Origin of the sequence: Hoeflea sp. TYP-13 (assembly GCF_040932035.1) — a bacterium.
Classification (GTDB): Bacteria; Pseudomonadota; Alphaproteobacteria; order Rhizobiales; family Rhizobiaceae; genus Hoeflea_A.
The window spans coordinates 513,337-571,007 of record NZ_JBFRBB010000004.1 but is presented as its reverse complement, the minus strand read 5'-3'; the positions used below and the strand labels follow the sequence as shown (position 1 = coordinate 571,007).

Annotated in this window: 45 protein-coding genes (1 of these 45 running past the window's edge); 14 read left to right on the top strand and 31 right to left on the bottom strand. The window is 57.6% G+C overall.

Annotated features, from left to right (window positions below):
* From ABVT35_RS22950 to ABVT35_RS22935, 4 genes are all read right to left on the bottom strand, one after another.
* Positions 1-676, bottom strand: partial view of an ABC transporter permease gene (locus ABVT35_RS22950; protein WP_368469638.1) — the 5' portion only. The gene continues 209 nt to the left of window position 1, outside the view; 676 of the gene's 885 nt are visible here — the first part of the coding sequence; the start codon lies at positions 674-676; its stop codon lies beyond the left edge, outside the window.
* The gene (locus ABVT35_RS22945; RefSeq protein WP_368469637.1) at positions 673-1,647 is read right to left on the bottom strand and encodes an ABC transporter permease; all 975 of its coding nucleotides are present in this window, start codon (positions 1,645-1,647) and stop codon (positions 673-675) included. Before ABVT35_RS22945 ends, ABVT35_RS22950 begins: the two co-directional genes overlap by 4 nt.
* 77 nt (positions 1,648-1,724) lie before the next feature.
* On the bottom strand, positions 1,725-3,308 hold the full coding sequence (locus ABVT35_RS22940) for an ABC transporter substrate-binding protein (RefSeq protein ID WP_368469635.1): 1,584 nt from the start codon (positions 3,306-3,308) through the stop codon (positions 1,725-1,727).
* A gap of 154 nt (positions 3,309-3,462) precedes the next feature.
* Positions 3,463-4,386, bottom strand: a complete 924-nt coding sequence (locus ABVT35_RS22935) for a LysR family transcriptional regulator (protein WP_368469634.1) — start codon at positions 4,384-4,386, stop codon at positions 3,463-3,465.
* Between the two features lie 124 nt (positions 4,387-4,510).
* Between ABVT35_RS22935 and ABVT35_RS22930 the strand changes: the two genes are divergently transcribed.
* Both ABVT35_RS22930 and ABVT35_RS22925 read left to right on the top strand, forming a co-directional pair.
* A complete protein-coding gene (locus ABVT35_RS22930) occupies positions 4,511-6,139 on the top strand; it encodes an amidohydrolase (RefSeq protein WP_368469633.1) in 1,629 nt (542 codons plus the stop codon).
* A gap of 12 nt (positions 6,140-6,151) precedes the next feature.
* Positions 6,152-7,081: a GTP-binding protein gene (locus ABVT35_RS22925; RefSeq protein ID WP_368469631.1), complete on the top strand. Its 930-nt coding sequence runs from the start codon at positions 6,152-6,154 to the stop codon at positions 7,079-7,081.
* Between the two features lie 4 nt (positions 7,082-7,085).
* Here the strand turns inward: ABVT35_RS22925 and ABVT35_RS22920 are convergent, their stop codons facing one another.
* The 10 genes from ABVT35_RS22920 to ABVT35_RS22875 form a co-directional block, all read right to left on the bottom strand.
* The gene (locus tag ABVT35_RS22920) at positions 7,086-7,583 is read right to left on the bottom strand and encodes an OsmC-related (seleno)protein (protein ID WP_368469629.1); all 498 of its coding nucleotides are present in this window, start codon (positions 7,581-7,583) and stop codon (positions 7,086-7,088) included.
* Positions 7,580-8,611, bottom strand: coding sequence for an SMP-30/gluconolactonase/LRE family protein (locus ABVT35_RS22915; protein ID WP_368469627.1), 1,032 nt, complete (start codon positions 8,609-8,611; stop codon positions 7,580-7,582). The genes ABVT35_RS22920 and ABVT35_RS22915 overlap by 4 nt, the downstream gene beginning before the upstream one ends.
* Positions 8,611-9,549 carry a 3-keto-5-aminohexanoate cleavage protein gene (locus tag ABVT35_RS22910; RefSeq protein ID WP_368469626.1) on the bottom strand — a complete coding sequence of 313 codons (939 nt, stop codon included), beginning with the start codon at positions 9,547-9,549 and terminating at the stop codon, positions 8,611-8,613. The genes ABVT35_RS22915 and ABVT35_RS22910 overlap by 1 nt, the downstream gene beginning before the upstream one ends.
* Before the next feature lie 8 nt (positions 9,550-9,557).
* The gene (locus tag ABVT35_RS22905; RefSeq protein ID WP_368469625.1) at positions 9,558-10,334 is read right to left on the bottom strand and encodes a cyclase family protein; all 777 of its coding nucleotides are present in this window, start codon (positions 10,332-10,334) and stop codon (positions 9,558-9,560) included.
* 10 nt (positions 10,335-10,344) lie between these two features.
* On the bottom strand, positions 10,345-11,658 hold the full coding sequence (locus ABVT35_RS22900) for a TRAP transporter large permease (protein WP_368469624.1): 1,314 nt from the start codon (positions 11,656-11,658) through the stop codon (positions 10,345-10,347).
* Complete coding sequence (locus ABVT35_RS22895; RefSeq protein ID WP_368469623.1) at positions 11,645-12,208, bottom strand: TRAP transporter small permease subunit; 564 nt, start codon at positions 12,206-12,208, stop codon at positions 11,645-11,647. Before ABVT35_RS22895 ends, ABVT35_RS22900 begins: the two co-directional genes overlap by 14 nt.
* Positions 12,209-12,274: 66 nt before the next feature.
* Entirely contained in the window at positions 12,275-13,336 is a 1,062-nt protein-coding gene (locus ABVT35_RS22890) for a C4-dicarboxylate TRAP transporter substrate-binding protein (protein WP_368469622.1), read from the bottom strand.
* A 58-nt stretch (positions 13,337-13,394) separates the two neighbouring features.
* A complete protein-coding gene (locus ABVT35_RS22885; RefSeq protein ID WP_368469621.1) occupies positions 13,395-14,090 on the bottom strand; it encodes a TetR/AcrR family transcriptional regulator in 696 nt (231 codons plus the stop codon).
* 187 nt (positions 14,091-14,277) lie between these two features.
* The gene (locus ABVT35_RS22880) at positions 14,278-15,759 is read right to left on the bottom strand and encodes a di-heme oxidoredictase family protein (protein WP_368469620.1); all 1,482 of its coding nucleotides are present in this window, start codon (positions 15,757-15,759) and stop codon (positions 14,278-14,280) included.
* A 12-nt stretch (positions 15,760-15,771) separates the two neighbouring features.
* Positions 15,772-17,019 (bottom strand): imelysin family protein, encoded by a 1,248-nt coding sequence (locus tag ABVT35_RS22875; RefSeq protein WP_368469716.1) that lies wholly within the window; start codon positions 17,017-17,019, stop codon positions 15,772-15,774.
* A 617-nt stretch (positions 17,020-17,636) separates the two neighbouring features.
* Here ABVT35_RS22875 and ABVT35_RS22870 point away from each other — a divergent pair.
* The 3 genes from ABVT35_RS22870 (at position 17,637) to ABVT35_RS22860 (ending at position 21,949) form a co-directional block, all read left to right on the top strand.
* On the top strand, positions 17,637-19,382 hold the full coding sequence (locus ABVT35_RS22870; RefSeq protein WP_368469619.1) for a long-chain fatty acid--CoA ligase: 1,746 nt from the start codon (positions 17,637-17,639) through the stop codon (positions 19,380-19,382).
* Between the two features lie 252 nt (positions 19,383-19,634).
* Positions 19,635-21,257: a DUF6473 family protein gene (locus ABVT35_RS22865; protein WP_368469618.1), complete on the top strand. Its 1,623-nt coding sequence runs from the start codon at positions 19,635-19,637 to the stop codon at positions 21,255-21,257.
* Between the two features lie 149 nt (positions 21,258-21,406).
* Positions 21,407-21,949: a hypothetical protein gene (locus tag ABVT35_RS22860; RefSeq protein ID WP_368469616.1), complete on the top strand. Its 543-nt coding sequence runs from the start codon at positions 21,407-21,409 to the stop codon at positions 21,947-21,949.
* Positions 21,950-22,060: 111 nt separating this feature from the next.
* Here the strand turns inward: ABVT35_RS22860 and ABVT35_RS22855 are convergent, their stop codons facing one another.
* The gene (locus ABVT35_RS22855) at positions 22,061-24,838 is read right to left on the bottom strand and encodes a glycosyltransferase family 4 protein (protein WP_368469615.1); all 2,778 of its coding nucleotides are present in this window, start codon (positions 24,836-24,838) and stop codon (positions 22,061-22,063) included.
* The gene (locus ABVT35_RS22850) at positions 24,831-27,500 is read right to left on the bottom strand and encodes a glycosyltransferase family 4 protein (protein ID WP_368469614.1); all 2,670 of its coding nucleotides are present in this window, start codon (positions 27,498-27,500) and stop codon (positions 24,831-24,833) included. Before ABVT35_RS22850 ends, ABVT35_RS22855 begins: the two co-directional genes overlap by 8 nt.
* A 489-nt stretch (positions 27,501-27,989) precedes the next feature.
* Between ABVT35_RS22850 and ABVT35_RS22845 the strand changes: the two genes are divergently transcribed.
* The 3 genes from ABVT35_RS22845 to ABVT35_RS22835 all read left to right on the top strand — a co-directional run bounded on the left by ABVT35_RS22845 (position 27,990) and on the right by ABVT35_RS22835 (position 32,066).
* Entirely contained in the window at positions 27,990-28,628 is a 639-nt protein-coding gene (locus ABVT35_RS22845; protein WP_368469613.1) for a transglutaminase-like cysteine peptidase, read from the top strand.
* Positions 28,629-28,809: 181 nt separating this feature from the next.
* Positions 28,810-30,438 (top strand): glucose-6-phosphate isomerase, encoded by a 1,629-nt coding sequence (gene pgi / locus ABVT35_RS22840; RefSeq protein WP_368469611.1) that lies wholly within the window; start codon positions 28,810-28,812, stop codon positions 30,436-30,438.
* Between the two features lie 533 nt (positions 30,439-30,971).
* Positions 30,972-32,066 (top strand): PcfJ domain-containing protein, encoded by a 1,095-nt coding sequence (locus ABVT35_RS22835; RefSeq protein ID WP_368469610.1) that lies wholly within the window; start codon positions 30,972-30,974, stop codon positions 32,064-32,066.
* A gap of 57 nt (positions 32,067-32,123) precedes the next feature.
* Here ABVT35_RS22835 and ABVT35_RS22830 read toward each other — a convergent pair whose 3' ends face one another.
* Entirely contained in the window at positions 32,124-32,615 is a 492-nt protein-coding gene (locus tag ABVT35_RS22830) for a DUF1203 domain-containing protein (protein ID WP_368469609.1), read from the bottom strand.
* Between the two features lie 136 nt (positions 32,616-32,751).
* Positions 32,752-34,248 (bottom strand): CoA-acylating methylmalonate-semialdehyde dehydrogenase, encoded by a 1,497-nt coding sequence (locus ABVT35_RS22825; protein ID WP_368469606.1) that lies wholly within the window; start codon positions 34,246-34,248, stop codon positions 32,752-32,754.
* Positions 34,249-34,680: 432 nt separating this feature from the next.
* Here ABVT35_RS22825 and ABVT35_RS22820 point away from each other — a divergent pair, with 432 nt between their 5' ends.
* Entirely contained in the window at positions 34,681-35,562 is an 882-nt protein-coding gene (locus ABVT35_RS22820) for a LysR family transcriptional regulator (RefSeq protein ID WP_368469604.1), read from the top strand.
* A gap of 96 nt (positions 35,563-35,658) precedes the next feature.
* Here ABVT35_RS22820 and nspC read toward each other — a convergent pair whose 3' ends face one another.
* Genes nspC through pyrC form a run of 4 tightly spaced genes read right to left on the bottom strand, consistent with a single transcriptional unit; the run spans position 35,659 to position 39,912 of the window.
* A complete protein-coding gene (gene nspC, locus ABVT35_RS22815; protein WP_368469603.1) occupies positions 35,659-36,837 on the bottom strand; it encodes a carboxynorspermidine decarboxylase in 1,179 nt (392 codons plus the stop codon).
* Position 36,838: 1 nt separating this feature from the next.
* A complete protein-coding gene (locus tag ABVT35_RS22810) occupies positions 36,839-38,095 on the bottom strand; it encodes a saccharopine dehydrogenase family protein (protein WP_368469601.1) in 1,257 nt (418 codons plus the stop codon).
* A gap of 39 nt (positions 38,096-38,134) precedes the next feature.
* Positions 38,135-38,836, bottom strand: a complete 702-nt coding sequence (locus ABVT35_RS22805) for an orotate phosphoribosyltransferase (protein WP_368469600.1) — start codon at positions 38,834-38,836, stop codon at positions 38,135-38,137.
* A 35-nt stretch (positions 38,837-38,871) separates the two neighbouring features.
* Positions 38,872-39,912, bottom strand: a complete 1,041-nt coding sequence (gene pyrC / locus ABVT35_RS22800; protein ID WP_368469598.1) for a dihydroorotase — start codon at positions 39,910-39,912, stop codon at positions 38,872-38,874.
* Positions 39,913-40,167: 255 nt separating this feature from the next.
* On the opposite strand from pyrC, the gene ABVT35_RS22795 reads away from it, so the two are divergent.
* Complete coding sequence (locus ABVT35_RS22795) at positions 40,168-41,205, top strand: M42 family metallopeptidase (RefSeq protein WP_368469597.1); 1,038 nt, start codon at positions 40,168-40,170, stop codon at positions 41,203-41,205.
* 152 nt (positions 41,206-41,357) lie between these two features.
* Positions 41,358-42,689: a dimethylsulfonioproprionate lyase DddP gene (gene dddP, locus ABVT35_RS22790; protein WP_368469596.1), complete on the top strand. Its 1,332-nt coding sequence runs from the start codon at positions 41,358-41,360 to the stop codon at positions 42,687-42,689.
* Between the two features lie 261 nt (positions 42,690-42,950).
* Here the strand turns inward: dddP and ABVT35_RS22785 are convergent, their stop codons facing one another.
* From ABVT35_RS22785 to ABVT35_RS22770, 4 genes are all read right to left on the bottom strand, one after another.
* Positions 42,951-44,006, bottom strand: a complete 1,056-nt coding sequence (locus ABVT35_RS22785) for a dipeptidase (RefSeq protein WP_368469595.1) — start codon at positions 44,004-44,006, stop codon at positions 42,951-42,953.
* 44 nt (positions 44,007-44,050) lie between these two features.
* Positions 44,051-44,944 carry an oxaloacetate decarboxylase gene (locus ABVT35_RS22780; protein WP_368469593.1) on the bottom strand — a complete coding sequence of 298 codons (894 nt, stop codon included), beginning with the start codon at positions 44,942-44,944 and terminating at the stop codon, positions 44,051-44,053.
* Between the two features lie 152 nt (positions 44,945-45,096).
* Positions 45,097-45,948, bottom strand: coding sequence for a fumarylacetoacetate hydrolase family protein (locus tag ABVT35_RS22775; RefSeq protein ID WP_368469592.1), 852 nt, complete (start codon positions 45,946-45,948; stop codon positions 45,097-45,099).
* A gap of 151 nt (positions 45,949-46,099) precedes the next feature.
* Positions 46,100-46,846 (bottom strand): DUF3750 domain-containing protein, encoded by a 747-nt coding sequence (locus ABVT35_RS22770; protein ID WP_368469591.1) that lies wholly within the window; start codon positions 46,844-46,846, stop codon positions 46,100-46,102.
* 147 nt (positions 46,847-46,993) lie between these two features.
* Here ABVT35_RS22770 and ABVT35_RS22765 point away from each other — a divergent pair, with 147 nt between their 5' ends.
* Entirely contained in the window at positions 46,994-47,758 is a 765-nt protein-coding gene (locus ABVT35_RS22765) for a DeoR/GlpR family DNA-binding transcription regulator (RefSeq protein ID WP_368469589.1), read from the top strand.
* Between the two features lie 63 nt (positions 47,759-47,821).
* Positions 47,822-48,514 (top strand): nitroreductase family protein, encoded by a 693-nt coding sequence (locus ABVT35_RS22760; protein WP_368469588.1) that lies wholly within the window; start codon positions 47,822-47,824, stop codon positions 48,512-48,514.
* Positions 48,515-48,524: 10 nt separating this feature from the next.
* On the opposite strand, the gene ABVT35_RS22755 is transcribed toward ABVT35_RS22760, so the two are convergent.
* Positions 48,525-49,769 (bottom strand): APC family permease, encoded by a 1,245-nt coding sequence (locus ABVT35_RS22755; RefSeq protein WP_368469587.1) that lies wholly within the window; start codon positions 49,767-49,769, stop codon positions 48,525-48,527.
* Positions 49,770-49,920: 151 nt separating this feature from the next.
* Positions 49,921-51,570: a hypothetical protein gene (locus ABVT35_RS22750; protein ID WP_368469586.1), complete on the bottom strand. Its 1,650-nt coding sequence runs from the start codon at positions 51,568-51,570 to the stop codon at positions 49,921-49,923.
* Positions 51,571-51,664: 94 nt separating this feature from the next.
* Between ABVT35_RS22750 and ABVT35_RS22745 the strand changes: the two genes are divergently transcribed.
* A complete protein-coding gene (locus tag ABVT35_RS22745; RefSeq protein WP_368469584.1) occupies positions 51,665-51,961 on the top strand; it encodes a hypothetical protein in 297 nt (98 codons plus the stop codon).
* 146 nt (positions 51,962-52,107) lie between these two features.
* Here the strand turns inward: ABVT35_RS22745 and ABVT35_RS22740 are convergent, their stop codons facing one another.
* From ABVT35_RS22740 to ABVT35_RS22730, 3 genes are all read right to left on the bottom strand, one after another.
* Entirely contained in the window at positions 52,108-54,087 is a 1,980-nt protein-coding gene (locus ABVT35_RS22740) for a M10 family metallopeptidase (protein ID WP_368469583.1), read from the bottom strand.
* 209 nt (positions 54,088-54,296) lie between these two features.
* Positions 54,297-55,598, bottom strand: a complete 1,302-nt coding sequence (locus ABVT35_RS22735) for an HlyD family type I secretion periplasmic adaptor subunit (protein WP_368469580.1) — start codon at positions 55,596-55,598, stop codon at positions 54,297-54,299.
* A gap of 1 nt (position 55,599) precedes the next feature.
* The gene (locus ABVT35_RS22730) at positions 55,600-57,471 is read right to left on the bottom strand and encodes a type I secretion system permease/ATPase (protein ID WP_368469578.1); all 1,872 of its coding nucleotides are present in this window, start codon (positions 57,469-57,471) and stop codon (positions 55,600-55,602) included.
* Positions 57,472-57,671: the final 200 nt, after the last annotated feature.

Sequence of the window (57,671 nt, the reverse complement as noted above, 5' to 3'; positions counted from 1 at the left end):
GGATCGCCACACCGATCGTCAACGTCGCAGAAACAATCAGCGGCGCCAGTGCGTTCGGCAGGATCACCCGCCATATCAGGCGGCCGTCGCGGGCTCCGATGGAACGGCCGGCGCTGACATATTCCAGGCCGCGTATGCGCATGAATTCGGCCCTGGCAAGCCTTGCCGTCGCCGGCCAGGATACAACGCCGATGGAAATGGCAACGACGGGCAGCGAGGGCGTGAAAAGCGTCACCAGCACCATTGCGAAAAGCAGCGGCGGCAGCACCTGGAAGAACTCGGTAATGCGCATGAACACGTCATCCACCCAGCCAAGATAATAGCCCGCCAGCGCACCGACCAGAATGCCGATGATGATGGTGATGAGCGCCGCGGTTATCCCCACCAGCAAGGTCGCCCGTCCTCCGACAATGAGGCCGGCCAGCATATCGCGGCCGAGATTGTCGGTACCGAGGATTGCGGTTTCCGTCTCGAAGGGCGGTGTCAGCGGCGCCCAGACAATCTCAAACGGATCGACCGCGTAGATGTAGGGCCCAAGGAGCGAAATCAGAACGATTATGCCCAGCAGCAGGAGACCGAACAGTGCAGCGGGGCGGCTGCGGAAAATACGCCAGGCTTCTGCTGCCGGGTGTTCGGCGCGCGGAAGGCTTTCGTCCCTGGTCTCAATGACAGTCATTTGGCCATCCTGATGCGTGGATCGGCAACCCGGTACAAAAGGTCGGTGATCAGATTTGCGATGATGACGATGACGGCGGAAAAGAACAGGATGCCAAGGATCGTCGGGTAGTCACGGGCAAGAATGGAATCGAAAGCCAGCGTGCCGAGACCCGGCCAGTTGAACACGGTCTCCACCAGAACCGCGCCGGAGACGATGCCACCGAATTGCAGGCCGGCGATCGTGATGATGGGCAGCACGGCATTGCGCAGGGCATGGCGTCCATAGACCTTGCGCTCCGAAACGCCCTTGGCACGGGCGGTGCGGATATAGTCGCTGCCGAGCACTTCCAGCATACTGGCGCGCGTCAGGCGGCTGTATTGCGCGAGGTAGACAATGCCGAGCGTGAAGGCGGGCAGGACAAGATGGTGGGCGACGTCAAAGACATATCCGACCGGTCCCACATCCTTGGTTACGTCATACATGTTGGATATCGGAAACAGCGGGATCAGCGAAGCAAAGACGATGATCAGCATGATGCCGGTCCAGAAAATCGGTGCCGAATAGCCGATAACCGAAAGCACGGTGACCAGATTGCTGACAATGCCGGTCGGCTTGCGCGAGGCAATGACGCCGAGGGCGGTGCCGGCAACAATGGCAAATCCGAGGGCGGTAAAAACCAGGAGCAGCGTTGCGCCAACACGACTCAGTATGAGGTCAAGCACCGGCGCGTTATAGAAGAACGACTGGCCGAGATCGCCGCCGGCAGCATTTTTCAGGTAAACCCAAAGCTGAACGTAGAGCGGCTGATCGAGGCCGTAGGCCTTGCGGATGCTGGCCATCACCTCTTCGGTGGCGCCCCCCATCTCGCCGGCAATCACGTCGGCAGGGTCGCCGGGCGCCAGATGGATGAGCAGGAAGTTCAACACCAGCACGGCCACGACAAGAATGATGGAGTAGATCAGTCGGCGTAACACCGTCCAAATCAGCATCGCGCAATAATCCCTTTACAGGCGGTCCGGCGCCCCGGACCCGCTTGCCCGGAGCGCCTTATATTTCAGGCTAAGGTCTACTCGCTTTTGTAGACTTCATCCATTGGTGCCATGGGCCCCCAGATGGTCACCGGAGCATTGCCGATCTTCTTGTTGTAGATCGTGTGGTAGGGAAGCTCATTGAGGAAGACCAACGGAGCGTCATCGACGATCTTTGCCTGTGCAGCGCGGTAGAGGTCAGCGCGTTTTGCCTGATCGGTTTCCGTTCCGGCCTGGCTCAGGAGCGTATCCACCTCTTCATTGCAGTAGCTCTGCGTGTTGGACCAAATGACGCCCTCGCGGATATTGCTGCAAAGATAGGTGCGGTGCACGCCGATAACCGGGTCACCCCAGTTGAAGACGATGTCCATGGACATATCAAAATCGTGCCCGCTGACACGTTTGGCCCATGTGGGGAAATCGGGCGATGCGCGCAGCTCGACATCGATGCCGACTTTTTTCAGCTGCGGGCGCAGATATTCAGCAACCGTCTTCTGCATTTCCGCAAAGCCCGGAATGTAATCGAGCGACAGCTTGAAGCGGGTTCCGTCGCCGCCGCGCGGATGACCGGCTTCGTCGAGCATTGCATTGGCCTTGTCGAGGTCAACGTCATAGGCGTTGACGTCGGGCGCGGAAAAGGGGCTGCCGGAAACTACCGGGCCGGTGACGGGCGTTGAAAAGCCGGAGTGCAATGCGTTGACGATGAAGTTGCGGTCAATCGCATAGGCGATTGCCTGGCGTACCTTCGGATCCTTGAGAACCTCATTCTTGGTGTTGAATGCCAGCCAGTTGATCGGGCCGACGGCGGCGTAACCCTGATTGGTGACTTCAAGTGAATCGTTCTTTTTCAACCGCTCGAGATCGCGGGTGCTGGTCAAAAACGGCAGCATGTCGATCTCGCCCTTGTCGGCCGCCAGCACCATGCTCGTCACATCCTTGTAGTTCTTGATTATGATGCGGTCGAGATGCGGTTTTCCTTCAAGGAAATAGTCGGGATTCTTTTCCAAAATGATGTGTTCGCCGGGCTTGTACTCGACCAATTTGAAGGGCCCCGAACCGACGGTCTTGCTGTTGGCCGGATGCGATTTCGGATCCTGCCCGTCGCCGTAGACATGCTCCGGCAAAATCGGCAACAGAGCCGAGGACATAGCAAGAAGCGCTGCCGGATGCGGGGCGTCGAAATTGATGACCGCTGTGTTGTCGTCAGGTGTATCGACGGATGTGACAGGGGCAAACATTGTCTTGAATGGATGGTTTTCCTTCACGGTCTTGACGGAAAATGCGACATCCTTGGAGGTGATCGGCTTGCCATCGTGGAAGGTCGCACCCTCGCGCAAATGCAGCGTGATGGATTTGCCGTCATCAGCCACTTCCCAGCTTTCCGCGAGGAAAGGCTGCGGCTGCCATTCAGCATCGAAGCGCAGTGGCGTTGCAAAAATCTGGGTTCCCGGGACTGCCGTTGCGACGCCGGACTGTACGGCAGGATTGAGGTGTCGCGGTTTCTGGGTCGTGCCGATTACCAGCGTGCCGCCCTTGACCGGCTCCTGCGCCTGAACCGCGCCCGTCATGACAAGCGACGCCGCAATGGCGACGCCGGCAAGCAATCCACGTAAATTCTTCATGTGCCTCAACCTCCCTGATTGATGAAATCCAGCACGTTACAAATGTTGTTGTGATTGATGTTTGTTCCGGCCTGTAAGGTTAAATGCGCGCAATTGATTTGAAAAATGTTTTTTTCAGGGGCAAACCCTCAGTAATACTGAGCAATCAACCCGGTCACTGCACCAGAACCCGCTTGAACACACCATCGAGATTCAGCTCTTCGCAGGTCTTAATGAGGGCCTTTTCCACACGCGTCAGGTTCTTTTCGTCGCGATAGATAAAGCCGAAGCAAGGCGTCTGATATCCCGGTCGCAGCGGAATACGGACAATGTCTCCGACGACGTAGGTCTGTTTCCTGAGAGGTCTGACATTGAAGATGGAAAACCCAAGGCCGGATGCCACCAGCGCACGCACCAGTTCCGAGGATTTGGATGAATGGGCGATCACCGGCGTCAGGCCACGCTCTTCAAAGAGGCCGAACATGTAGTCCCGCGTCGGCTGCAGGTTCAAAAGCACCATCGGTTCGTCACGCAGTTCCTCCAGGTCAAGAACGGAGCGGGTGGCAAGCTGGTGTTCCGCGTTGAGGGCGACATGGGGCGGTGCATCGAACAATGGCGAAAACTTCGTATTTTTAGCCGAGGCGTAGTCATAGCCCATGGCGAGATCCAGTTCGCCGTTCGCTATCATGCCGATGATTTCCATCGTATCGCCTTCGGCAATCTCCACCGAAACCGTGGGGTAGCGGATGGATATGGTTTTCATGACAATGGGAAGCAAAATCGGCGCCAGCGGTGCAAAACATCCAAGTCGAACCCTGCCCTCAAGCCGGCTGGAGACACCGCCCAGTGACTTTTCGAACTGATTGTGCTGCTCAAGGATGCCGCGCACATGGGCAAGGAAGTCCTGACCGTACTGGGTTGGCGTGACACCCTTGGACGGGTGACGCACAAACAGGGCCCCCGACACCTGTTCTTCCATGGCGTTGATGGCTGCGGCTATGGAGGACGGTGAAATACTGAATTCCTCTGCGGCACCGGTGATCGAGCGGTGACGCGCCGCCGCGTCGAGGTATTTCAGTTGCTTGAGCGTGTAATGCATAATCCCTCCATTTTTCCGAGGATCTTACGCAAAATAATACATTTTCTCGAACAATACACACCCCCTAAAGTGACCGGCAATAGACTTCGCCGGTGGCGAGGCCGTAACAATAGTGCGGAAAGCCATGTCAGAACTGCATATTTTCAAAGCCCGAAAAATCGTCACCATGGACCCCGAACAACCCGAAGCAACCCATGTCGGGGTGCGCGACGGGCTTGTTGTGGCCGTTGGATCCGAGAAGGACGCAGCCGGATGGGGCACGGCTGACACCAATGACATCTTTGCCGATAAGATCATCGTACCCGGCTTTGTCGAAGGCCACAGCCACATGTTCGCGGGTGGCATATGGCGCTTCGTCTATGTCGGATACCAGGACCGGGTCGACCCGCAGGGGCGGCGGTGGAGCGGTGTGAAATCCATCGACGCCGTCATCGAACGCATGCGCGGCGAGCAGGAAGGTCTGGAAGAAGGCGTGCCGCTGATTGCGTGGGGCTTCGATCCCATATTCCTGCCGGCACCGCGCGCGGACCGCCACGACTTCGACCGGGTTTCCGACACGAGGCCGATTGCCGTTCTCCATTCCAATTTCCACGTGATGACCGTCAACACCCCCGCCCTCCGGCTCGCCGAATACACAGCGGAAACGAACATCGAAGGCATCGTCATGGGAGAGGACGGCGAACCCAATGGCGAATTGCAGGAAATGGCCGTCATGTTCCCCGTCATGCGGCGCATGAATATCGACATTCGCTCCCTGTCGGGAGACGGTGACGGCATTCGCGACTTCGGCAAGGTCTGCAACGCGGTCGGGGTGACGACGGCGACCGATCTCGTTGCTTCGCTTGAGGACAGCAATGTTGCCCTGCTCAAAAACGTCACCAGCGAGAAGGCCTTCCCGATCCGCCTGGTGAGTGCGCTGAACGGACTGCAGCAACCGCCAGACGAGACTGTCACAAGGGCAAGGGAACTCGCCCCCCAAAGCACGGACAAGCTGCGGCTGGGATCGGTGAAGATCGTCACCGACGGTTCGATCCAGGGATTTACGGCGCGGCTGCGCGAACCGGGCTATTACAATGGCGCAGCCAACGGGATCTGGAACATAGCGCCGGATCAACTGAACATTCTTGTGGACGCGCTGCTGCGGAACGGCATACACACGCACATTCACGTCAATGGCGACGAGGCGATCCAGGTTGCGATCGATGCGGTCGGCGCGTCGATCAAAAGGCAATCCGCCGACGATCACCGCACGGTGTTGCAGCATTGCCAGATGGCCGATCGCGAACAGTTCGAGAAAATGCGGGAACTGGGGCTGTGCGCCAATCTCTTTGCCAACCACATTTACTATTTCGGCGATCAGCACAAGGCGATCACGCTGGGGCCGGAAAGAGCCCGCAAAATGGACGGGTGCAGGACGGCGCTCGACCATGGCATTCCCCTTGCCATCCATTCCGACGCCCCGATCACGCCACTTGCCCCGCTGGTCACCGCCTGGGCGGCTGCGCAAAGACAGACGGCAGGCGGCGAGATCCTCGGCGAGGAAGAACGTATCTCGGCCTATGAGGCGCTACACGCCATAACACTCGGACCCGCCTATACGCTCAGGATGGAACACGAGATCGGTTCTATCGAGCCGGGAAAGCGGGCGGATTTTGCTATACTGGATGCAAGCCCGCTTGACGTTGAACAAGACAGGATAAGGGATATCACTGTCTGGGGCACGGTGCTCGGCGGCGTAGTCCATCGAGCCTGAGAAAGCGGAAATATGAAGATTGCGAGTTCCGCATTGCCGGTCACGATCATTTCCGGCTATCTGGGCGCCGGCAAGACAACGCTGGTCAATCATCTGTTGCGCCATGCGGATGGCCGCAAACTGATGGTTCTGGTCAATGATTTCGGCGATCTGGCTATTGATGCCGATCTCATCCAGTCCGACGACGGCGATATCGTGACGCTGTCAAACGGCTGTGTCTGCTGCTCGCTCGGCAGCGATCTATTTGAAGCCTTCTTAACAGTCCTGGACCGAACGCCAAAGCCCGACCATCTCATCATCGAGGCAAGCGGTATTGCCCGCCCGCAAAACATAGCCAATATCGCCCGGGCCGAACCGGACCTGCATCTCGATGGTATCGTGACGCTGGTCGATGCGGAACTTATCGAAGCCAATCTGGCGAATCCGCAGATTGCGTCAGCCCTGATGGAGCAGATTTCGTCTGCCGATATGCTGTTGATAAACAAATCGGATCTGGTCACGGAGCAGCGGCTGCAGGCGCTCAGACACATCCTTGCGGAGATTTGCCCCGGTACGCCGGCGCTTGGCTGCAAGCATGGAGCTGCGGCACTCGATGCGGTGCTGGGCGCTTATTCCGGCGCAAAATACGATATCCAGGCAACGGATTCAGCGGACCACAGCGAACACTATGTCCGCTGGTCCTGTGAGGCGACGGGCTCGTTTGATCTCGACAAGCTCAAAAAGGGCCTTGCGGCGCTGCCGCCGGGCGTGTTGCGTTTCAAGGGAATTATCAGGCCCGGAGACGGCGGAGAACCGGTCGCCATCCACCGGGTCGGCCATCGAGTGAGCCTCGACCGGATGTACGGTCCGGCCCCGCCGGTCTCACACATGGTGGCCATCGGGCTGGAAGGTCAGATGGACCCGGCCATCGTCGAAAAGACCGTTTTGCGGGCCAAGCAGTAACCAATCAGACGTCGCGCCAGCCGTCGGCGGTTTTCATGCGATGGTTGATCGTATTGCCAACGCCCAGTGTCTGTTCGATGAAGCAGCCCTTCTTTGCGGTTTCGATCAGCTCCGCCACCTTGTCGTCCGGATCCGGACTGTCGATCAAAACGTCGATCTCAAAGCTCTTCGGCGCAGTCTCGTAAACCCGGTCAACGGCCTGCCAGTTCCACTGAATGCGGGTTTCGACCTTGAGGTCGTTGAGCGAGACACCCAGCCTTTTCGCGAAGGCCCTGATCTGGGTCATGATGCAACCCGTCAATGCACCCACGAACATCGCCAGCGGTGGCGGGGCGGACGCATCACCGCCGTGAAACTTGCCCTCGTCGGTGGCGAGTTCAAATTCCTCCTTGAACGGCTTGACCATTTCGATCGCCAGCTCATTGCGCATCTTCCCGACCGCGGTTCCGCGGCAATCGAACTGAACCACGGCCTTTTCAGGCATAGCAACGGTATCGCTCATCGTTTTGTTCCTTCGTTCCAGTGAATCATGGGCCACCCCGGCACCGGCGAACGAAACCAGGGGATCGTCGTGCCCCGCAAGCTGCCGATATAAACGTTCTTCAGATCGGACCCGCCAAAGGTGATACTCGCCATCCAGGGCGCGATGGTGCCGCCACAAGCCATCTGCAGATCCGGTGTCACCCGATCTTCGTCGAAAGCTCTGAGCAGCGCCTTGCCGGTTTGCGAACCGCGGTCATCGTCGAGAATGATCTGCAGGTCACCTTCCCGCGTAATGGCGAAGACGCGATCGGTCATGACATGGGTGCCCCACAAATTGCCGATAGCGTCGAAAGCGATGCCGTCGATAAACGCCCCGTGGTCTGAGGGGCCAAACGTCTCGCGCCCGCTGAGCGATCCATCCTCAGCCACACGCATCCTGGTTATTCTCCGCGCAGTGGTTTCAACGATGTAGAGCCATTCCTCCCTGGCATCGAGGCGGATTTCGTTGGTGAAGGCAAACCCGTCGGCCACAATGCGCAGGCCATTTTTGTCGGCAAGCGCGATATAACCGTCACGGATACTGGGACTGATGGCGTCCATCCAATTGGGGATCTTCGTCGATACGGTCAGCCATATCCGGTCCTTCGAATCGCGAAGTACAAAATTGACTTTTCCGATTGGAGCTCCGTCGATCGTGTCATGAAGCACCCGGGTCTCGCCGGTGCGCTTCATGATTTCCAGACGGTCGGTTCCAAAATTTGAGATCAGGATGTCGCCGTTGCGGGCGAAGGCAAGACCGTTGGGCAGCGTTCCTGTGGTGAAGCGCTTCGCCTCTTCCCCTACGTCGGCAAAACCGGTCTGTTCCGACTGAGTGATGATCTTCTGGCTGCCATCGGGACTGATGTGAACGACACCACCACGGGCGTCCGCCGACCAGAGGGAGCCGTCCGGCTCCGCCAGAATGCATTCGGGCCTTTGCAAATCATGACCGACGGTCCGAATATCTTCCGGGTCAACCTGAAATCCGATCACAGGATTGGCTGCCATCAGAAATTGACCCGGTCGCCGCCCTTCAGATCAAGGATCTCGCGGGCATCGTCGGGCGATGCGATCTCCATTCCGAGCTCTTCCAGAATGGTGCGGATCTTGGCCACCTGCTGCGCATTGGATTCGGCAAGCTGCCCCTTGCCGATAAAGAGGGAATCCTCCAGACCGACGCGGACATTGCCGCCAAGCATCGCAGCCTGCGTGACGAACGGCATCTGGAAGCGACCGGCCGCCAGCACCGACCAGACATAGTCATTGCCGAATAACCGGTCAGCCGTCTGTTTCATGAACATGACATTTTCCATCTCGGCGCCGATGCCGCCGAGGATTCCGAAGATCGACTGAACAAGGAACGGCGGCTTGATCAGCCCCGCATCGACAAAATGCGCCAGATTGTAGAGATGGCCGATGTCGTAGCACTCATGCTCGAAACGCGTGCCGCAGCCCTCGCCGAGGTGCTGCAGGATCATGCGGATATCCTTGAAGGTGTTGCGGAAGATGAAATCCTCGCTGCCCTCCAGAAACTGCTTTTCCCACGGATGTTTGAAGCTCGGATATTTGTCAGCGAGCGGATGCAGCGAAAAGTTCATCGATCCCATGTTCAGCGAGCACATTTCCGGCTCCGCCTTCATAGGCGCGGCGAGCCGCTCTTCCACCGTCATGCCGAGGCCGCCGCCCGTGGTGATGTTGATGACGGCATTTGTCGCCTGCTTGATGCGCGGCAGGAACTGCATGAAAACATCCGGGTCGGGCGTCGGGCGTCCGTCTTCAGGATTGCGTGCATGCAAGTGGATAATCGAGGCGCCGGCATCGGCGGCGTCGATCGACTGTTTCGCGATCTCGTCGGGTGTCACCGGTAAGGCATCGGACATGGTCGGCGTGTGTACGCCGCCGGTTACCGCACAGGTGATGATTACCTTTTTCATCTTGTTGACCATGACAGCTCCTATTCTTGAAAAATCGCGACGGCACGAGTGAAACCCGCCGATCCGCCCTTGATCTTGTACGGGAAGCAGGCGATCTCGTAGCCGCTCGCCGGCAGCGTCTCGAGATTGGTTAGTTTTTCGATATGGCAGTAGCCGATATCCATGCCGGCGCGGTGCCCTTCCCAGATGATGCCGGCATCGTGGGTGCGCTCATATTCCTTTGCGGTGTAGACGAAGGGCGCGTCCCAGCTCCAGGCATCCGTGCCGGTGACCCGGACCCCGCGCTCAAGCAGGTAGAGCGTTGCCTCGCGGCCCATGCCACAGCCCTTTGCCACGTAATCGGGCTTGCCGTAATGCGCACCGGCCGAGGTGTTGACCACGACGATGTCAAGCGGCTGCAGCGCGTGGCCGATACGCTTGAGTTCGGCTTCAACATCGGCGGCTGTGGCCACATACCCATCGTCGAAGTGGCTGAAATCCAGCTTTACGGCACTCTGGAAACACCATTCGAGCGGAACTTCATCGATGGTGATGGCACGCTCGCCATTGTTCATGGTCGAATGGTAGTGGTAGGGCGCGTCGAGATGCGTGCCGTTGTGCGTGGTGATGCGAAGCTGTTCCAGCGCCCAGCCCTCGCCGCCCGGAAGATCTTCCTTCTTAAGACCCGGAAAGAAGGACGTGACCTGCTCGGCCGTCATTTGGTGATCGAGGTAATCAATCTCCGGCAACATGACGGGCGGATCGGAGGCTATATCGGCTTCCAGCGGAACGGAAAGGTCAACGATTCTGCGTGGCATTTTCTTATCCTCAATAACCGAGCGGCAGCGTTGCCAGCGGCGGAAAGATCAGCACCAGCAACAAAACAAGAAGCATCATCAGGGCGAATGGCGCCGCCCCGGCAAAAATATCGCCGAGCGAGATCGTGTCGTCATTGAGCGCCGATTTGATGACAAAGACGGAGATGCCGAAGGGCGGGGTCAATAGACCGATCTCCACGGCAAGCACCGTAACGATACCGAACCAGATCAGATCGATGTTCATCGGCTGGATTACCGGCAGCATCAGCGGCACAAGGATCAGCATAATGGACGAGGAATCAAGGATCGTGCCCATGACGATGACCAGCAGCACATAGGCCAGCACCACGCCCCAGAAGCCGATATCGGCGGTGGCGACGAAACTGCCGAATTCACCGGGTGCGCCCGACAGCGCCAGCATGCGTGAATACATCTGCGCTGCAATGATGAGAAAACACACCGATGCGGTCACAAGCCCGGTGTCGGTCAGAACACTCCAGAAATCCTTCCAGCTCAGCGATCGGCGCAACAGGCCGATGACGATTGCGCCAAGGCATCCGACAGCACCCGCCTCAATCGGTGTGAACCAGCCGGCATAGATACCGCCGAGGACGAGGAAGATCAGCGCGGCGATCGGAAAACCCTTGCGGAAGAGCTCGGGACCGCTGAGCAATGCCTCGCCGCCATCGGAAAGGTTCTCGCCGATGAAACCCGGCCAGAAGCGGGCCATGGCATAGACCCCGATACCGAAAATAAACGCCAGCAGCAGGCCGGGAATGACGCCGGCAATGAAGAGGTCGCCGACGGACTGTTCGGTCAAAAGGCCATAGAGGATCAAAAGCAGGCTTGGCGGAATGAGCATGCCAAGCACGGATGATCCGGCGACAACCCCGACCGAGAACCGCTTGGTATAGCCGTGTCGCACCATTTCAGGGACCGCTATGCGCGTGAACACCGCCGCCGAGGCGATGGATATGCCGGTGATCGCCGCAAAGATCGCATTGGCGCCCACCGTGCCGATGCCGAGGCCGCCGCGAAAGCGGCGAAAGACCTGGTTGGCAACGTCAAAGGCATCCCGTCCCATACCGGTGACCGAGACGACATAGCCCATCAGGACAAAGAGCGGCACGACGCCGAAGAAATAGCTTGAAATCGTCTCGGAGGCGGCCAGCGCCAGCAGCTTGCCGGCCAGCAGGGGCGACCCCTTCATCACCCAGACGGCACCGTAGGACACCACCATCAGCGCAAGCGGCACGTACATGCCGACATAGACGAGCACCACCATGACGGCGAGCGCCGCAAGGCCTATCTCAAGGGGCGTCATGGCCGCTCACCTCGTCTGCCCCGGATTGAGCGCCGCCAGTCCAAATAGCAATCGCCGCACGGATCGCGGACATCGCCAACTGCAGCAAAAGCGCGGCGCATCCAACAAGAATAATCAGCTTCACCGGCCAGATCGGCGCAATGAAGTCGCCGACGGTTCCGACAAATGTGTTGCGGTTCCAGGCTTTGACGAATAGCGGATAGCTGGCGTTCAACAGTACCGCGATGACAAAGAAACCGGCGGCGCAGTAAATCAGTTCAAGCGCTGCACGGGCGCGGGGAACGGATCTTTCGAGCGCGTTGATAACGGCGTCAGTGCGGGTGAACCGCCCCATGCGGAAGGCCTGTCCGACCTGCAAAAAGACGATGGCGACAATGGACATCGAAACGAGCTCGGGAACGCCCGACACGGGCGAGAGGAACAGACCCCGGCCGATAACGTCGCTGTTGATGAGGATCATCAGAGCGAGGATCAGAAGCGTTCCGAGGACATTGAGGCCCATCGTGACGCGATCAATGATGCGCTGCGCGATTTCAAACGATTTTGGCATTGGATTGTTACAGGATTGCGCCAGGAGCCTCGGCAGTCACTTCCGCCAAGGCTCCCGGTTCGACGCCTATTCCTGGTCCCAGTTGCGGACCGGCTTCGCGCCGGCATCACGCATGGCGTTCATGTAAGTCGCGAGCACTTTCGAACCCGGCTTGCCTTCGCTGTCGAGCTTGGCGGCCCAGTCCTTGGCGACGTTTTCCATGCCTTGCGCCCATTTCATGCGGAACTCGGGAGAAACATCCGTGATCGTCGCGCCATTCGCCTTCATGGTTTCAAGCGAAGCGGAAATCGCTGCATCGAGGTCTTTGTGATAGGCCTCGCGCTGGGCGATACCGCCTTTCTTCAGAGCCTTTTGCAGGGCTTCCGGCTGGGCGTCGTACCAGTCCTTGTTGGCCGCAATGCCGCCCGCATACTGGGCGCCGAAGCCGACGCGGGTGATGTGCGGGGCGACCTCATAGAGTTTGCCGGGCAAGGCGGCCGTGGCAAAGACGATAACCCCGTCGTAAACGCCGGTCTTCAGTTCGTTGTAATAGGTGGTCAGATTGCCCGAAACGCCGATGGCGCCAGTGCCCTTGAGCCAGTTGACAGCCGGTCCTGGTGCGCCGATCTTTTTGCCTTTAAGATCCTCGAGCGAATTGACCGGGAAATTGGTCATCAGCAGATAGTCATCAATGCCGATCGCGGCGCCGAGATATTCGAGATTGTTATCCTCCCAGGACTGACGCAGTTCCTTGTTTTCCTCGTGCAGCGCATCGATCAACTTGGAAATTGCCGTCGCATCGCTGGAAACGAACGGGGTGAAATAGGTGACATTCTGTGGCGACAGCTTGGCCGCCTCGAAAAGGCTGGAGACAAGGCCGACTTCGGCAAGCCCCTCTTCAACCGCTTCCAGAACACCGCCGACCTTTGCAAGGGAGCCGCCATAATGCTCGCTCCAATTGACGGTAATGTCGGTGCCTTCCAGCGCCTTGTTGACCGCCGGAATGAAGGTCTGGTTGGTATGCTTGACCCAGCGGAACACCGGCGGGTGCCCGGCGGCGACCGTGACATCTATGGTTTCGGCCCTAGCCGTAAAAGACGCGCCCGCCAGGACGGCGGTTGCCAATAAAGTCGATACGATACGTTTCATTATTTCCTCCTGGTCCTCACCAATTATTAAGCAGGTTTGTCGGGAAGCCTTGTCCGCCTCACTTTTCACCGGCCTGTCCGGCTTCCTTTTGTTTGTTGTTGGCCAGCGCCCGGATACCGGCGCAGGCAAAGGCAACCACGCTGGTCACCGTTTCTTCCGTGTCGGAATCATCACAAAGGCCGTCCGAGAGCCGCGCGGCACGCCCGGTCTTGGCCATAACCGAAAGGGCAACGCTGATGGCAAACAGATAGCCGCGGACGGCTTCGGCTTTGCCCAGCTCCGGCATCACTTTCATGATTGCATCGATCGAACGCCGGGCAATCGGATCGTAGTGATCCTTCGCAGCATTTTGAGAGCGCTCATCGGCCGAGTTGTTGAAAGTGACGATGAGCCGCGCATAGGCGGCACCGCCGCGCCCCTTGTCGTGCCCGAGTTCGATCGTCGGCCGCAAGATGGCTTCAACAAGCATTTCTAGTGTCGGCGTCGCGCCGTCGAACAGGCTATCAAGCGCCCTGTTGCGTCGTTCATTGATTTCGCCGGAGCGCCGGGCAACGACTGCGGTAAAAAGCTGATCCTTGTTCTGATAGTAATAGTGGATCATCGCCTGGTTGACGTCTGCCTCACGGGCTATCGCCCGGATGGACGCGCCACCGAACCCGTATTCCGCAAAGGCCTGTTCCGCCGCGTCCAAGATGGCCGTGCGGCTGTCCTTCTGCTTTCCCTGCTGCGCTGTCTGCGCCTGCGGCAACGGCATGCCTCCCGCTTCTGCCGCTTCATTGCGGCAGGTTCCATTCCGGCTGATGCAACCGACGGCCGGTTTTATTTATTAAACGTTTGATTAATTCAGGGAATTTGTCAAGCGGGGTGCAGCGTTTTTGCTCTCGCTGCGGTACAGGAGAGCAAGACATGGCAAATCAATATTGTACTAAGATGCTGAATTATTACAGAGAATTAAGGAAACTCAAAAGCGCATTCCTGTGCTCTCGATCCATCGCCGCAAAGGCATCGCGCGCGGTTTCCGCCTCGCCGCCATGCCACAAAATGGCTTCTTCCAGTGTCCGGGCGCGACCGTCGTGAAGATAGTTTTCCTCGCCCAGCACTTCCCTGGTAAGGCCAATTCCCCAGAGCGGCGGCGTGCGCCATTCGCGTGTCAGATTGCCGGTTCCCTGGTCGGCCAGCCCCTCACCCATATCGTGCAGAAGAAAGTCCGAGTAAGGCCATATGAGCTGAAAGGAATTGGCGCCGTCACCGCGCTTGGTGACAAATTTCGGCGTGTGGCACGAAATACAGCCGGCGCCGTAAAACAGCGCCTTTCCTTCAAGCACTTCAGGATTGGCGACGTTCCGGCGTGCCGGTACGGCTATATTGCCGGCATAAAACGTCACGAGATCGAGCACGGCGTCGGTGACCTCGAACCGGCCAAGATGCGGCTGCTCACCATGAGGCGCGGACATGCAGGCCGTCTGTGATTGCGTGCAATCGCCGCTGTGCTGCGGAAACAGCGACGTCGACAGACCGATATCATTGGAAAATGCTGCCGCCGATTGCGCCCTGACGGAGTGCCGCGAGGCCTTCCAGCCATAGCGGCCAATGGCCATTTGGCCGGTCCGGGGTTCGCGTACCCGGCTCAGATGGCCGGATATACCGTCGCCGTCACGATCATCAGGATCCTCAAGCGCCTCAAGGTCACTTGCCGCGATCTGCTCGACAAGGCCAAGTCCTATCATCGGCGGCGCCATGCGCGGCGACAGAACCGTACCACCGGCGATCGGACCGGAACTCAGATCTTTCAGGCGATAGGTTGGACGGCGCAGCACAGTCCTTGTGCCGTCATCAAGGAGAACCGGAAACTCCTCATAGGTGGTCTCAACACGCCCCTCGGCCATTTGCCCCTGTATGGCGCGGGTCTGCAGCTGGCTGCCATATGCGGGATCGGGCACCGTGCCGTAACCGCCACCGGCAGAAAGACTTAGGATGAGAGAGCCTTCATCATCTACACCATCCGGTGCCCGTCCGCGGCCGTTGCCGATATGGCAACTGGCGCAGGCGCGTGCGTTGAACAGCGGCCCGAGCCCGTCCGATGCCTTGGTCGACGCGGGGGCCGAGACCCACAGCTTGTCAAACAGCGCCTCGCCGAGGTTGAAATCTTCACGGTCGGCAAACCCAATATTGGCAGAGGCAAAAGAGAAGGATTTGCGGCCAGCCGGCTGGCGATGAGTTGCTGCGCCGCCGGACATCGCCTCGTATTTTTCCGGTTTTGAGAAATCCGTCGCCGGCCGGGTGACCGCCTTGACGCGCGCGGCATCAGCCGGGCTTAGACCGGCACGCTGCGCGAAAACCGGTGTGGCGGCGAGGCCAAGAGCCTGCGCCGCCACCAAAATAAAAATCAACAGCAGACTTCTGGACGGCCTGCGATCGCGCATCAATGGGCGCTCCTATTCAAACACCGCAGCCGGATTGTCGAGACTGTCGGAACCCTCGAACTCGAGCTTGCCCAGATTGAGCGCGGCAACGGCCCGTTCGATTGATTTGGTCTGCGCGACCAGCGCATCGATGGCCTCCTGCACGCGGGCATTGCCGGTCCCGTTGCCCTCGGCAATCTGCTGGTCATAGGCTTCGCCCTTTTCCGCCGCATCCGCAATGGCGGTCATTGCGGCAACGGTCGCGCCGATTTTGGCGCGCAATTCCTTGTCGACCTCGGGCTTGGCGGCCTGGACCATGTCGGAGACCGACGGACCCTTGACGACCGATCCGTCCGTGCGGGTGTAGGAGCCCTCGTAAACATTGCGGATGCCGATCGAGTCATAAAGGTGCGAAACGTGGGTAAGGTCCGAAAAGCAGTCGTGCTCTTCTTCCGGGTCGTGCAGCAAAAGGCCGAGCTTCATGCGCTCACCGGCAAGCTCGCCATAGGACAATGACCCCATGCCGGTGAGGATCGTGACAATGCCCTGTCGGACATCGCCTTCCATCACTGCCTTGCGGGCTTCACCGCCGGTTTCCCAGTTGGCGACCATTTCTTCCAGATCGTCGACCAGAAGGTTGGCGGCAGCGGCCAGATATTCGGCGCGGCGCTGACAGTTTCCACCTGTACAGTTGTTCGGATCATAGTCCGTGTAGGGACGGTTGCCGGCGCCCGGGCCCGTACCGTTGAGGTCCTGGCCCCAAAGCAGGAACTCGATGGCGTGGTAGCCGGTCGCCACATTGGCTTCGACATCGCCCGCCTCGTGAAGCTCACCGGAGAGGAATTTGGGCGTGATGACGCTGGCATCGATTGCCTTGCCGTTCACCTTGACCTTGCCGTTACCGATAATATTGGCGGTATAGAGTTCATTGAGATCTGAATCGCTGCCATAACTGGAATCGACATAGTCGATCAGCCCCTCATCAAGCGGCCAGGCGTTCACCCGCCCTTCCCAATCGTCGACGATCGGATTCCCGAAGCGAAAGGCCTCGGTCTGCTGATAGGGAATGCGCGCCGCCTTCCATGCGGTGCGGGCCGCCTTCAGGGTTTCTTCGCTCGGATCGGCGACCAGCGCACCGATTGCGACTTCCAGCGTTTTGGCCGTTGTCAGGGCGTCGCTGTAATTGGCCTGTGCAATATTGGCGTAGGTTTCCAGAACGGCTTTGCCGTCCACCTCCGCATGCACCGCCGGTGCACCGCCTGCGGCCAGAATGACGGCCATGGGCACCGCAGCGCCAAATCTCCTGATAGTATCAATCATTATTTGCTCCGGGTTAGCAGCATTGGAACGGCACCGGGTGCGTTGTGCGCTGGAGAGGTTGCGTGGACCCTGCCCGCAATCGCACATCTGTCCGGATTGACTGCGCTGATAAGCTTCCAATCGGCGGATTGTCAATCAAATTCTTACTTAAAAATGTTAAATATCAATAGTTTAGATATATTCTAAACTACAGTACTCATATTTTACCGCAGAGCGTGCCCGCAACGAGCCGGCGGTGCCAACGCTATCTCCTTGATGTCAGCCGGTTTGTGTTGAACCCTTGATACGGGACCGGCTGCCGCGGGCGATGGCATCGCCAACCAACAGATCGACCGGTCTGGCCCGTCAATTTGCAAAGCACCCGAACAGGCAACCGGCCGGATCATTCCCTTTCCCATTTTATTGTTCGCTTCTCGACATATTCTTACTTTTACGTAAAATGGCACTTGCGCAGCGGACCCGCTGACAATAAATCATAATTGGTAATGGGAGACGCGTGAACGACAGCCGGCCCCTGGCGGAGCGTCACACGCGATAAGTGCAACACAACCGCGCCAGCGCAGTCCGGGAGGAAGAGTATGACCACCACGCCTGAAAACAAAACCGCGTCGGAAACAACGGCGGAAGCCGCGGCGGCTGAGAAGGTCTGGCTGAAATCATACCCGGAAGGCACGCCGGCTGAAATCGGGCCACTGCAACACCAGTCCGTCGGCGGACTGATCAAGAGCGCCTGCGAGCGATATGCGGACCAGCCTGCATTCACCTGCATGGGCAAGACCATTACCTATCGTGAACTCGATACCTATGCCGCCCAGATCGGCGCTTGGCTGCAGTCCAACGGACTGAAAAAGGGCGACCGGGTCGCCATCATGATGCCCAATATCCTGCAATACCCGATTGCCGCCGCCGGCATTCTCCAGGCCGGTTATGCGGTCGTCAACGTCAATCCGCTCTATACACCGCGCGAGCTCGAGCACCAGTTGAAGGACTCAGGCGCAAAGGCGATCTTCATTCTGGAGAACTTTGCAACGACCCTGCAGCAGGTCATCGGCAAGACTGACGTCAAACTGGTCTGCGTCGCAACCATGGGCGACATGATGGGGCTGAAAGGCCATCTGGTGAACTTCGTCGTGCGCAAGGTCAAGAAGATGGTGCCCGACTGGTCGCTTCCCGGTCACACATCATTCAAGGCGGCGCTGTCAGCCGGCGCCGGAATGACCTTCAAGCCAGCCGATTGCGGACCCGACGACATTGCCTTCCTGCAATATACCGGGGGCACGACCGGCGTTTCAAAGGGCGCGACCCTTGCCAACAGGAACATTCTTTCGAATGCCGCGCAAAACGATGTCTGGCTGGAGGCGCTGAGAAGAAGGGAAGAGCTTCCCGATCAGCTTGTCTATATCTGCTGCCTGCCGCTCTACCACATCTTTGCGCTGACGGTGAACGCGATTATGGGCATGGACCAGGGTGCGCATAATGTGCTCATCCCCAATCCGCGCGATATTCCGGGCTTCGTCAAAGAGCTCGGCAACTACAAATTCCACGTGCTGCCCGGGCTCAACACGTTGTTTAACGCGCTGCTGGCGAATGAGGATTTTCGCAAGCTCGACTTTTCCGACCTGCGTCTGACCGTCGGCGGCGGCATGGCGGTGCAACGGCCCGTGGCCGAGCGCTGGAAAGAACTGACGGGCTGCAATATTTCGGAAGGCTACGGCCTTTCCGAAACCTCTCCGGTCGCAACCGCCAACCGTTTTGACGGCGCCGGTGAATTCAGCGGCACGATCGGTCTGCCGATGCCATCGACAGATATCGATATCCGTGACGAGGACGGCGCATCGCTGCCGCTCGGCGAAGTCGGCGAAATCTGTATTCGCGGGCCGCAGGTCATGGTCGGCTACTGGAACCGCCCGGAAGAAACCGCCAAGGTTATGACTGAGGACGGATATTTCCGCTCCGGCGACATGGGCTATATGGACGACAGCGGCTTCGTGCGCATTGTCGACCGCAAAAAGGACATGGTCCTTGTCTCCGGCTTCAACGTCTATCCGAACGAGGTCGAGGAAGTGGCTGCCAGCCATGACGGCATACTCGAGGCTGCAGCCATTGGCGTACCGGACGAAAAATCGGGTGAGGTGGTCAAGCTGTTCGTCGTCAAGTCCGATCCGAATTTGACCGAAGCCGACGTCAAGTCCTGGTGCACCGACCACCTGACCAACTACAAACGGCCCAAGTTCATCGAATTCCGGGACGAATTGCCGAAATCCAATGTCGGTAAAATCCTGCGGCGTGAATTGCGTGATGAGGATCTGGCAAAAACCGCCTGACCCGGTCAATGTTCATTTCTATCGGGGCCGTCAATATTAATTGGCGGCCCCGTTATTTTGTGATCAACGCCCAGCAGTATGTCAGACGGCAGGGCCGGTTACCGACGCCTGCATCCGATTGCGTGGGCGCGCGGATAAAATAGTCAATCAACTGCAACTTATGCGGCAAGTTCACATAGGCGGCATTGTTAGCCGCCTTATGGCATAATTGCGCGATTGCTGATAGTTTTGCCAATAAATCGGGAGGACGCCGTGGGCCATTACTATCAAAACCTGGACCAGCCGAATTTCGACTACGAGCTTGCTGAATACCCGGAAATCGGTCCGAAACAATTTCGCGGTCCGGCAGTCGATATTTCACGCCCCTACGCCGTTTGCATCGGCGCTGCCCAAACCTATGGCCGCTTCGCTGCAAGGCCGTATCCCAATATCCTCTCCGAGGAACTGGGATTGCCGGTTCTCAATCTCGGTGTCGGAGGCGCGGGGCCGGAGCATTTCGACGACCCAGCCTATGTAAGCATCATCAACAGATCTGAATTTGTTGTCATCCAGGTTCTTGCGGGACGCAGCGCCAGCAATTCCCTGTTCAGCAATCGCGAGGACGGAGGCGTGCTCGGGAAAAGGCTGAGTGACAACAAAACGATGCGTTTCGAGCATTTTTTTGAGGATCTGTTCGCCGGCGGAGACATCGAGACTATCGAGAAGGTCGTCCAGGAGACCCGTGAAAACTACACGATCACGTTTGCAAATCTGCTGGCAAAAATCCAGGTGCCCAAAATCCTGTTCTGGTTTTCGGACAGAAGCCCCGACTACGAGGACAATTTCAACGACCCCTATGCGGTGCTGAACCGCTATCCCCAGTTGGTCAATCGCCGCGTGTTTGAGGATATAAAAGTCCACTGCGATGATTTTGTTGAATACGCGAACGACATCGGCATGCCGCAAAAACTGTTTCCGGGCGACAAGGATATTGACGGCGCGCAATCGCGAGGCGGTTATTTATACAACACCTACTATCCATCGCCGGAAATGCACCTGGACAGCGCTCCGGCCGTGATATCTGCCTGCCGGAAATATACGATGCCTGTAGCGGATTCCGCGCGTCCCAAAGTGGAAGCCGCGGCGGGCGAGCCATCGAAATTCGTCCTGCTTTGCCCGGAGCGCAGCGGATCAAACCTGCTTTTAGGCCTGCTCGACTCCCATGAGGACTGCCTGACGGCCGGGGAGCTGTTCAACGACTACTATATCGAAGCACAGCAACTTCCCATTGAGAACGACGACATACTGGCAAATGACCAAAGATTGTCAGACCTGAGAAGCCAGGATCCCGTGGCATTCGTGAATTCCTATTTCGATGTGGCGAAAGCGAAGAAGCTGCGGGCGATCGGTTTCAAGATGATGTACAGCCAGGCCGACAAATACAGCTCGGTAACGGAAGCGTTGCTTCAAAATCCATCGATCACGATCATACATCTGGTGCGGCGAAACCTTCTTCGGCGCTTTGCATCGGAGCTTCGTGCCCGGATTACCGACAAATGGGCCTATGGCGCCAAGGAGGTCATACCCGAGCAGCCAACCTACACAATCGAGCCGGACCACTGTGTGTGGGATTTTCTGAACAAGGAAGGCATGCAGTCGAAATATGATGGCATGCTTGATGGCCGGGACCGTTACCTGAAGATCTACTACGAAAACCTGGCGGACCAGACGCAGGTTGTCGGCAGCAGGCTCTGTCGCCTTCTTGGTTTGTCGGCCGGACACGAGCTTGAAGTTCGTTACAGGAAATCGTCTCCCAAGGACTTGGACGGCGAAGTTGAGAACTATCGGGAGCTGAGAACTTTTTTCAAACGGTGGTCACATTTCTTCGACGGCTAAATATATGAAAAGTAAGGTTGTTTTATTTAGCCAATAAAAATACCAGTATAATTGCCAATTCTAAAAGGAACTTCGTATTTTCAACAAATTTTACATGCCTGTAAAAAATTGTTATCCTAACAAAAGGTTAACGGGTAAGGTGGCGTAAAATGTCGAAGAAACGAGTTTTAATAACAGCACTCGGTGCAGCTGCGGTAGGTACTGGCATTGTAACGCCTGTAAACGCCGCGATTAGCCCTGAAGGCTTGGAAAACAACAGCACTATCAGTCAGAGACAGTTTGTCGGGTCACCAGACCTTGTTCTGGATTTTGTCTTGCTTGCCAAAAGTAACGGCACCGATCTTACTCTGCAAAAGATGTTTTCTAATATGGGACCGGATCAAGCAAACAAGCTGCCGGATTTTTATACCAATCTGACGACGCTTGGCCTTGTGAACGACCGGACCAAGCTTTTCTGGTCACTGCTTGAAATGCTCGAGGCTTCAGAGAACATCAGCGATGAAACGTTTAAGACGGTGGGTGCCCGCCTGGTCGATCTGCATTCAGCAGATGGGACAGCGTCTTTTCGCGTAGCCCAGGTAACGATCGATAAGGAATGTGATCTTGACCGGCCTCTAGATCAGATCCAGGAGGATCCGGACTGCATACCGCCCGTCACCGGCGCAATTGGCGGCGGAACCTACAGCACATAACCGGCACAGCCCCGCAGCATCAACGGTTGCGGGCACGTTGGGTTAATGCAGCTTGCTTCGCAATGCTGAATTTTAACCTGCTGGACAACGCCCCTACCGCCACCAGCCAGATCACACCAATTCCAGGCGCCGGATAATCAAGGTCTCGTTTGCCGGGAACTTACCCTCCAGCAACACCAATACACTGAGGTGGATACCGTGAAGTGGCACGCTCAGCCGCCGATTGCGCCTGCCGGTGCCCGTCGAACCACTTGCAATCGAACTTCCGTATTTCTGGTCAATCACCGCAACCGTTAAATTGGCGCCCCTTGGGACATCTGAACCGAATTCGATTTCAAGGCTTGTGCGCCCGCCGATGGAGACTTCCAGAAACATGACCCTGATTGACCCGTCCTTGGCAGGCACAAGCCGATAACCGTTTCTGCCCGCATCAACGGACCGGCCGAGGAAATAGGTATCGATATTGTCGGGCATGAGTCGCGTGCCCGTCGAAACACCGTTTTGCTCCTGGGAAGCAAGCCCCTTGTCCGCAAGCAGCTCGCGCAACCGGTGGCTCACCGGCTCGCTTCTATGCGACAACCGCCCCACGGCGTTCTCGGCATCTCCGCCCTGCCAGGCATCATCAAGGCCGGGCAGCAAATCCATCGGCACAGTCTCGCGGACATTTGACGTGATAAGGTCCAGAACCTCTCTGCTTTTTTCCTCATCCATCCACTCGCTGGCCGCAAGCTCAAACGCTAGCCTGGATTTTCCCAATGCTGCCGCATAGCTGGTGTTCGAATATTCGATCTTGCCATCGGAAATCAAATTGAGCGGGTGCGAGGAGCCCAGCGTCGACAAATCAATGTTCTCGTGCGAGAGGCTTCTTTCCTGATCCGTTGAAAATGCGCTCAGCGCAAGCCAGGCAGGTCCGCCCCGGCGAACGTTAGGTGCGATATCGGCAAGCCGCGCACGCCGTGCAGCACGTGTGAATTTTCGCTTCACTGCGGAACGCTCAGCCTCCGGATAGGTGCCAATACCCCCGACAATCGGCATCAATTGAACCGGTTGCCCCTTGCCAATGCACTTCAGCATAAGAAACTGGCCGAGTTCCTTGGCCGAGATCGGATCATCGGTTTCAATATCGATGATGCTGATTTCGCTCAGCATAGGTGCCGTTTTTTTGGTGTCGCAGGCCCAAAGGCCGGATCCGATCGCGTATCCGAGAAATGGCAGCCCCGGCAGGTTTCCGCACGGCAAGGTCGCGATCTCGGCTTCGCTGTCGATGTTGTCGCGCTCGGCGACAACGCAGCTGACAATGGCTGCATCGGTCAGGGCTCCGCCATGCTGATCGAAAAACCGCTGAGATATTTCCACCTCGCTGTCACAGACAACGGCATATGGCCTTCTTCTCCAAGCCTTCCTGATGGCGTCCGTGTCTTCGGTGTCCAGCACCGATATCTTGTCGGGGGAACTGCCGACGATGTTGGCGATGAGGTTTCTTATCAGCGATCCGCGGTGGGTAATCAGGTGAAGCGGTGCGCCTTCCGATATTCTGGTGTGATTGCTGATGAGATTTCTGACCAGAAGACGTAAAGAGCCGCCGCTGTCCATGAGGAACACGCCGGGCTGCCCGGGTTCCGGGTTTTGCACCTTTATTGCCTGGTCGCTCTTTCGGTGTTGCCCGCAAATCAAACGCGTAAATGCCGACCAGTGCGCAAGGTTTTTCCTGGTGTCAAATGCGGGACCGGCCATTTCCGCACCGTTTGCCAGCACATCTTTCAGCTTTTCTGCAAGGTCGACGGCGTTGGGCGGAACGAGCACCTTCGAGTGGTCGCTTTTATCCACGAGTTCCTGTATTCCGCTTCCTGTCGTGCTGATAAAGGGAATGCCGTTTTCCATGCACTCATAGATGACGCAGGGGCTGTTATCAGCAATTGACGGCATGACAGCGAGGCGCCCCGAGCCGCGCAGATACTCCAGAGCCTTTTCCTGTCCGTAATTGCTGATCATCCTGATTTTGAACGGCCAGCCGGCGCTGCGAGCCATCAGCAGCGATCCGCTGGACATTCCGGATTCCGTGGTCGTGCGGCCAAGGAATGTCACGGTCTTGTTTTCAAGCTGATCGCTGAGGCGGTCCAGAGCATCGCAGAACACCCACAGACCCTTGCGGATCTCAAGGCGTCCGAAGAATACCAGCTCGTCGATGTGCCGGAGCCGCTTGCTTCCCGACTTGACGGGATTGTGGAACAGGGGCAGCGGTTGAAAGTGGGTACTGGCGGGCAAGGCCCAACCGAAGCTGTCGTATTTTTCCAGGATATATTTGCTTGGCCCAATGACATGGTCGGCCCATTCGACACTGCGACGTTCCATTCCCATGAGTTCGAGATCGGATGCGCGGCTCATATACTGTTCGTTGATGTCGAATATCCACTCAATCGATCCATGCGTCAGGACGCAGTGAGTCTGGTTTGCAAAGGGCTCCAGTCCCGAATGTTTTGCGCAGATGGAGTAGTATCCGCTGCCGTGGTGTTCGTTGAAGAACACAAGATCATAGGCGTGCGATCCCAGGTGCTCCATTACAAGCCATGACTTCAAACGCCAGGAACGATAGCCTTCGCGGTTGTCGATATGCACCAACCTGATGCCATTGCTTTGCATTTCGCTGACCCAGTGCGGCCAATCCCTTTCAGCGCACACGGGCACGCCGTTCTGCACGAGCGTGTACAAGACAGTCAGTTCGTGGCCGTCTTTTCGCAGCACCTCCAGCAGACCGCTTATGGCCGCGCCAATGCCGCCATTCTTGACAGGCCCCAGAAACTCGGACGTCACGATACAGATTTTCAGGGGAGAATCAGGCTTACGTGACCTGGCGGGCAGGATGGAGGATAGTGGCAGGATGTCAGCCATCGGAACCCTCCTTTGGTTTTTTCGGGCGAAGCACGGGATCCTGCCAAATCACATGGGCATTGGCTATTTCTGCCGACGGGTCGACCATTTCGACGCTTAATATGATCCGCGAATTGTCCGCCATATCTTCCGGCAGTTCGAACGTCCAGTTCCTCTGCTCACCGGAGGCGAGAATGCACTCCTGCGTGTGGCAGGCCTCCGCATCGGATGGCAGGATATCGACCCGCAACCTGACCGGATGGGCTGCCTGCATCGGAAGATAAACCTTGGAATGGAAAGTCCCGATTTCCCTTAGATCCAGCGCTTCGAACTCGAGGGAGGCGCGACCCTCATGCTGGTCGTTCGGGTGCAGCTGAATAGCACGGTCATCGTTCCAGAGCCTGTACGAATATTCGTGAGTGAGATTGGTTGTCTGGCATCCGGTTTCAGACTTTGCACGGTCGAAGAGACTTATCGTAAGCGCAACAGAATGAATGAATTCCTCGAAATCCGCGTCGTAAGAAAAATCGGACAATGCCTGCGACAGAAACATCTCGTTGGCGGCATCGCCATGACCGGCCGCATTCGCCAGAACGAGAAGTTCCTGCAAATCGCCGCTGCCGATCTTGTGCCCTTCGGGAAATTTATCATCAACGCTTTGCTGGAGATCAGACATGAAATCGCGAAGGGATTTTTCCCGCATGCCGCCGATGGCGACCTCAATGGCCATGCGCCCCAGCAGCTCGCCCGTCGAACCCGGTTGATAGCCGTAGTTCCGTTTGATCGTCGAACGCATGACTTCACCCATGGTGAATGTCGGTGAATGTTCCTTGCTTGAAGCCGTCGGCACGAGAATATCGGGAATCGGCTCGACACACTGATCCTGCGCCGCCAGCTCGCAAATGACCTCATGCACCAGATCATTCGCTGGCTTCAACCTTCCGGACGGCGCATGCATCAACCCGACTGAAGGCAGTTCCTGCAGCTTGCCCGGCGGCAGCACTATGAACCCGGCATTCTGGTTCTGTGATATGGAAAGGAGCATAGATGACGAAGAATAGACGTAGTTTTCGACATAATCTCTCTTGGCAGCCCGGCCCTGAATTTCTTCGGAGTTTCCTGAGCCTGAATCCGTTGCCGCAACCATTCCGGTCAATCCGCTGATCGATGCGTCGACAGCAAAAACCATCGATGCCCGGCGGAAATATTGCATGGGAAGAACCTGCGAACTGTCGCTTATGGCCACTATCGATTTTTTTGTATCCGCAGCAGCCGCCAAATCCGAAAGTGTGCAATTCGCATCAACAATCGTGGCGTCCAATTCCAGCCGCCGCAGGGATTTCTCAAGCTTTTCGGGCTGCTCGGAAACGACGACTACATCAGCATCGGATCCGTTTTCGCGCTTTATCCTGAGTATCGAAGCGACGGTTGCTTCAATCCCATGTTGGCGCGCAGACAAAAGGACATAACAAATGGTTTCCGGTTCTGCTTTTCTTGAGGGTTTTCCACGCCGTTTGACGACAGTTTCCAGGAGTTTGGCATTCAGGGTCTTGAGATAGGCCTGTCTGGCGGAACCGGGGGTGAATGACGGCCTGACGCGCTTGCAACCGTTTTTGAATACATCCGAGAGTTTGTCGGCCAACGCCCGGGCACCGCGGCCAAACGATATTTTGTCACGGTCCTTCGGATCAACGAGTTCCAAATTTCCTCCGCCGCTGCATCCGATGAACGGGATGCCCTGCGACATGCACTCGAGAATGACCGAAGGATTGTTGTCCCTGTCTGAAGGGAAAACCGCCACCTGGGCGCTGCGCCGCAGAAATGCAAGCGCCCCCTTTGTGTCATACGTCGTCAGCAAACGAACATCGCAGGGCCAGCTTGCAGAGCGCTGCAGTATCTGCTTTTCGGTGGAAACACCGTTCTCCAGCACCGGTTTTCCGAGGAATGTGACGGTTTTACCAGCCAACTCGCCCCGGAGCCGGTCAAGCGCGGTGCAAAACACCCAAAGCCCCTTTCGTGTCTCCAGGCGTCCGAAGAATGCGATGCCGTCTCCTTTTGGCACGACCGGAGACCGGTCGGACGACGTGTCGAAAAGGACCGTATTCGGCAATACGATTGTATTGTCCGGCAGAGACCAGCCGTTGTTCTTGTACTCCTCAAGAATGTAATTGCTTGGACACACGAGCAGATCCGCCAGCTCAACGCTACGCCGCTCCATCTCATATGTGATGACACCGTCATTGGTGCGAAGCGGGGTCTCGTTCGCCGCGTTGCCCCACTCGGTTGAACCATGGGCAATGACACACATGGCAATCTCGGAGAGTTGGCTGCTGCAGGTGCGCTTCGCAAGCTGCGAATAGTATCCCAGCGCGTTGCTGTCTCCGAAAATGGCGATATCGGGCCGTATTTTCTCGAGATACTTCATTGCCCGATAGGATTGTGCGGCTCTTTTGTGACTGTCGGAATCATCCGCAAGAACCGTCAGCGCTATACCGAAGCGTCTGAGTCCCGAAGAGACGGTCGCCAATTTCGGGCTGTTGCGGGCAGCTCCGGCGTAGAGTATTTCGACCGATGCGCTGTTGCCCGCTAACGCCTTCGCAAGAGCCAGGCAATACGTCCCGATTCCGCCGTTGTGATCCAGACCCGCCAGTTCCGTCGTGACGATGCAAATTGATCGTTCCATGAACGGTAATTTCGTCTCAGAACTTTCAACACCACGAAACTTTGTCATCTTGTGTTTAAAGTTGGAACTAATCGCCTGTTTCTAAAACTAAAACGTTTTTCCGGCGAAGTAAATTATTGTGGAAACAATTTTTATAATATTGAAAGTTCTGTCGCTACATGGAAGTAAAACGCCAAAATGGCTGTTGGTGCCGCGTTTTTAGTCCAGTGACTGCTGTCACACATTTTGCACACAGTTTTGATTTATCAGCCCCTGCCTTCAATCATCCGACCCGTTCGCAGGCTGCGGCGGGATGCTGTTGATCTTGCAAAGCGTAATTTGCTCTGGTTAGCGCAGACAAACAACATTTTCAATAATGGCAAATATGACTGTTCCATTAATTCTTAACAAAACGCAAACAACACCCGCTTATATTGTTTCCATCGGTAAATACTTCTTTACATCTGGGCCGCTATCATCAGGTCACTTCGGAAAAGCGAGGTGATCGTAATGAAATCGCTGTTTTTTGCGTCCGCTATATTGGTGGCGGGCATTGCCCTTCAAAACAACGCAGCCTTGGCCGCGTCTTCAGAGCGCAGCGTTGCGGCACCCAAGGCCTTTTACGAATTCTGTAACAAACATCCCAATCAATGCCAGGTCAGCGGAAAAGTCGGACCGGCAATGCCAATGGACCGCGGTCGCTGGAAACAGCTGCGCTCCGTCAATCGGCAGGTAAACCGATCCGTGCGGGAGGTGACCGACAAGGCAAGCTGGGGCAAAGCGGATGTATGGTCAATCGTCTCACCGGGCCAAAGCGGCGACTGCGAGGACTTTGCCCTGACCAAACGCAAACAACTCATCGCGATGGGTTGGTCATCCTCCGTACTGCTGGTGTCGGTCGTGCGCACTCGCCGTGGAGAAGGACATGCGGTGCTCACGGTACGCACCTCAGATGGCTATCTCGTCCTCGACAACAAGACTCCGTTCATACGCAAGGCCAGATCCACCGGCTACCGTTTCTTTACAATGCAATCGCCCGACAATCCGCGCAGCTGGATACGGGTTCCGCTGAAAGGCCCCGCGCTTAAGACGGTTGCAGCGAAAGCCAAGATGCGCAGGCAAAACAACCGCACTGCCATGCTCCGGTAACGGGCACTCTCCAACAGCCGTTCGGCGCCAGCCAAACAAGATGCCGACAACAGCCGACAGACACCGGACCTTTCCAGTGTCTTTTGTTTGTAGATTTTAAATCGATTTAAATTGCATCTTGAATGAAAAGCAAAGCGGTGGCATTTATGCGCGTGGACCCCACACACGCACAGGATTTCAGATGATCCCCGAAATCGGCAAGACCTTCACCCGGCTCAAACAGCATCACGACAAAGGCGCGCCGACTGACATGCGCGCCGCCTTTGCGGCAGATCCCGACCGCTTCGACCGGTACTCCGCCAGGCTGGACGACCTGCTGCTCGATTATTCGAAATGTGCGGTTGATGAAGAGATCATGCGGTTGCTGGAGGAACTGGCCGAGGACGCCAGGCTCGGCGACAAGCGCGATGCTATGTTTTCCGGCGAGCACATCAACCTTACGGAAGACCGGGCGGTGCTCCACACGGCGCTCAGGAACCGTTCCGCCAATCCTGTCTTTGATGACGGGCACGACGTTATGCCGGACATCCGGGCGGTGCTGGAAGCCATGGACGCATTTGCAACCGCAGTGCGCGACGGCTCCATCACCGGCGCGGCCGGCAGGAAATTCACCGATGTCGTCAATATCGGCATCGGCGGCTCCGACCTCGGGCCGGTGATGACCTGCCTGGCGCTCGCCCCCTATTGCGACGGGCCGACGACGCATTTCGTCTCAAACATCGACGGGGCGCATATCGCCGATACGCTGGCCACGCTCGATCCGGCAACGACACTGGTCATTGTCGCCTCCAAGACCTTCACAACCATCGAGACCATGACCAACGCGGCAACGGCGCGGAAATGGATCGCCGATGGCCTTGGAGAAGAAGCCGTCGGAGACCATTTCGCCGCCGTCTCCACGGCGCTGGACAGGGTCTCGGCTTTCGGCATCCAAGAAGACCGCGTTTTCGGGTTCTGGGATTTCGTCGGCGGGCGATATTCCATCTGGTCGGCCATCGGTCTGCCTTTGATGCTGGCGATAGGCCCGGAACGGTTCGGCGATTTCCTGCAGGGCGCGCATGATCTCGACCGGCATTTCCAAACCGCACCGACGCTTGCAAACCTGCCGATGCTGCTCGGCCTTATCGGTTTTTATCACCGCGTGGTCTGCAGCTACGGTTCACGCGCCGTCATTCCCTACGACCAGAGGCTTTTACGCCTACCGGCCTATCTGCAGCAGCTCGACATGGAATCGAACGGCAAGGGTGTCACAATGGACGGTTCGGCGCTGACCGGCCCGTCCGGTCCGCTCGTGTGGGGTGAACCGGGCACCAACAGCCAGCACGCTTTCTTCCAGCTTCTGCACCAGGGCACCGACATTATTCCAGTGGAATTCATCATCGCCGCGAAAGGCCATGAACCGGAGCTTCAGCACCAGCACGATCTTCTCATTGCCAATTGCCTGGCGCAATCGGAAGCACTGATGCGCGGCCGCACGCTGGACGAAACCCGCGCGCAAATGCAGGCAAAGGGCGCGGATGTTTCGCTCGCGCCGCACCGCATCTTTACCGGCAACCGGCCGTCGCTTACCCTCGTGCACGAGAAACTCACGCCTTATGCGCTCGGCCGGCTGATCGCGCTCTACGAGCACCGGGTTTTCGTTGAGGCGCAGCTCTTCGGCATTAATGCTTTCGACCAGTGGGGCGTCGAGCTCGGCAAGGAACTCGCGACCAACCTGCTGCCGGTCGTTGAGGGCAGTGAAAACGCCGAAGGCCACGACAGTTCGACCGCCGGGCTGGTGGCTTACATACGGGCAGAACAGAAACGCTGATCAGGCGCGCTCGACGCGGCGACAAACCGTGACATACGGCCCGAGCCGCTGCCACGAACCATGGAAGCGGTGACTATCATTACATTCCTGTATTCGGTTGGTAGCCGAAAAAAAGGAAATTTGGCAACTACCCCATTGATTGGCAGGTCTTGTTTGTGTATGTCACCGACCTGTTTTCTAAAGACACCGCCTAAACGAAAGGAACATTATGCACGAACCCGCACACATCCAGGTATTGGACGTGGAAGCTGGCTCGTCATGTTCCAGGCGCGCCACTTCCTGAAAGCCATCGACATGATCGACTGACACCAACCGGGTGAACTGATTGAAGTCAGTTCAGGCCGATTTGTGCGCAAATCACCGCGTCGCGGACGCATCGTGTTCACGGCTTCTGAAATCATCGAGTTGAAAAATTTGCCTCATCGTCCTGTCGGGCGATCGCGGTCGATCGTGCGTGCCAATGCGCGGAGGCTTACAGGAGAACAACAGTGTCTGGCGATTCGTCTATCGCATCAGGCCATGCCACCCGTCCCATGCTGGACGTCCAGTTGCGGCGCTACCACCGCAGCTATCGCCGGCGCTTGCGTAAATTTGCTCATACAGGGATCCGCATGAGGGATCTGGTTTTTGCCTTTCCGGCGGCAGCGTTTACCCTCGCCGGCGGGCATGGGGATTGCCGCCGGCGCGCCGACGCCCTGGCTCTTGTCCGGGGCGGGGCTGGGCTTCGCGATGTGGCCAATGCGCTAGACTTGCCCGGTTGGTCCCGACGGATTCCGCCGGAAGCTTTTGCCGAACCTATCGGGGCTTTGCCAACGACGGACGACTTTGCCCGGCGCATTGTTGGCTTGGTACCGAAGGATCAGCAATGCACCACCATGTGGTTTCAATGGGTGAAGCGCAGCAACATCCTCTGCGACGATCGGTTCGCACTCTGGATAGCCAAGCAGCAGTTCTGGCACAACGGCCACAATGGCTGTGCAATGCTGCAGCCACTGGCAGCCTATGCCTGGTTCTCACTGGCCGACAACGCCGCCGCACTCCGATTGATGGCACGACCCTGGTCACCGAAAATGCGCTTCGCCAAAGCCGTTGCGTTTGCCACGGATTGGATCCAGCGGGGGTTGGCGGGGCAATGCGATCCAAATGGTCGGGAAGCAGGCCGCTGGCTGGAGACGCAGCGTTGCTGGGGATTTCAGGTTGTGCCCCTTTGCACACCGGAAGAGCTGGAGCAGGAGGGTCGGCGCATGAATCATTGCGTCGGAACCTATGCTGCCAAAGTTGCTAGAGGTGAATGTCTGATTTACTCCATCCGCAAGGGTGCCAAGTCTCTCGGGACTGTCGAGGTTTTGCCGCATTGGTCGATTGACGGAAATCCCTATGTCGCTCAGCTTCGCGGCCCCCGCAATGAGGACGCTGGTGATATGATCCGGTCTGTGGTGAAGAAGTGGTTGTCACGGCAGGGGCCCTATCCACTCGTGGGTAGCCATTGGCTATCCCGGTTGCCATCCGATGACGACAGGTGGGCGAGTTTCTGGTCGCCCTATCGGAACGCAAAAAGCGATTGCAAGCTGTTGATCAAACCCGTCGAAATCCATCACGCGCTCAAACAGCTGGTGCAGTATGTATGATCGAGGGCGATCAGGATGCCGGCGGCCACGACAGTTCGACCGCCGGGCTCGTTGCCTTCATCCGTAAAGAGCAGAAGGCCTAGCGCGTTCGACGCGGCAGTAGAAGCAGTTGTTCGACGCCGAGCGGACATGGATGAAGGCAATCTCCGGATCTTCGAACCGGGCCTCGCAGGCTTCGATGATGTCTTCCGTCTCGACCACATCGCCGGTGCCGTAGCGGATCCGCTCATCGGCAGTATAGCCGCGGACGATAAAGCGTGGGCGCGTTTCGATGACCACGGGAAGGTTCGAGGTCTCTTCGTTGCGCTCGCACGCATCGGCGCAAAGGAAGATCGGCCCCATTTCCGCATAGGGCTGGACGCTGCCGAACGGGCGGTGGCCAAGGACCAGCATCTCCTTGCCTTTGGCGATATACTGCAGGCAGTGCCGGCAAGGATTGCCCTCGCCGTCCGAGACCTGCCGTTCCGGCAACTGGCCGTTTGAATCGAGGCCTCCCGCCTGAAGGGCGCGGGCGTCTTTTGTGGATAGGGCTTTGAAAACAATCGACATGGCAAATCTCCTCTTTTTTGAAGAAATGCCGCAAGGCGAACGATTACGAAATCCGGTTATTGCTCTCTAATTTTCTAACGCAAAACGCCCGCCGAATTGGCGGGCGTTTCATGATTGTTGCTAGTGGAACCGGTGATCAGCTCATTGTCGGAATGACGAATTCGGCGCCGTCCTTGACGCCGGACGGCCAGCGCGAGGTGACCGTCTTGGTCTTGGTATAGAAGCGGAAGGCATCGGGGCCGTGCTGGTTGAGGTCACCGAAGCCGGAACCCTTCCAGCCGCCGAAGGTGTAATAGGCGATCGGTACCGGGATCGGCACGTTGACGCCGACCATGCCGACCTGGACACGGGCGGAGAAGTCGCGGGCCGCATCGCCGTCACGGGTGAAGATGGCGACACCGTTGCCATATTCATGCTCGCTCGGCAGGCGCAGCGCATCTTCGTATGTGTCGGCGCGCACAACAGAAAGAACCGGTCCGAAGATCTCTTCCTTGTAGATGCGCATATCGGGCGTGACGTTATCGAACAGGCAGCCACCCATATAGTAGCCGTTCTCATAGCCCTGCATCTTGAAGTCGCGGCCGTCGACGACGAGCTTGGCGCCTTCCTCGACCCCGAGATCGACATAACCCTTGACGCGATCGAGCGCCTGCTGGGTAACCAGCGGTCCGAAGTCGGCCGACGGATCGGTTGAAGGTCCGACTTTCAGGCTTTCGACACGCGGCGCGAGCGCCTCGACGAGCCGGTCCGCCGTCTGCTGGCCGACAGGCACGGCAACGGAGATCGCCATGCAGCGCTCTCCGGCGGAACCGTACCCGGCGCCGACCAGAGCGTCGACGGCCTGGTCCATGTCGGCATCCGGCATGATGATCATATGGTTCTTGGCGCCGCCGAAACACTGCACGCGCTTGCCGTTGTCGCAGCCGCGGCTGTAGATGTACTGGGCAATCGGTGTCGAGCCGACAAAGCCGACGGCTTTGATGTCCTTGTCATCGAGGATCGCGTCGACGGCTTCCTTGTCGCCATTGACGACGTTCAGAATGCCTGCCGGAAGACCGGCTTCAATGAACAGCTCTGCAAGCCGCATCGGCACACCAGGGTCACGCTCGGACGGCTTCAGGATGAAGGCGTTGCCGACGGCAATGGCCGGTGCGATCTTCCATAGCGGGATCATGGCCGGGAAGTTGAACGGCGTGATGCCGGCCACGACGCCAAGAGGCTGGCGCATGGAGTAGACATCAATGCCGGGACCGGCGCCATCGGTGAATTCGCCCTTCATGAGGTGCGGCGCGCCGATGCAGAACTCGACCACTTCAAGACCACGCTGGATGTCGCCCTTGGCGTCGGGAATTGTCTTGCCGTGTTCCTTGGCGAGCAGTTCGGCCAGGGAATCGTATTCGGCGTGGACAAGATCCAGGAACTTCATCAGCACGCGGGCGCGCTTTTGCGGGTTCATTGCCGCCCAGGCCGGCTGGGCCGCCTTGGCATTTTCAACGGCTGCGCGCATTTCCGCTGCGCTTGCGAGAGCAACCTGTCCCTGTACCGTTCCGTCCATGGGCATCAGCACATCTGCTGTCCGCCCGCTCGTTCCGGCGACGTTCTGACCGCCGATAAAATGTCCGATTTCACGCATTGATAACCTCCACATTCGGTTGGCGGCATTGTGCGCTTTAAATTTTGAAAATCAATGCGCAGACTATCGCAACCGTTGTGCGTATTTTATAGTCCCTTCATGACAAATCTGCGGCATGGAGCGAGATGAGTTTAGCTTGAAGCATTTGATGGCGGCAAATCGGTCCTCTCGGCTAGGCGCGTCGCGCAGCGCGATGCGGTGCATCGCGCAAGCGGCGCAACGCCGCCGATGGGCCGATTTGCCCCACCCGGGAAAGGAAAGAAGATGTTGATAATCAACAGTGAACGGGCCGGGCGATTTTTCCCCCTGGCGTCGTTGGCTCGCGCTTGTGGTGGGACGACACCACGGCGTGCAATCCGCCTCGCCAGCGACCAAAATCGCCTCGGTCAAATGTTTCAATCTAATCTCATCTCGCTCTTGGAAAAACTATAAATGAACTGGGACGATGTGCGTATTTTTCTGGCCGTGGCGCGGTCCGGCCAGATCCTGTCGGCATCCCGGCGGCTGGAACTCAACCATGCAACGGTCGGCCGCCGGGTCAGCGCACTGGAAGAGGCGCTGCAGTCAAAGCTGCTCATCCGCCGCACCAACGGCTGCGACCTGACGCAGGAGGGCGAGGCGTTCCTGCATGCCGCCGAACGCATGGAGGCCGAAATGCTGTCGGCCCGCGCCGCCGTCGGCATGACCGATACGGAAGTCACCGGCGCCGTGCGTATCGGTGCGACGGATGGCTACGGCGTCTCGTTCCTCGCTCCTCGTCTCGGCCGGCTGACCGAGCGCTATCCGGGCCTCAAGATCCAGCTTGTGCCGGTGCCCTTGAGTTTTTCGCTGTCGCGGCGCGAGGCCGATATTCTGGTGACCGTCGACCGGCCGGATACGGGCCGGCTGATCACCCGCAAGCTGGTCGACTATGCGCTCGCCCTCTACGCGTCCAAAAGCTACATCGCCGAACACGGCATGCCGAAGGACGAGGAAGCGCTGAAGGAACACCGGCTGATCGGCTATGTGGAAGACCTGATCATTTCGCCGCGCCTGCACTACCGCTCCGACTTCGCGCGCAACTGGGAATCCGACTTCGAGATATCGGCGGTGCTCGGCCAGGTGGAGGCGGTCAAGGCTGGTGCCGGGATCGGCATCCTGCACAAATTCCTCGCCCAGCCGCACAAGGATCTTGTACCGGTGCTGCCGCAAAAACAGGTCGACCGTTCCTACTGGATCGTCTACCACGAGAACCTGCGCAACATCCGCCGCATCAAGGCCGTCGTCGATTTCGTCGCCGAGGAAACCGAACGCGAACGCGATCGTTTCATCTGATTTTCCGTGCCTTACTAGCTATTATGCTGCAGTGCAGCATGACGTATTATGCGCAAAATGCTGCGCAGCATTTCTGCAGCATTTTGCGCAGCAATTTTATGAGAGACGGCCCTCAAAGTCCGCGTAGGAGAATTCCTTGACGATCTCGAGCGCATCGGTGCGGCTGTCCCATAGTGCCAGCGCCGGCAGCGGGGTGCCGTTGAATGTGGTTGCCTTGACCATGGTGTAATAGCCGAGATCGAGAAAGATCAGCCGGTCGCCAACCTGTGGCGGCGTTTCGAATCGATAGGTGCCGATGATGTCGCCGGCAAGACAGGTCGGGCCGCCAAGGCGCACGATGGAGGGTTCTCCCTCGCGCGCATTTGTATCGCGCGGCAGGGTTTCGGCTCCAAGAACGTCCGGGGTAAACGGCGCTTCGATGACATCGGGCATATGGCATGTGGCAGACGCATCCATGATGGCCAGCTCGCCGACATTGGAGCTGCGATCCAGCACCTCGGACACCAGTGCGCCGGCGTGCAGGCCGATGGCGGTCCCCGGCTCCAGATATACCTCGAGGCCCGTGCGCTCCCGAAACGCCTTCAGCCGGCTTATTAATTGATCAGCCGGAAAATCATCTTCTGTGATTAACAAGCCACCGCCGAGATTTATCCAATCGATGGCGCCGAACAGATGCCCGCAGTTTTTCTCCACAGCATCGAGCATACGGGCAAAGGCGTCATAGGGATGATCGCAAAGGGCGTGGATGTGGATGCCTGAAAGACCATCGAGATCCTCAGCCCGTAACTCCTTTGCGGGCACGCCAAGGCGCGACCAGGGCGCGCAGGGATCATAAAGCGGATTTTCCACCTCATTGTGACCCGGATTGACCCGAAGGCCGTATTCCACCCCTGCCCGCCCCTCAAGCCTGCTCCTGAAGCGTAGCCACTGCCCCAGTGAATTGAGGATCAGATGATCGGCATAGGTGAGCATCTCGTCGATCTCACCTTCTTTCAGCCCCGGCGCGTAGGCATGCATCGCGCCGCCGAAGCGGGTTTTGCCGAGCCGCGCCTCATAAAGCCCGCTCGCGGCCATGCCGGAAAGATATTTCGCGACGAGATCGGCAACGGCAAAACAGGAAAAAGCTTTCAGCGCCAGAAGGATTTCAACGCCGCTCTCATCGCCAACCCGCTTGAGCAGTTTCAGATTGTCTTCGAGGCGCGCCAGATCGAGCACGTGGCACGGGCTCGGCAGGCGCGACGTATCCAGGTGCGCGAAATTGGAATTTCCGGTCACCTCAGGCCTCTGCCGGATAGGGCCAGGAACCGTCGAGCGGCAGCTCTTCGACCTGCCAGCCAATACCGACTTCAGGCATCAGCGCCATAAAGGGGTCGGGATCAAGTTCCTCGACATGCACCATCGTTTCGGGGTTCCACGTGCCGTTGGCGATCAGCCGCGCTGCGGTGATCACCGGAATGCCGGTCGAATAGGAGATCGACTGGCTGCCGACTTCGCGGAAATTTTCCTCGTGATCGCAGTTCGACCAGATGAAGACACGCTTTTCCTTACCGTCCTTGCGGCCGCGCAGTTCGGCGCCGATGCAGATCTTGCCGGTATAACCCTCAGCCAATGAGGCGGGATCGGGAAGCAGCGCCTTGACCAGACGGTTCGGCGCAACCTCGACACCGTCGACCTCGACCGGAACAGACGAGGTCAGACCGAGATTGTCGAGCACGTTGAAGACGTTGAGATAGTGTTCGCCGAAGCCCATCCAGAATGTTATGCGGTGGGTGCCCGGGAAATTGACCGCCAGGGACTGCAGCTCGTCGTGACCCATGGAGTAAACGCGGTGGGTGCCGACCTCTGGCAGCGACACATCCATCCAGTGCGAATGGCGCGGGATTGTCTTCCAGGCGCTGTCTTCCCAGGTGATCACATCTTCCTTGATTTCCCGCAGATTGATGTCGGCGTCGAAATTGGTGGCAAAATAGCGCCCGTGGCTGCCGGCATTGACATCGATGATGTCGATCGTGTCGATTTCGTCGAGCAGGTGTTTTCGTGCATAGGCGCAGAAAATATTGACGACGCCCGGATCGAAGCCCATGCCGAGGAAGGCGCTGATCTTCTTTTCCGCAAATTTCGGGCGGCGCGGCCATTCGATATAGGAGTACCAGGGCGGCTCAATATTTTCGAGAAACTCCTCCTCCGCCAAAGCCGTATCCAGATAGCTGGCGCCGGTATCCAGGCAGGCATCGAGAATGGTGCTGTTGCAATAGGACGAGGCGACATTCAGAACGAGCCCGGCGTCGAGATCCCGGATCAGCGCCGCCATTTCGTGGCGGTTGCGCGCGTTGACGCTGCGCACGGACAAAAGCGGGGCGTCACCTTCACCGCCCCAGCGTTCCTGGATCTCGCCGGCGATGCGTTCGAGCTTTTCCTGATTACGGGCAGCCAGCGTTATGGTGCCGAAATCGTCACGGAACTGAACTGCCTTGTTGGCGGTCACCTGGCCGACGCCGCCGGCGCCGACAATCAACAGGTTGGGCTTTGCCATCAGCACATCTCCCATTGCAAAAATGCTAAATTAATGCGGTCAGGGCTTTTCGGGAAGCTCTGAAATGCCGCCATTGCGGCTCGACCATTCAAGCGGTGAATTCAAGAACGCCTCGACTTCCGAAAGGGTCTTTTCATCGAAATAGCCGTTCTTGCGCGACAGCGCCAAAACGTCCCACCAGGTGGCAAGATAGTGCAGCGTCATGCCGTGGTCTTTCAGACGCTCCGGGGCATCCTTGAAGATGTCGTAATAAAACACCGCGAATGTGTGGTCGATGCTGGCCCCCGCCTTGCGGATCGCTTCGGCAAACTTGATCTTGCTGCCGCCGTCGGTGGTGAGATCCTCGACCAGGATGACGCGGCTTCCTTCCGGCATCTCGCCCTCGATCTGGGCGTCGCGGCCAAAGCCTTTGGGTTTCTTGCGGATATACTGCATGGGCAGGCCCATGCGCTCGGATATCCAGGCGGCAAATGGAATGCCGGCCGTCTCGCCGCCGGCGACACTGTCGAACTGCTCAAAGCCGGCGTCGCGCTGGATCGTGCCGACGGCAAAATCCATAATGGCCGAACGGATGCGCGGGTAGGAAATCAGCTTACGGCAATCGATATAGACGGGGCTCGCCAATCCCGAGGTGAATGTATAGGGCTCGTCGGCGCGAAAATGAACCGCCTTGATTTCAACCAGCATCTTGGCGACGAGTTCGGCGACGAGTGCGCGGTCAGGATAGGTGTTAGAAAACATTCTTTATTCCTCGGCTTATCAATTGGCGGTCGAAATCACGCAACAACATCCCAGTGGAGCGGAAACATCGGATCAAAAACGGTGACGGGTCCTGACTTGGTTTCAATGCTGCCCGGAAATTCAATCGCATCGTCGCGGCGCACCATGCGGATGGTTTGTTCGTTCGCCGGCAAGCCGTAAAAGGCCGGGCCGTTCAGCGAGGCGAACCCCTCGAGCTTGTCGAGCGCATTTTCCTCTTCGAAGACATGGGCAAGGCAGGAAAGCGTATTGATCGATGAAAACACGCCGGCGCATCCGCAGGCGCTTTCCTTGTCCGCGTCCAGATGCGGTGCGGAATCGGTTCCAAGGAAAAACCGTCTGTTTCCGGATGTCGCCGCCTTGCGCAGCGCCAGGCGATGGCTCTCGCGCTTGACGATAGGCATGCAATAGTAGTGCGGCCGCATACCGTGGGCGAGCATGGCGTTTCGATTGATGATCAGATGATGCGTCGTGATTGTCCCGCTGATGCCGTCCGGCGCGCTTTTGACATAGTCCACGCCATCGCTGGTGGTGATGTGTTCCATGACGATCCGGAGGTCAGGGAACCGCCTGCGAACCGGTTCCAGAACGCGTTCGATGAAGACCGCTTCGCGATCGAAGATATCGACCTCGGGATCCGTCACCTCGCCATGCACACAGAGCGTCACACCGGCTTCGGCCATGCGCTCGAAGACCGGATAAACGGTTTCGATGTTTCGCACACCGCTATGGGAGTTTGTGGTGGCGCCGGCCGGATAGAGTTTTACCGCGGTGACCTCACCGCTATGAAAGCCGGAGACAATATCCTCCGCATCCGCGTCTTCCGTCAGGTACAGCGTCATCAGCGGGGTAAAATTGTGGCCGGCGGGCAGTGCCTTTTCGATACGTTCGCGGTATTCGGCAGCCATCTTTGTCGTCGCAATGTGGGGCACCAGATTGGGCATGACAATCGCCCTTGCAAAGTGCCGGCTTGTGTATGGCAACACCGTCTCGAGCATGTCGCCGTCGCGCAGATGGAGATGCCAGTCATCGGGGCGGCGAATGGTGATTTCCTGCATGGATATGTCCGTCTGATCCGGACGCGGGCGATTTCTTTGCACCGGCGCCACTTCAACTTTGCGGTTTCCATACAGACAAATTGCGTCGAGAACCAGTGCCACGGGCACTGATTGCGGCCATTTTCAGCGTTTTTCACTGCCTTCGGCCCGGCGACACCGGTCAATGCAAATTGGGCTGTTATCTGAAATGCGTGCGGCCTATGATCCGCTTCGCATCAAAGAGCCATCAAAAGCCGAAATCGAGGATTGCCCGATATGAACCTGGATCTCCTGCGCCGACTTTGCGAAACCCCTGGTGTGCCCGGACACGAACACCGTGTCAGGGAACTCATCATGTCCGAGGTCAAGCCGCTTTTCGACGAAATGACGGTCGATCCGATGGGTTCGCTCCTTTGCAAGCGCAACGCGCGCAAGGCATCCAAGGATCCAACGAAGGTCATGCTGCTTTGCCATATGGACGAGATCGGATTTCTGGTCTCGCACATCACCGACAAGGGATTTGTCTACGTCCAGCCCGTCGGCGGTTTCGATCCGCGCAATCTGTTTTCGCGGCGCGTCCTCGTGTCGACCGAAGACGGCGACCTGAAAGGCGTGATGAATCCGGGCGGACGGCCCATACACATCTCGACACCGGAAGAACGCAAGAAGGTTCCGGAGGTCGCCGAGTTCGTCATCGATCTCGGTCTCGGCGAAGCGACGAAAGACAAGGTCAAGGTCGGCGACATGGTGACCATGGACGAGCCGTTGATCGAAATCGGTGACAAGATCGTCTCCAAGGCACTCGACAACCGTGTTGCCTGCTGGCTGGGGATCGAATCGATCCGTGCGCTCGGCAAGGTCAAACATGGCTGCGAGATCCATGTGGCTTTCACTTGCCAGGAGGAGGTGGGCCTGCGCGGCGCCCGCACGGCGTCCTTCGCCGTCAAGCCCGACATCGGCATCGGCATTGACACGACGCTTGCGTGCGACACGCCCGGCGTGCCGGAGCAGGACCGCACCACGGAACACGGAAAGGGTTTCGGCCTGCATGTAAAGGATTCGAGCTTTATCGCCGACCGCGACCTGGTGAAGGAGATAGAGGCAATTGCGGTAAAGCGGAAAATCCCCCACCAGCGCACAATGCTGCGCGCCGGCGGGCAGGATGGTGCAGCCGCACAACAGGCAGCAGCGGGTGCGAGGGCCGTCGGCATTGTCGTCGGCACTCGCTATATCCATACAGTGACCGAGATGATCCACCGCGGCGATCTGGAAGCCGCCCGCGACATCATCGCCGCCTATCTCAAACAGGCCTGAATTTGCCGGTGAACGATCGAAGGGCAAAATTCGGCTATTTGCTGCAGCGCAATAGGCGCAATCCGGATTTTTCTGGTCGCGGTTAAAAACACGTTTTTGCGTAATATCTGCAATGCTCTGCCGTAATATCGGTGGCGGAACAGGATGATTTCATGAGCGTGTTTTCCATCTCGAACCAGAAAATAGACCCGACACGCAGGCGCGCCCGCCAGCTGAAACCGGACGGATCGCCTGACGATAATGACCGCGTGGAGATCGGACCGACGGCCCTCGCATTTTCCGAGTGGGAAGCCGCCGGACTGACTGCACCCAATCTCGAAAGCATGCGTCAGTTCCGCCTTGAGCGGCTGGTCGCCGAGATTCGCAAGCGCGACTATGCGGGCCTGCTTTGCTTCGACCCGCTCAATATCCGCTATGCCACAGACACAACCAACATGCAGTTATGGACCGCACACAATGCGGCACGCGCCTGTTTCATCTCGGCGGACGGCTATGTGGTGCTTTGGGATTTTCACAATTGCGAGCACCTTTCGGCCCATTTGCCGATCGTGCGCGAAGTGCGCCACGGAGCGAGCTTTTTCTATTTCGAAAGCGGCGACCGGGTCGAAGAACACGCGGCGCTCTTTGCCGCCGAGCTCGACGATCTGCTTCGTGTGCATGGCGGCAAAAACCGGCGGCTTGCCGTTGACAAGATCGAGACCGCGGGATTTGCCGCGCTACAATCGCTCGGCGTCGAGGTTTTCAGTGGTCAGGAGGTCACAGAGATTGCGCGGATGGTCAAAGGGACCGATGAGATCCTTGCTATGCGCTGCGCCATACATTCGTGCGAACTGGCGGTCGGGGAAATGCACGCGGCCATGAAACCGGGCGTATCCGAAAACGATGTCTGGGCAGAACTGCACGCCGGCAACATCCGCCGTGGCGGCGAATGGATCGAAACGCGGCTTCTTGCGTCCGGACCGCGCTGCAATCCGTGGTTCCAGGAATGCGGGCCGCGCATCATTCAGCACGGGGAACTGCTCGGTTTCGATACCGATCTCATTGGCACCTACGGTATCTGCGTCGATATTTCACGCACGTGGATGGTGGGTGATTTCGAACCGACCGAGGAGCAAAAAGAGCACTACAAGGTCGCCTATGAGCACATCCACGCCAATATGGAGCTGATGAAGCCGGGCATGGGTTTCGAGGAAATCACCCAAAAGGCGCACCGCTTGCCGGAAAAATTCCGCAATCAGCGCTATAGCTGCCTCGCACACGGTGTTGGCCTGTGCGATGAGTATCCGGCGATCCGCTATCCCGAAGACTATGAAGCGAGCGGCTATGCCGGCGCGCTGGAACCGGGCATGGTGATGACTGTAGAGGCTTATATCGGAGCGGATGGCGGCAAGGTGGGTGTCAAACTCGAGGACCAGTTGCTGATCACGGAGACAGGCTACGAGAATCTCACCAGCTATCCGTTCGAGGAGCGGCTACTGGGGTAATTGGTTTTGTCCTCTGTTTGATTTGTCCTCACGCCGAACGCGCCTTCGGCGCTGGCTCCGGACGGGGCGGGCCACTTGGCCCGACGCGCGGTCGCGCTTGCGGTGCTGCGCACCGTAGTCTTTTCCCAGGACAGGCCCCTCAAGGAACAAGAGACCGAAGCGCGATGCGCTTCGCAAGGCCGACCGGCTGTCGCCGCTTATGCGGCGCGCCCGCGCAGGCCAGCCGCGTCAGCGGCGGTGCGGCCGTGAGCGCAAAAAAAGTCACGCCCCCCAGGTCTTTTGCAGAACCCGCAGCCAGTTTCTGTGACACAGCTTGGTCATCAGCACTTCGTCATAGCCGTGTTTGCGCATCGCTTCCGTCAATGCGGGCAACCCAGAAGCATCTGTGATCGCCTTGGGTACCACCGCGCCGTCAAAATCGGTGCCGAAACCAACGCGGTCCTCGCCAAGGATGTTGAGCAGGTGATCAAAGTGCCGCAACATCTGTTCCAGCGGCACATCATCGATCATCCTGCCGTCTTCACGCAGGAAAGCCGCGGCGAAATTGACCCCGACCATGCCGTCGCTCTGCGCGATCGCTTCAAGCTGCCTGTCTGTCAGGTTTCGCACATGCGGGCAGATGGCATGGGCGTTCGAGTGGGTTGCGACGAGCGGTTGCGTGCTGTGCTCGGCGACATCCCAGAATCCCCTTTCGGTGATGTGCGACAGGTCTATCATGATGCGCAGAGCGTTGCAGCGGCGCACAAGATCAAAGCCGAGTTCCGTCAGCCCGCCGCCGGTATCGGGGGAACCCGGGTAGCGGAACGGAACACCCTCGCCAAAGATCGTTGGACGGCTCCAGACGGGACCAATCGAACGCAGACCGGCACGATAAAAAACGTCGAGCGCATGAAGTTCCGGGTCGATCGCCTCGGCTCCTTCCATGTGCAGGATGGCGGCCAGTTTTCCGCGTTCCAGACAGTCCCGCAACTCGGCGGTCGTCACGCAGACCTTGAGGGCGCCAAGCTCTTCCAGCCGGAACAGGATCGCCGCCTGTTCCAGGGCGATCTGGATGGCATCCGTGGCATCGACGGCTTCGGGAAGCGGGATATCGTATTGCTCGGATTCCATTGCGGAAAAATCATCATCCAGTTCCTCAGCGGTGGGTATCCATATGGCAAAAAAACCACCGCCAAAGTCACCCATCCTGGCTTTTGGCAGATCGATATGCCCATCCTGCCCTATGATGAATCCGTCGGCGGCCCCAATTCCTCCGGCCTTGAATATTCTGGTAAGCACATCGTTGTGGCCGTCGAAAATACGTGTGTTGGGCGTCATGCAGCGTTCCCCGTCAATGCTGGTTCACACAGGCCGTCTGAAATTCAGTCCCGCGAATCAATCAACGCCTTGGCAAAATCAAGGTCGTCCTGCTCTGTTTGACGCATTTGCGGCAAACCCACAAGATCGGTGAATTCAGCAAAGCTGACCATATTTTCACGCGCATTGGCACTGGTCCCGTCTGATTTGATGCGGGCATAAAGATCGATCAATGCGCGGGTCATGGTGAAGATCGAGCTCAATCCCCAGACGGCGCAGGAAAAGCCTATTTCCTCCAGTTCTTCGGCATTGAGGTCGGGCGACATTCCGAAGTCGATCATGTTGGCCATGTGCAGGCCGCCCAGATCGTTGATGATCTTGCGCATCTCCTCGACGCTCGTTGGCGCTTCGACAAAGAGCGCATCAGCGCCGGCCTCGCGATAGAGCCCGGCGCGATCGATCGCGGCGTTGATGCCTTCTACCGCCAGTGCGTCCGTGCGCGCCATGATCACCAGATCGCTATCAACCCTTGCATCGGTCGCCGCTTTGATCTTGGAGACCATCTCATCAGCCGGAACAACCGCCTTTCCGGGCGTGTGGCCGCAGCGTTTGGGGAATATCTGGTCTTCGATAAAAAAGCCCGAAACACCGGCCCGCTCGAATTCACGCGCGGTACGGCGCACATTGGATACATTTCCAAACCCGGTGTCCGCATCGGCAAAGAGCGGGATTTCGATGGCGCCGGTGACGCGGCGGTAGTGTTCGGCCAGTTCCATGAGCCCGAGCTGGGACGAATCGGGCGCGGCCAGCAGCGAGCCGGTGATCGGAAATCCGCCCATGATGATGGCGTCGAAGCCGGCGCGCTCGGCAAGTTTTGCCGACAGCGCATCATGGGCGCCCGGCATGACGAGAATTTCCGGTGCTTCAAAGAGGGCCCGCAGACGAGTGGTGGTTTTCATGACAGGATCTTCCGGTTGGGTTGACCGTTCGCGTCATTCGCAAAGGCTGTTTGCAAAACATCCACATTCCCACACTCCGGTGCAAGGGCGGCCAACTCAAATTCAAACCGCGGATGCAATCGAAACCGGTTTGCGGCCCTGCACGACACTCATCACACTTTCTCTGCCTGAACCCGGTTCGTCAGCGTGCCGATCTGCGTGATTTCAACTTCGACCGTGTCACCATCGCGCATGAAAAGCGGGGGATTGCGAAACGCTCCGACACCGCCTGTCGTGCCGGTGATAATAACGTCACCCGGGGTTAATTGTGTCATCGTGGAGCAGTATTCGATCAGCGCCGGAACATCAAAGACAAGATCGGAAATCGGTGCGCGCTGCATCACTTCGCCGTTCAACCGGGTTTCAAGCTCAAGCCGGGAGGGATCCGGAATTTCATCACCGGTCACGAGCCATGGACCGAAGGCTCCTGTTCCGGGGAAATTCTTACCGGCGGTGAACTGCGTTGAGTGGCGCTGCCAATCGCGCACCGATCCGTCATTGTAACAGGCATATCCTGCAACATGATCGAGCGCCCGCTCACGCGGTATGCGCCGGCCGCCCCTACCGATTACAACCGCCAGCTCGCCCTCGAAATCGAACTTGCCGGATTCAGCCGGAATGATCATCGGTTGCCGATGACCGGTCTGGCTTTCCGAAAAACGGACGAAGATCATGGGATATTGCGGTGTTTCGCGTCCTGCCTCGGCGATGTGCGTGGCGTAGTTGATGCCGATACAAATGATTTTCGAAGGATCCGGAATGACCGGAAGGAAGCTGATCTCATCAATGGGCCGTTGAGGCGCCGATCGTGCGGCTTTGCCGACCTCAGCAAGCGCACCGGCGGTCATGATCGCCCGCAATGTCCGGTATTTCTCACCAAGCACCGCGCTGACATCCAACAGACGGTCATTTTCGACGACCCCGTATCCGGCAACGCCATTTTTCTCGAAACTTGCCAGCTTCATACCTGTCCCTCTTTGCTCAAGGCGCTTTGCGCCCGTTGTTCGTTCGCCGACTGCAAATAACGCGGGATACGGACTGTGGAGCCAGGCAAACCAATCCCGTCCGCCAAGCGGACAGACGCGACGGTCCATTGCCGGGTTTCAGAAACAGGGTTCAGAGGACGGGGCTGCGGGAAAGTCCAAGACGACCAAGGCCGGGCAGTTTCACGGCCGGACGCAGAAAGTCGATACCGAGCGTCTGGCCCAAAATATGCAGCTCTATACCCTCGACAGACCCGATACCAAGGCCGGCATAGCCGGCAAAGGATATCTGCCAGCCCGTGTTGGATGGCGTTTCCATTACCGACAACCAATCGGGCGCATAGTCCTTGCCGATTGCAATGGGCGGCAGCGCCACCTTCAGCCCCGGAACCTCACGGGCGATCGCGGCTATGAAACTGTTGGAGTTCGGCCCCGGCCAAAGCGTATAGGCACCCCTGCCGCCATGAGGATACTTTGCGACGGCCGCCTTGATTTTCGGGATCATCGCCGCCGCCGCATCGCCGCGTGCCTCAAACAGGACCATCGGTTCGTTGCCTACCCAGCGGCTGTCCGGCTGCCCTATACCTGTCCGCAGCGCCCGCCCCCATCCGATGACGTCATAGCGCGTATAGTTCACCGCATTTTCGCCCTTGATGGCGAGCCAGGTGTGGACCGCAAACACACCGCGCCAGCGGTAGGCGCGGGCCGCATAGATCTGCACGACTGCGGCTTTTTCCTTTGCCGGGTCGGGCGCAAGCCCGACCTGCGACCGGTCGGCCCGGCTCCAGTGTGCCTGCGGATCACTCGCCGCATAGACCGCAAACTGCGCCAGCAATGGCCCGAAGTAGAGTATCAGCAGGGCGATGATCGCGAACCTCATACCGCAAAAACTAGGTAACAAAGTTCATGGATGCAACCACCGCCATGTGCGACCGCAATGGCGTCCGGTGCCCCGCGCACCGCCGGCTCACTATTTGATCTTTGCTGAATTTTACGATTAATGGTTACCGCCCAGGGAGGAACCAACGTGCAACGGTTGCAGCCAAGACAGATCGACATTCTCGACATTGCCCGAAAGGAAGGCCGTGTCGAAGTGGAAAGCCTTGCGTCTCATTTTGACGTTACACCGCAGACGATTCGCAAGGATCTCAACGAGCTGTGCGACATGGAAAAGCTGCAGCGCGTGCATGGCGGCGCAATCTTTCCGTCAAATACGGTCAATCTTGCTTATCAGTCCCGACGCGACATGGCCTCGGAAGGCAAGATGCGGATCGCGCACGCCGTTGCCGAACTGGTTCCGAACAACTCGTCGGTCATTCTCAATATCGGCACAACGACCGAACAGGTTGCCTATGCCCTGCGCCACCATGTGGAGCTCATGGCGATCACCAACAACCTCAATGTCGCCCTCATTCTTTCCGAGGCGGAAAATGTCGAGGTGGTCATCACCGGCGGCATGGTGCGTAAAAGCGACCGCGGCATCATCGGTGCGGCGGCCGTTGATCTTATCCGCCAGTTCAAGGTGGATTTTGCCATCATCGGCGCTTCGGCCATCGACGAAGAGGGCGAGCTTCTCGATTTCGACTATCGGGAGGTGCGCGTTGCCCAGGCGATAATAGAGCAGGCCCGCAAGAAGATACTGGTCGCCGACCATATGAAATTCCAGCGCCGCGCGCCGGTGCAGATCGGCCACCTTTCCGAGATCGACTATTTTGTCACCGATGCTGCACCACCGAAAAAGATCGAGCGACTTTGCCGGGAAGCCAATGTCGAGCTGGTCGTTGCGAAGTAGGCAAGGCCGGCCCGAGCAATACCACCGTGACGCAACAGGATTGGAAGGGCGGAGAAAAGTTATATGTTTGCGCGCAAAAACATCGAATATGAAGCGCTCGACCTGCCCGATCGCATGGATCTCACCGACGCTGAAATGCTCTCGGAAGCAAAGGCGTTTTATGACCGCATGAAATGCCGGCACACCGTGCGTGATTATTCGGATCGCCCGGTGCCGAATCAAATTATCGAGGCTTGCATACAAACGGCCGGTACGGCGCCCAGCGGTGCTAACCACCAGCCCTGGCACTTCGTAGCGGTTTCTGAAGCGTCATCCAAGCACCGGATAAGGCTCGCCGCGGAGGAGGAAGAGCGCCGTTTCTACGAAGGTGGCGCCGGTGATGAATGGCTGAAGGCACTGGAGCCGATCGGCACCAGTGCTGAAAAGCCGCATCTCGATGTCGCACCGTGGCTCATTGTGGTTTTTGCCCAGCGGTGGGGCCATTTCGATGACGGGACGCGATTCAAGAACTATTATGTGCCCGAAAGCGTCGGGATAGCGACGGGCTTCCTGATCGCCGCGCTGCACCATGCGGGTCTTGTGACACTGACCCATACGCCAAACCCGATGAAGTTCCTCAACGGCGTGCTGGGGCGGCCCGAATCGGAAAAACCGGTAATGATCATAGCAGCAGGCCACCCTGCCGAAGACGCCAAGGTTCCGAAGATCGCAAAGCTCAAGAAGCCATTGACCGAGATCCTCACCGTCGTCGAGTGAAACGGCATCTTCAACCAGCCAGTATCCCGGAAATAAGCAGTGTCAGGCAGGCAACGATGCCGCAATAGGGAATCCAGACCGGCACGATGAAAGTGCCGGCCGGTGCTTCTGCTCCCGATCTCTTGATGCGTATGAGCGCCGCGCACACCGTTGCAAAAATGATCAGCGTGATGACCGAGGTCGACTCGGCCAGCCGGGTGATCGGAAATGTTAGCGCCAGCACCAGTACAGTCCCCGTGGCGACGCCAGTTGCGGCGATTGGCGCGCGGGTTCGTTTATCGACATATGCAAGGACGCGCGGCAGGGAGCCGCGGTTCGCAAGACCGTAGAGGACACGCGCTGCCATGAGTATCTGGACAATGATCCCGTTAACGGTTGCAATGATCGCGATCAAAGTGATTGCGAGCGGCGAAAGACCGGTGGTTTTTGAAAACACCAGCGCAAGAGGTGCATTTGTGGCGGTAATCTCGGCGGCCGGCACAGCGGCAAGGGACGCAACAGCAACCGCGACATAGATCAGCAGGCTGAGGATGAGGGTGATGAATATGCCGCGCGACAGTGTCTTTTGCGGATTGACCGTTTCTTCGGCGATCGAAGGAATATCCTCAAAGCCGATGAAGGCAAAAAATGCCAACAGGCTGGAGCTGACAATGCCGAACCAGATGACAGTCGAAAATGACTGCGGCACCATCTCGCGGGCCTGACCCACAAGATCGGCTCCGGACATTGCCGATCCAACGACGATCGCAACAAGACCGCTGACCTCTATCAGCGTCAGCAGGCCGGCGAATGCGATGGATTCGCGAACCCCAAAACCGGCAACAAGACCTGTCGCCAGTATGACGCCAACGAGAAGATAAAGCGGCGGCAGGTCGGTGATCTGCGATATATAGCCGACGGCGCCGTGGGCAATGGCAGCGGAAGAAACGATGCCGACCGAGGCAACGGCCAGGCCGACAATGAGGAACAGCGTTTTCGATCGAAATCCGGCCTCGACAAAATGGGCTTCCGCCGCCGCATAGGGCAGCCGGCCGGTCAGCTCCGCGTAGCATGCAGCCGGAAACACCATAACAAGGCCGGCAATCAGAAACGAGACGGGCGCATAATTGCCCGCCCTTGCTATGACTTCGCCGATCAGCACATAGATGCCCGCGCCCACGGTGACGCCGAGGCCGTAAAACACGACATAGGGCAATGTCAGTGTCCGTTTGAGCGCGGCGTGTTCGACCCGTCCGGAATTCTGGGAAATTGACATCAAAACCCATCCTGCGCTGCGTTCAAACATCGGCGGCATCTGCTTCGACGCCAGGCAAGCCGCCTGGATGACTATGGCATATTAGTCGACTGCAGGTCTTGAGCCATGTCAATATTACAAAATGCGGATGACCTGGCGCCTTTCATTTGTCTCACTCCTCCGTCCGCAGCACGGTCAACTGCACGATCATAATTGTTATCAATGGCGCAAGCAGCGATATGGCGGCAACAATGATCAGCAACGTGCCGAGCGAACTGTAATCCGCCGCAACCGTGATCGCCCCGGTTTCGCGGTCCCGCACTTCACGGGTAACCAGGAACAGCTGATTGAGATATTTCGTCAGCAGACTGCTGGCGGAAAGTGCAAGGTTGGTAAACGATGCCATAACCGCGAAAAACGTTGCTTTGAGTTCAAACGGTGCGTTTTTAGCAATCCATGCCAGCATCGGGATCATGGCTATCTGGCCGAGCGGTGATTCAACGGCTGTGTCCATGATGGCGATGAAGCGCGCATCGACAACGCCGCCCGTAAGCGGACCGGTCCAGTGATGAAGTCCGTAGTAAAGGCCGATATTGGGCAGCGCCAATATGGTCGCGGCCACGGTCAGCAGGATGACGATGTGAGATATGGTCCTCGATGCGAAGAGCGGCCGCAGGATAATCATGCCGGCGAGCGTCAGCACGGATGTGATCAGCGAAAGCACCGAAAGGAACTGCTGATCAAATCCGAGGATGTCTATTTCAAACCAGGTGGCGCCCGCGCCCGGCAGAGGAACGGCCCTGAAGACAAAAATGATGATGGCGGTGCCGACCAACGCACGCGCCTTGGCAAGCGCAAGGTGCGCAATCAGCTGGCGCATCAGTATCAGAACGATCGCCATTGAACCGGCAAACACGATTTCCTGCGAAAAAGGTATGTCGGACAGACCGACCGCCAGCGTGAGAAGCACAAAAGCCAGGCCGCCGACGAAGTACCAGTAATTCGCCTCCGCTTTCTCAGCTGGCCGGTCCACGAGATTTTCAATTTCATCGGCGCTCCTGCCCTGCGCACGGAGCCTGCGCCGCTGACGCCATTTCAAGATGACCGCCAGAAGCACACCGGAGACGGAAACGACCGGTATGGCAAGCGCCATCAGATAAATGCGGGCATAGACAGCTGCCTTTTCGATCTCGGACATCATTTCAATGCCTGAGAACATGAAGATATTGAGGAGCGCAACGGCAACCAGCCCGCTGATCAGGGCCACCCGTCCAAGGGTCTGCATCGTCGTATGCAACGCCTTGGTCCTGGTTTCACTCAAAGCCTGCCCTTCCGCATCGACACGGGGCACGGCCTCAACCGACATTGCATCGGCAACGGAATCCTGAACGACATAGCCGCTTGGCGCCAACAGGGCGCTCAGCACATACCAGGCTTCAATCGGCATGAGTGCCGACATGCGGGCAGTTTCGGTAATGAGCGCATACATGATCAACAGGCTTGCAGCGACAAGCGCCGCGCCCAGATAGACCAGCAGCACCTTCCATCGCCAGATAAGATCGACCAGATGCCCGAGCGGCATTTTCAGAGCCCAGGGAATGCCCGCCCAGAATGCCAGACCCGAAAGAAAGGCGGCCGACAGGCCAAGATATTCCTTGACGAAAAAAGCCCCGACAATGGCCGTAAGGCCCGAAATGCCGGCGGCAAAATAGACCATGAGCGGCGGCAGGAACGACCAGCGGAACTGGCGGAAAAGGTCAACGACGACCGCGTCGAGCCAATTCCGTATCAGTCCGGCTGTTTTGTCTGAGTGCCTGCTCACTGTTCCAACCCTACTCGCTTGAGAGAAGTTGAACAGCCCGCGGCGCACGGATCAATGATTTCGGTCAAATTTCTGAGTTGCTGAAACTGTCGGGGTGATCATCGCCGGCGGCATGGTGCGGAAGAACGACCGCGGCATAATCGGTGCCGCAGCCATCGACAGGGAAGGCGAGCTGCTTGATTTCGAAAATCGGGAAGCGCGCGTTGCCCTGGCCATCATCGAACAGACCTGGAAGATAATCCTGATCGCGGACCAGATGAAATTCCAGCGCCGCGCACCGGCGCAGGTCGGACATCTTTCCGAGATCGAGTGTTTCGTCACTGATGCCTCCCGCCAAAGCCGATCAAACGGCTTTGGCGGGAGGCGCATGGAATTGACTGTTGCGGGGTGAGACTGCGGTGATTGATAGCGCAGACCAATCAATGTTTGATCTATCGAAACTTACAAATCGGCAGAGATATTGGCCCTGATGCCCAAATTGTCAGGTGCGTTGGGAACAACGATGAATTCCAAACACTCGCTTTTCAGTATGCGTACCTAGGCAAACAGAAAATCGGTACTGTCGAACTGACCAGCGGCCCCAAGCGCCAGAATCGTGTTTCCGTCAAACTCGAATTGTGCATCACCACCCACATCCGTGATCGTCAGGTCGCTGAACGCGTTAACGTTGTCGTTTGACGAGAAGTCGATTATGTCGCTGCCGTTTTCCCAATCGCCGATGGTGTCGGAACCTGTGACACCGAAAAAAACGAACCGATCATTGCCGCCGCCGCCATTCAGTATGTCATTGCCTGCACCACCGTCGATTATATCGTTACCAGAACCGCCGGTCAGTGTGTCGTTGCCCGAATTGCCGTATAAATAGACACCCGTGGCAACGCCAGTGGCATCATATACGTCGTTGCCGGAACCTCCCCACGCCAACTCGATATTCGTCCCAGCCAAGGCGACATTTGATCCCGTGGCGCCCTGAAAAATCAAACGGTCGAAACCGGCACCGCCATCAAATGATGTGTCGGCTGTATCCGCCCATATCCAGTCATCGCCGTCACCCCCACTGAACTGGTCAGCACCACCATCGCCGACAAGTGTATCGTTTCCGCCGCCGCCGGTTAGCAGATCATTGTCGTCACCGCCAGCAATGAAGTCATCGCCGTTACCGCCGGTCAGTGTGTCGTTGCCCGAATTGCCGTATAAATAGACACCCGTGGCAACGCCAGTGGCATCATATACGTCGTTGCCGGAACCTCCCCACGCCAACTCGATATTCGTCCCAGCCAAGGCGACATTTGATCCCGTGGCGCCCTGAAAAATCAAACGGTCGAAACCGGCACCGCCATCAAATGATGTGTCGGCTGTATCCGCCCATATCCAGTCATCGCCGTCACCCCCACTGAACTGGTCAGCACCGTCGCCGCCAATTAGAATGTCGTTTCCATTGCCGCCATTTAATACATCGTTCCCGCCGAGCCCCTGCAGCGTGTTCGCCAAATCGTTTCCGCCAATCGTGTCATTCCCACTTCCGCCAATGGCGTTTTCGATCCAGGTGTTGTGGGCGATGCCGAGATTGTTGGTCATCGTATTCGATACGCCACCGACGGACGAGTAGCTTCCGGGCGTCAGATCGATGATGGCGCGCTGGGAGAAACCGGAAAGATCGAGCGTGTCGGTGCCGCCAGCGTCCCATATCGTCAGAACCGGTGTCGCATTCTGGGAGAAGTCGAATATCGCTTTGCCGGCTGTCGAATTGAAGCCGTATGTCGTGTCGCCAGTGCGCGTGGTGGTATCGGCACCGTAGATCGCCTGAATGGTCAGTATGTCGTGGACCATCGGCGTCTGGGCATATTTCCAGCCGGTACCGCCATTGTTGTCCGCGCCGGTATTGGAGGCGCTGAAATAGGACATGACGGACCACTGGCGGGTGTCCTGCGCATATTCCGCATCCGACGCGTAGGTGGGAGAGCCGCCATTGTAGGCGCCCGGGTGGCTCAATCCGAGAGCATGCCCGACCTCGTGTATTATCGTCAGCCAATAATAGTCGCCGGGATCGGGCGAATACAGACCGGAATAGGTCTGCGCGTTCAGCCACACCGATCCGGCTTTCGAATAGCTGCCGGGATAATAAGCATGCGCATATCCGATATTCGTATTGGTGTTGCCAAAATTGACATCGGCGCTTGCCGCGTTCGAAACGCTTTCCACAAACGATTGGGGAATCAACTCGTCCCAAAGCGCCATGATCTCGCGCGTGGCTGCCTGCTGGTACGAATTAAATGATGAAAACCCGGAGCCTTCGGATCCCGCCCAAGTCGGCGCGCTGCCTGGAAAGCCATAGGTTATCTGACTGCCGGACCATTTGTATCCGGAGTTGATCTGGGAAATGACCTGGTCATTGTTGAATGTGGGAGCGTTTACCGGACCCGGGTTGGCCGAACTATCCGTGACGTCCTGCGCGTCGAATTGTCCCGTACACATCGGACACTCGCAATGTCCAATCAGTTGATGCTGTTCGCCCATTAATGTGCTCTCCGTTTTACAGCACTTTGCAATCCAACAAACGCCTGCGCAGTATGCCGCACGGCGTCAACACAATCCCTCTCCCGTGTCACGAATGCCCCGACTCATCCTACGGCATCATGCCTGAAGCAGCCCTTAAACCGCACCTCAAAAATTGGGCGTCGCGATTAATGATTTGTTATCGCTGCTGCACGCTCTCTGCCTAGTGTTTAGTTTTCCCTCAGGGCTTTCATGATGGAAACGGAAAACGGCTTAAGCAGGTAGTCCAGCGGCGTGCGTTTGCCGGTGCTGATAAAGGCTTCAGCAGGCATTCCGGGAAGCAGTTTCAGAGATTTGTCGAGCTGCAGCAGCTCGCTCTCCGGGATTTCCAGCTCCACTGAAAAATAGGGCACATTTGTGGCCGGATCGACGAGTTGAGCCGCAGATATCTGCACGACATTTGCGTTCAGCGTGGGCGTCGTTCGCATATCGAATGCAGAGAGTTGTACAATTGCGTCCTGCCCCAAATAGACAAGATCGACATCTGTCGTGTTGATCCGGGCTTCGACGACCAAACGGTCATTATCGGGAATGATCTGCAGTATCTGCTCTGCGGGTGATACCACACCGCCGACGGTATGGACCGACAGATCATGGATGCGGCCGGAGACGGGAGCAACAATTTGGGTCCGGAGCAGTTTTTCCTCAAGTGCCGCTCTTTGCTCGCGAAGCTCTGCGATTTTGTTTGTGACTTCACGCAAATCCGCCTGTACCTGTTCACGAAAATCGACATCAATCTGCAGTATCTGAAGTTCCGTCTCGGTAATCTGACTTCTGACGCGCGCAACGGTATTGTGCAGTTCACCGCGTTCACCGGCCAGATCCGCTTGCCGGCCGTAAAGTTGATCCATCGTATCCAATGATACAATGCCATCCTCGGCCGCCGGCTTTTTACGAACGATATTTGCTGCGAGAATGTCCGCCTGTTGTTCATTGGAGACAATCTGAGCTTCAAGTCCGTCGATCTGGTTTTCCAGTTGCGATATCTTCTCGCGCATCACTTTCTTTTGCCCGGCGCGTGTTTCCCGGCGGGCCTCAAACAAAGATTTTTTGCTGCCCACGATCTGACCGACGAAAAGCACATCGCCAGCCCGGAATAGCTCCTCCGGGAATTCGATGGCCTGCTTACCGTACTGCTCAGCTTCCAGTCGGGATCTGCGGGCAATCAATTCGATCAGACTGTTGGTTACAATATTGAGGCTGGCCTTGAGAGCCGTCTCGTCAAGGCGAAGCAGGCGAACCCCCGCTTTGACTTCATCGCCATCGCCCACATAAATCTCGCTGACGATACCGCCGTCGAGATGTTGAATGGTCTTGACCTTCGATTCGACACTGATCGTGCCCGGGGCGATTACCGCACCGGATATCTCGGTGAATGTTGCCCAGGCGCCGCCCACACCGAAGATTGCAATCACGACAAAAAAACCGGCATAGACCCACGGCCAGATCCTTAGTTTGAGTTTTCCTGCCATGTCACTCACCGGTTACCAGTCCTTGTGCCTTTTGCGAAGAAGGCCGTGCTCCATCCTTGCCTACGGCATAATTTTGACCGGCAGTTATTCTCAGCCCAGCTCCGGTCGTACCCCACTGACTGATCTGCGGCCTGGCGCCGGCCGCGCGGGCGGAATGCCGGTTTCTCATTTCAGACACCACGGTCTCCCGGTCGCCAAAAATGACCTGGTTGCCGGCATGAAGTACCAGTATATCGTCGGCGAGATTGAGAATTTTGCTGCGGTGGGCGATGACGACAACCGTCTGGCCGCGGTCTCTCATTCCGATAATCGCCGAAAACAGCGCTTCTTCTCCGTCTCCGTCAAGATTGGAATTCGGTTCATCAAGAATGACCACGGCCGGCTCCCTGTAAAGCGCACGCGCAAGCGCAATACGCTGACGCTGACCTGCCGACAGGTTGTTTCCGCTCGGCCCGATGCGGGCCTGATAGCCACCGACGCGCTTTATCATTTCGTGTGCGCCAGCCTGCTTTGCCGCTTTGACGATATCCTCTGATTTCGGTGTTTCTTCAAGACGGGAAATGTTTTCTGCAATTGTTCCGTCAAACAGTTCGATATCCTGCGGCAGATAGCCGACATAGCTTCCCAGTTCATCGGGGTTCCACTGGTCGAGCGTCGCCCCGTCCAGGCGAACCTCGCCCGATACCGGTTTCCAAACACCGGTCAGCACCCGGGCAAGTGTCGTCTTGCCCGATGCGCTCTCACCGACAACGCTCAGTATTCGTCCCGGAGCGACCCTGAAATCTATCTTGTTCAAAATCAGGTTCTTGCCACCCGGATTCGCGACTAGCAGTTGGCTGACATCCAACTGTCCTTCCGGCCTTGGCAGTTTTGTTTTCTCTTGCTGCAGCGGAGTGTTTTCAAGCAGCGTTGCAAGCATTTTCTTGGCTTCGCGATAACGCAGGAAGCCACGCCAGTGTACTATCGATTGTTCAATCGGCTGCAAAGCCCTGCCGAGCACGATAGACGCGGCGATCATGACACCCGCCGTTATCTCTCCCTGAATGACAAGCACGGCACCGGCGGCCAAAATCGCTGACTGCACAAAAAGGCGAAATGACCTGGAGAACGCTGAAAGCGTGCCTGCCCGATCGCGCGCGCTCGACTGCGATATCAGTGCATCCATGTGCTTGTCGGACCACCGGCGGCGCAAGGGACCGAGCATCCCCATAGCAGCGAGAACTTCGCCGTTTCGCTGACCCGCACCGGCAATCTCCAGCGCCTCGGCCGCAGCGAGGTTAGCCTGTCTTGACGGCATACGCGCGCGCCAATCGTTCAACAGAGCAATGGTAAACAAAACAGCCGCCGCGGCAACGGCAAGCCAGCCCAACATCGGATTGAACAGGAAGATGACGAATATGTAGACAGGAACCCACGGTGCGTCGAACAGGACAACAAATCCCGGTCCCGTGAGATACTGGACAACGGTATCGAGTTCACGCAACGGCGCTGTGGACTTGCTGCTTCCACCTGTCCTCAGTCCGAGTTGCATTACCGCATCGAAAAGTCGCTGGTGAATACGTTGCGCCACATGCGCACCTATCCGCGCCAGGATCCGGGACCTGATTATTTCCAGAAGACCCATGGCGAGAAAAAGCGCGACAACCAGACCAAACAGCACCGCCAGCGTCGGCAGGGAACGGCTGGACAGAACCCGATCGTAGATCTGCAGCATGAACAGGGGTCCAGTCAGCATCAGAAGATTGATGAAGAAGCTGAACACCGCAATTGCCAAAAAAGCGGGCCGGCTCGCCGCGATTGCGTCACGGAGCGTCAGGCAGGAATACTTGTCCGAATTTGTATTGATGTCGGAAGAACGAACCAATCTTTTCACCAGTGCCGCCTAGCCAGTCTTGTTATTCACCACGCACTCCAACAGGTCGTAAGCGGTGGTTTTACAAAAAACAGGGCTCTTACCGAATGACATATTGTTTCAAGGATAACCCCTGCGCGTAACAATGCCTGATACAAATCGCCCATTTACCGGGCCAATAAGGCACGCTGCCGCTTAAGACTTGATAAAGCGGCTGTAAA

Excerpts from the sequence above, each read along its gene's own strand:
- ABVT35_RS22945 (WP_368469637.1), bottom strand. The coding sequence starts at position 1,647 with ATGCTGATTTGGACGGTGTTACGCCGACTGATCTACTCCATCATTCTT.
- ABVT35_RS22940 (WP_368469635.1), bottom strand. The coding sequence starts at position 3,308 with ATGAAGAATTTACGTGGATTGCTTGCCGGCGTCGCCATTGCGGCGTCG.
- ABVT35_RS22935 (WP_368469634.1), bottom strand. The coding sequence starts at position 4,386 with ATGCATTACACGCTCAAGCAACTGAAATACCTCGACGCGGCGGCGCGT.
- ABVT35_RS22930 (WP_368469633.1), top strand. The coding sequence starts at position 4,511 with ATGTCAGAACTGCATATTTTCAAAGCCCGAAAAATCGTCACCATGGAC.
- ABVT35_RS22925 (WP_368469631.1), top strand. The coding sequence starts at position 6,152 with ATGAAGATTGCGAGTTCCGCATTGCCGGTCACGATCATTTCCGGCTAT.
- ABVT35_RS22920 (WP_368469629.1), bottom strand. The coding sequence starts at position 7,583 with ATGAGCGATACCGTTGCTATGCCTGAAAAGGCCGTGGTTCAGTTCGAT.
- ABVT35_RS22915 (WP_368469627.1), bottom strand. The coding sequence starts at position 8,611 with ATGGCAGCCAATCCTGTGATCGGATTTCAGGTTGACCCGGAAGATATT.
- ABVT35_RS22910 (WP_368469626.1), bottom strand. The coding sequence starts at position 9,549 with ATGGTCAACAAGATGAAAAAGGTAATCATCACCTGTGCGGTAACCGGC.
- ABVT35_RS22905 (WP_368469625.1), bottom strand. The coding sequence starts at position 10,334 with ATGCCACGCAGAATCGTTGACCTTTCCGTTCCGCTGGAAGCCGATATA.
- ABVT35_RS22900 (WP_368469624.1), bottom strand. The coding sequence starts at position 11,658 with ATGACGCCCCTTGAGATAGGCCTTGCGGCGCTCGCCGTCATGGTGGTG.
- ABVT35_RS22895 (WP_368469623.1), bottom strand. The coding sequence starts at position 12,208 with ATGCCAAAATCGTTTGAAATCGCGCAGCGCATCATTGATCGCGTCACG.
- ABVT35_RS22890 (WP_368469622.1), bottom strand. The coding sequence starts at position 13,336 with ATGAAACGTATCGTATCGACTTTATTGGCAACCGCCGTCCTGGCGGGC.
- ABVT35_RS22885 (WP_368469621.1), bottom strand. The coding sequence starts at position 14,090 with ATGCCGTTGCCGCAGGCGCAGACAGCGCAGCAGGGAAAGCAGAAGGAC.
- ABVT35_RS22880 (WP_368469620.1), bottom strand. The coding sequence starts at position 15,759 with ATGCGCGATCGCAGGCCGTCCAGAAGTCTGCTGTTGATTTTTATTTTG.
- ABVT35_RS22875 (WP_368469716.1), bottom strand. The coding sequence starts at position 17,019 with ATGGCCGTCATTCTGGCCGCAGGCGGTGCACCGGCGGTGCATGCGGAG.
- ABVT35_RS22870 (WP_368469619.1), top strand. The coding sequence starts at position 17,637 with ATGACCACCACGCCTGAAAACAAAACCGCGTCGGAAACAACGGCGGAA.
- ABVT35_RS22860 (WP_368469616.1), top strand. The coding sequence starts at position 21,407 with ATGTCGAAGAAACGAGTTTTAATAACAGCACTCGGTGCAGCTGCGGTA.
- ABVT35_RS22855 (WP_368469615.1), bottom strand. The coding sequence starts at position 24,838 with ATGGCTGACATCCTGCCACTATCCTCCATCCTGCCCGCCAGGTCACGT.
- ABVT35_RS22850 (WP_368469614.1), bottom strand. The coding sequence starts at position 27,500 with ATGGAACGATCAATTTGCATCGTCACGACGGAACTGGCGGGTCTGGAT.
- ABVT35_RS22845 (WP_368469613.1), top strand. The coding sequence starts at position 27,990 with ATGAAATCGCTGTTTTTTGCGTCCGCTATATTGGTGGCGGGCATTGCC.
- pgi (WP_368469611.1), top strand. The coding sequence starts at position 28,810 with ATGATCCCCGAAATCGGCAAGACCTTCACCCGGCTCAAACAGCATCAC.
- ABVT35_RS22835 (WP_368469610.1), top strand. The coding sequence starts at position 30,972 with ATGCTGGACGTCCAGTTGCGGCGCTACCACCGCAGCTATCGCCGGCGC.
- ABVT35_RS22830 (WP_368469609.1), bottom strand. The coding sequence starts at position 32,615 with ATGTCGATTGTTTTCAAAGCCCTATCCACAAAAGACGCCCGCGCCCTT.
- ABVT35_RS22825 (WP_368469606.1), bottom strand. The coding sequence starts at position 34,248 with ATGCGTGAAATCGGACATTTTATCGGCGGTCAGAACGTCGCCGGAACG.
- ABVT35_RS22820 (WP_368469604.1), top strand. The coding sequence starts at position 34,681 with ATGAACTGGGACGATGTGCGTATTTTTCTGGCCGTGGCGCGGTCCGGC.
- ABVT35_RS22810 (WP_368469601.1), bottom strand. The coding sequence starts at position 38,095 with ATGGCAAAGCCCAACCTGTTGATTGTCGGCGCCGGCGGCGTCGGCCAG.
- ABVT35_RS22805 (WP_368469600.1), bottom strand. The coding sequence starts at position 38,836 with ATGTTTTCTAACACCTATCCTGACCGCGCACTCGTCGCCGAACTCGTC.
- pyrC (WP_368469598.1), bottom strand. The coding sequence starts at position 39,912 with ATGCAGGAAATCACCATTCGCCGCCCCGATGACTGGCATCTCCATCTG.
- ABVT35_RS22795 (WP_368469597.1), top strand. The coding sequence starts at position 40,168 with ATGAACCTGGATCTCCTGCGCCGACTTTGCGAAACCCCTGGTGTGCCC.
- dddP (WP_368469596.1), top strand. The coding sequence starts at position 41,358 with ATGAGCGTGTTTTCCATCTCGAACCAGAAAATAGACCCGACACGCAGG.
- ABVT35_RS22785 (WP_368469595.1), bottom strand. The coding sequence starts at position 44,006 with ATGACGCCCAACACACGTATTTTCGACGGCCACAACGATGTGCTTACC.
- ABVT35_RS22780 (WP_368469593.1), bottom strand. The coding sequence starts at position 44,944 with ATGAAAACCACCACTCGTCTGCGGGCCCTCTTTGAAGCACCGGAAATT.
- ABVT35_RS22775 (WP_368469592.1), bottom strand. The coding sequence starts at position 45,948 with ATGAAGCTGGCAAGTTTCGAGAAAAATGGCGTTGCCGGATACGGGGTC.
- ABVT35_RS22770 (WP_368469591.1), bottom strand. The coding sequence starts at position 46,846 with ATGAGGTTCGCGATCATCGCCCTGCTGATACTCTACTTCGGGCCATTG.
- ABVT35_RS22760 (WP_368469588.1), top strand. The coding sequence starts at position 47,822 with ATGTTTGCGCGCAAAAACATCGAATATGAAGCGCTCGACCTGCCCGAT.
- ABVT35_RS22755 (WP_368469587.1), bottom strand. The coding sequence starts at position 49,769 with ATGTCAATTTCCCAGAATTCCGGACGGGTCGAACACGCCGCGCTCAAA.
- ABVT35_RS22740 (WP_368469583.1), bottom strand. The coding sequence starts at position 54,087 with ATGGGCGAACAGCATCAACTGATTGGACATTGCGAGTGTCCGATGTGT.
- ABVT35_RS22735 (WP_368469580.1), bottom strand. The coding sequence starts at position 55,598 with ATGGCAGGAAAACTCAAACTAAGGATCTGGCCGTGGGTCTATGCCGGT.